The organism is Arcticibacter svalbardensis MN12-7 (genome assembly GCF_000403135.1).
GTDB lineage: Bacteria > Bacteroidota > Bacteroidia > Sphingobacteriales > Sphingobacteriaceae > Arcticibacter > Arcticibacter svalbardensis.
In genome coordinates, this window is sequence record NZ_AQPN01000103.1 from 1 (window position 1) to 57,671 (window position 57,671).

43 protein-coding genes and 1 pseudogene (1 of these 44 running past the window's edge) are annotated in these 57,671 nt (G+C 37.8%); 37 read left to right on the forward strand and 7 right to left on the reverse strand.

From position 1 onward, the window contains the following. Positions 1–50 precede the first annotated feature (50 nt). Together ADIARSV_RS13795 and ADIARSV_RS13800 are read right to left on the reverse strand one after the other, a co-directional pair. On the reverse strand, positions 51–3,248 hold the full coding sequence (locus ADIARSV_RS13795; RefSeq protein WP_016196184.1) for a TonB-dependent receptor: 3,198 nt from the start codon (positions 3,246–3,248) through the stop codon (positions 51–53). Positions 3,249–3,339: 91 nt separating this feature from the next. Then, entirely contained in the window at positions 3,340–4,620 is a 1,281-nt protein-coding gene (locus tag ADIARSV_RS13800) for an Hsp70 family protein (RefSeq protein ID WP_016196185.1), read from the reverse strand. 220 nt (positions 4,621–4,840) lie between these two features. Here ADIARSV_RS13800 and ADIARSV_RS13805 point away from each other — a divergent pair, with 220 nt between their 5' ends. The 3 genes from ADIARSV_RS13805 to ADIARSV_RS22905 all read left to right on the forward strand — a co-directional run bounded on the left by ADIARSV_RS13805 (position 4,841) and on the right by ADIARSV_RS22905 (position 6,525). Next, positions 4,841–5,449 carry an energy transducer TonB gene (locus ADIARSV_RS13805; RefSeq protein WP_016196186.1) on the forward strand — a complete coding sequence of 203 codons (609 nt, stop codon included), beginning with the start codon at positions 4,841–4,843 and terminating at the stop codon, positions 5,447–5,449. 33 nt (positions 5,450–5,482) lie between these two features. Beyond that, positions 5,483–6,010, forward strand: a complete 528-nt coding sequence (locus ADIARSV_RS13810) for a hypothetical protein (RefSeq protein WP_040300135.1) — start codon at positions 5,483–5,485, stop codon at positions 6,008–6,010. A gap of 386 nt (positions 6,011–6,396) precedes the next feature. Then, on the forward strand, positions 6,397–6,525 hold the full coding sequence (locus tag ADIARSV_RS22905; RefSeq protein WP_016196188.1) for a hypothetical protein: 129 nt from the start codon (positions 6,397–6,399) through the stop codon (positions 6,523–6,525). 65 nt (positions 6,526–6,590) lie between these two features. Here the strand turns inward: ADIARSV_RS22905 and ADIARSV_RS13815 are convergent, their stop codons facing one another. Next, entirely contained in the window at positions 6,591–7,439 is an 849-nt protein-coding gene (locus ADIARSV_RS13815; RefSeq protein WP_016196189.1) for a glycoside hydrolase family 16 protein, read from the reverse strand. A 287-nt stretch (positions 7,440–7,726) separates the two neighbouring features. Between ADIARSV_RS13815 and ADIARSV_RS13820 the strand changes: the two genes are divergently transcribed. From ADIARSV_RS13820 to ADIARSV_RS13955, 28 genes and pseudogenes are all read left to right on the forward strand, one after another. Next, complete coding sequence (locus ADIARSV_RS13820; RefSeq protein ID WP_016196190.1) at positions 7,727–10,621, forward strand: ligand-binding sensor domain-containing protein; 2,895 nt, start codon at positions 7,727–7,729, stop codon at positions 10,619–10,621. A gap of 218 nt (positions 10,622–10,839) precedes the next feature. Then, a complete protein-coding gene (locus tag ADIARSV_RS13825; protein ID WP_262482244.1) occupies positions 10,840–11,589 on the forward strand; it encodes a polysaccharide biosynthesis/export family protein in 750 nt (249 codons plus the stop codon). A 27-nt stretch (positions 11,590–11,616) separates the two neighbouring features. Then, positions 11,617–13,932 carry a GumC family protein gene (locus ADIARSV_RS13830; protein WP_016196192.1) on the forward strand — a complete coding sequence of 772 codons (2,316 nt, stop codon included), beginning with the start codon at positions 11,617–11,619 and terminating at the stop codon, positions 13,930–13,932. Between the two features lie 272 nt (positions 13,933–14,204). Beyond that, positions 14,205–14,738: a UpxY family transcription antiterminator gene (locus tag ADIARSV_RS13835; protein WP_016196193.1), complete on the forward strand. Its 534-nt coding sequence runs from the start codon at positions 14,205–14,207 to the stop codon at positions 14,736–14,738. A 53-nt stretch (positions 14,739–14,791) separates the two neighbouring features. Next, entirely contained in the window at positions 14,792–15,805 is a 1,014-nt protein-coding gene (locus ADIARSV_RS13840) for an acyltransferase family protein (protein WP_016196194.1), read from the forward strand. 19 nt (positions 15,806–15,824) lie between these two features. After that, on the forward strand, positions 15,825–17,270 hold the full coding sequence (locus ADIARSV_RS13845) for a lipopolysaccharide biosynthesis protein (RefSeq protein WP_016196195.1): 1,446 nt from the start codon (positions 15,825–15,827) through the stop codon (positions 17,268–17,270). Continuing rightward, a complete protein-coding gene (locus ADIARSV_RS13850; protein ID WP_016196196.1) occupies positions 17,267–18,433 on the forward strand; it encodes a DegT/DnrJ/EryC1/StrS family aminotransferase in 1,167 nt (388 codons plus the stop codon). Before ADIARSV_RS13845 ends, ADIARSV_RS13850 begins: the two co-directional genes overlap by 4 nt. A 39-nt stretch (positions 18,434–18,472) precedes the next feature. Next, positions 18,473–19,330, forward strand: a complete 858-nt coding sequence (locus ADIARSV_RS13855; RefSeq protein WP_152439894.1) for a glycosyltransferase — start codon at positions 18,473–18,475, stop codon at positions 19,328–19,330. 42 nt (positions 19,331–19,372) lie between these two features. Continuing rightward, positions 19,373–20,467, forward strand: a complete 1,095-nt coding sequence (locus tag ADIARSV_RS13860; protein ID WP_016196198.1) for a glycosyltransferase — start codon at positions 19,373–19,375, stop codon at positions 20,465–20,467. Between the two features lie 139 nt (positions 20,468–20,606). Beyond that, on the forward strand, positions 20,607–21,848 hold the full coding sequence (locus ADIARSV_RS13865; protein ID WP_016196200.1) for a DegT/DnrJ/EryC1/StrS family aminotransferase: 1,242 nt from the start codon (positions 20,607–20,609) through the stop codon (positions 21,846–21,848). A 9-nt stretch (positions 21,849–21,857) separates the two neighbouring features. After that, positions 21,858–22,457, forward strand: coding sequence for a sugar transferase (locus ADIARSV_RS13870; RefSeq protein WP_040300140.1), 600 nt, complete (start codon positions 21,858–21,860; stop codon positions 22,455–22,457). A gap of 34 nt (positions 22,458–22,491) precedes the next feature. Then, entirely contained in the window at positions 22,492–23,568 is a 1,077-nt protein-coding gene (locus ADIARSV_RS13875) for a hypothetical protein (RefSeq protein ID WP_016196202.1), read from the forward strand. A gap of 108 nt (positions 23,569–23,676) precedes the next feature. Then, positions 23,677–24,816, forward strand: a complete 1,140-nt coding sequence (locus ADIARSV_RS13880; RefSeq protein WP_235048425.1) for a hypothetical protein — start codon at positions 23,677–23,679, stop codon at positions 24,814–24,816. Between the two features lie 10 nt (positions 24,817–24,826). Then, on the forward strand, positions 24,827–25,615 hold the full coding sequence (locus ADIARSV_RS20700; RefSeq protein WP_016196204.1) for a glycosyltransferase family 2 protein: 789 nt from the start codon (positions 24,827–24,829) through the stop codon (positions 25,613–25,615). 21 nt (positions 25,616–25,636) lie between these two features. Beyond that, positions 25,637–26,692: a glycosyltransferase gene (locus tag ADIARSV_RS13890; protein WP_016196205.1), complete on the forward strand. Its 1,056-nt coding sequence runs from the start codon at positions 25,637–25,639 to the stop codon at positions 26,690–26,692. Between the two features lie 44 nt (positions 26,693–26,736). Further along, complete coding sequence (gene asnB, locus ADIARSV_RS13895; RefSeq protein ID WP_016196206.1) at positions 26,737–28,575, forward strand: asparagine synthase (glutamine-hydrolyzing); 1,839 nt, start codon at positions 26,737–26,739, stop codon at positions 28,573–28,575. A gap of 26 nt (positions 28,576–28,601) precedes the next feature. Continuing rightward, positions 28,602–29,693 carry a glycosyltransferase gene (locus ADIARSV_RS13900; protein ID WP_016196207.1) on the forward strand — a complete coding sequence of 364 codons (1,092 nt, stop codon included), beginning with the start codon at positions 28,602–28,604 and terminating at the stop codon, positions 29,691–29,693. Between the two features lie 9 nt (positions 29,694–29,702). Beyond that, positions 29,703–31,591, forward strand: a pseudogene (gene asnB / locus ADIARSV_RS21230) (asparagine synthase (glutamine-hydrolyzing)). Positions 31,592–31,632: 41 nt separating this feature from the next. Further along, positions 31,633–32,706 (forward strand): NAD-dependent epimerase, encoded by a 1,074-nt coding sequence (locus tag ADIARSV_RS13910; protein WP_016196210.1) that lies wholly within the window; start codon positions 31,633–31,635, stop codon positions 32,704–32,706. Positions 32,707–33,102: 396 nt separating this feature from the next. Continuing rightward, the gene (locus tag ADIARSV_RS13915; RefSeq protein WP_016196211.1) at positions 33,103–34,470 is read left to right on the forward strand and encodes a pectate lyase family protein; all 1,368 of its coding nucleotides are present in this window, start codon (positions 33,103–33,105) and stop codon (positions 34,468–34,470) included. Positions 34,471–34,581: 111 nt separating this feature from the next. Further along, positions 34,582–35,742, forward strand: a complete 1,161-nt coding sequence (locus tag ADIARSV_RS13920) for a glycosyltransferase family 4 protein (RefSeq protein WP_016196212.1) — start codon at positions 34,582–34,584, stop codon at positions 35,740–35,742. Positions 35,743–35,788: 46 nt separating this feature from the next. Next, positions 35,789–36,814: a GNAT family N-acetyltransferase gene (locus ADIARSV_RS13925; RefSeq protein ID WP_016196213.1), complete on the forward strand. Its 1,026-nt coding sequence runs from the start codon at positions 35,789–35,791 to the stop codon at positions 36,812–36,814. 94 nt (positions 36,815–36,908) lie between these two features. Next, positions 36,909–37,712: a phytanoyl-CoA dioxygenase family protein gene (locus ADIARSV_RS13930; protein ID WP_016196214.1), complete on the forward strand. Its 804-nt coding sequence runs from the start codon at positions 36,909–36,911 to the stop codon at positions 37,710–37,712. Positions 37,713–37,723: 11 nt separating this feature from the next. Continuing rightward, complete coding sequence (locus ADIARSV_RS13935) at positions 37,724–38,695, forward strand: hypothetical protein (RefSeq protein ID WP_016196215.1); 972 nt, start codon at positions 37,724–37,726, stop codon at positions 38,693–38,695. Next, complete coding sequence (locus ADIARSV_RS13940; RefSeq protein WP_016196216.1) at positions 38,692–39,219, forward strand: GNAT family N-acetyltransferase; 528 nt, start codon at positions 38,692–38,694, stop codon at positions 39,217–39,219. The genes ADIARSV_RS13935 and ADIARSV_RS13940 overlap by 4 nt, the downstream gene beginning before the upstream one ends. Before the next feature lie 33 nt (positions 39,220–39,252). Continuing rightward, positions 39,253–40,302, forward strand: coding sequence for a GNAT family N-acetyltransferase (locus tag ADIARSV_RS13945; protein ID WP_016196217.1), 1,050 nt, complete (start codon positions 39,253–39,255; stop codon positions 40,300–40,302). Positions 40,303–40,331: 29 nt separating this feature from the next. Further along, positions 40,332–42,281, forward strand: coding sequence for a polysaccharide biosynthesis protein (locus ADIARSV_RS13950; RefSeq protein ID WP_016196218.1), 1,950 nt, complete (start codon positions 40,332–40,334; stop codon positions 42,279–42,281). A 352-nt stretch (positions 42,282–42,633) separates the two neighbouring features. Then, a complete protein-coding gene (locus ADIARSV_RS13955; RefSeq protein WP_016196219.1) occupies positions 42,634–43,719 on the forward strand; it encodes a phosphatidylinositol-specific phospholipase C1-like protein in 1,086 nt (361 codons plus the stop codon). A 5-nt stretch (positions 43,720–43,724) separates the two neighbouring features. Here ADIARSV_RS13955 and ADIARSV_RS13960 read toward each other — a convergent pair whose 3' ends face one another. Next, positions 43,725–45,605 carry a metallophosphoesterase family protein gene (locus ADIARSV_RS13960; RefSeq protein ID WP_016196220.1) on the reverse strand — a complete coding sequence of 627 codons (1,881 nt, stop codon included), beginning with the start codon at positions 45,603–45,605 and terminating at the stop codon, positions 43,725–43,727. A gap of 172 nt (positions 45,606–45,777) precedes the next feature. Here ADIARSV_RS13960 and ADIARSV_RS13965 point away from each other — a divergent pair, with 172 nt between their 5' ends. Then, positions 45,778–46,290 carry an RNA polymerase sigma factor gene (locus ADIARSV_RS13965; RefSeq protein WP_016196221.1) on the forward strand — a complete coding sequence of 171 codons (513 nt, stop codon included), beginning with the start codon at positions 45,778–45,780 and terminating at the stop codon, positions 46,288–46,290. A 157-nt stretch (positions 46,291–46,447) separates the two neighbouring features. Here ADIARSV_RS13965 and ADIARSV_RS22635 read toward each other — a convergent pair whose 3' ends face one another. The 3 genes from ADIARSV_RS22635 to ADIARSV_RS13975 form a co-directional block, all read right to left on the reverse strand. Continuing rightward, entirely contained in the window at positions 46,448–46,600 is a 153-nt protein-coding gene (locus ADIARSV_RS22635; RefSeq protein ID WP_016196222.1) for a hypothetical protein, read from the reverse strand. 154 nt (positions 46,601–46,754) lie between these two features. After that, on the reverse strand, positions 46,755–48,206 hold the full coding sequence (locus ADIARSV_RS13970; protein WP_016196223.1) for a DUF3344 domain-containing protein: 1,452 nt from the start codon (positions 48,204–48,206) through the stop codon (positions 46,755–46,757). Between the two features lie 11 nt (positions 48,207–48,217). After that, a complete protein-coding gene (locus ADIARSV_RS13975; RefSeq protein WP_016196224.1) occupies positions 48,218–49,627 on the reverse strand; it encodes a hypothetical protein in 1,410 nt (469 codons plus the stop codon). A gap of 310 nt (positions 49,628–49,937) precedes the next feature. Here ADIARSV_RS13975 and ADIARSV_RS13980 point away from each other — a divergent pair, with 310 nt between their 5' ends. The 5 genes from ADIARSV_RS13980 to ADIARSV_RS20715 all read left to right on the forward strand — a co-directional run. Continuing rightward, the gene (locus ADIARSV_RS13980; RefSeq protein WP_016196225.1) at positions 49,938–50,864 is read left to right on the forward strand and encodes a FecR family protein; all 927 of its coding nucleotides are present in this window, start codon (positions 49,938–49,940) and stop codon (positions 50,862–50,864) included. 57 nt (positions 50,865–50,921) lie between these two features. Further along, positions 50,922–54,188 (forward strand): SusC/RagA family TonB-linked outer membrane protein, encoded by a 3,267-nt coding sequence (locus tag ADIARSV_RS13985; RefSeq protein ID WP_040300127.1) that lies wholly within the window; start codon positions 50,922–50,924, stop codon positions 54,186–54,188. 2 nt (positions 54,189–54,190) lie between these two features. Further along, positions 54,191–55,951 carry a RagB/SusD family nutrient uptake outer membrane protein gene (locus ADIARSV_RS13990; protein ID WP_016196227.1) on the forward strand — a complete coding sequence of 587 codons (1,761 nt, stop codon included), beginning with the start codon at positions 54,191–54,193 and terminating at the stop codon, positions 55,949–55,951. A 416-nt stretch (positions 55,952–56,367) separates the two neighbouring features. Beyond that, complete coding sequence (locus ADIARSV_RS13995) at positions 56,368–56,955, forward strand: RNA polymerase sigma factor (protein WP_016196228.1); 588 nt, start codon at positions 56,368–56,370, stop codon at positions 56,953–56,955. A 58-nt stretch (positions 56,956–57,013) separates the two neighbouring features. Beyond that, positions 57,014–57,671, forward strand: partial view of a FecR family protein gene (locus ADIARSV_RS20715; RefSeq protein WP_016196229.1) — the 5' portion only. It continues 359 nt past the right edge of the window; only the first 658 of its 1,017 coding nucleotides appear in the window; it begins with the start codon at positions 57,014–57,016; the stop codon falls past the right edge of the window.

The window sequence follows — 57,671 nt, forward strand, 5'->3', positions numbered from 1 at the left end:
ATCGCAGGTAAATTACCTGCGATTTTTTTTATGAGATTGTTAGTTCCTTATTAGAATGCATAACGGATACCAAGCTGAGCTTGATACGGGTTGCCGGATGGTGTTACTATGCCTGAGTTATTTACACGGTAGTTAAATACTTTGTTAGCAGCATCAAAATTAGGTAATGCAGCTGTGCCTGTGGTTGCAGGAACACCTAATGCATATAGGGCTTGTGTACCCAGTGATTCATTCACTCCCCATTTCTTATTGAGTAAGTTGGCTACGTTAAATATATCGGCTGAGAACTCAACGCTCTGTGTTTTGAAAATGTTTATCTTTTTGCTTACTCTTAAGTCAAAGATTCCGTAAAAACTATTTATACCTCCGTTTCTTTCGGCCATTTGTCCGGAGTATTTAAGAATGTAATCTTTTAAACTCTGACTTGCATCAGGATTATCTAAAATGGCCTGTAAGCCTGTACGAATATTTTCTGGTACACTTTGATTGTCTTTATCAAAGATATAAGCTAAATCATTTGTTCCTGCAACGAAATCAGCATTTGTATTACCTCCGGATAATAAAGAATATCTTGTCCCGCCAATACCTGAATAGCGAACGCCTATGCTTACACCATAAAAAGTAGGTAATGTACCATAAAATACTACTTTATGTCTGAACTGATTATCTGAATAACTCATTTTGCTTAAGTCGCGCGGGTCATCCTTCACTGGTAAAGATAATGTTGCTGTATTAGCGACGTTACCATTATAGGAAGTGTTATCTTTCGTATCATTCAGTGTATAGCTAATGGTAATTGCGCCATCTTTTAAATACTGGTAAGTTCCGTCTACAACTACGGCAAACTGGTTTACCTTGCCCTTACTGTTCAATTCTAAAACACGACCTAGTTTTTGACTGATACGACCTTGTTGCCAGTCGCCTGCTCCATTTACTGGCATCGTACTTAAGGGTACATATACTCCGCGGTTATCCTCATTGGCAAGGGTAAAATAAGGATCAACTGCCATGTTACGGTCCACATACATATAGTTATGACGTCCAAGGGTAGCATAACCAGTAATGCCTAGTTTAATACGGTCAGTGATAAACTGACTGTAAGATAAGTTGGCCTTGTAAATGACCGGGACTTGCGCATCGGTGGCGTTGGTATTAATAGTAGGTAATTGAAAGGCTTCTAAAGTAGGGGTGGTAGATGGATCATTGCGATATCCGATAAAGTTTGGGGTAGGAACATTGGCACCCCTTACATCCACTGTGCCTAAGTGTTTACCGTCAAAAGTCAGGTTGTTAATGGTGACATAATTATTGATATCTGATGCAAAAATCCCTGCTCCTAAACGTATAAAATCAGTGTGTCTTTCATTTACGTCCCAGGTAAATTGTAGACGGGGCTGAATTAGGAATGATGTAAGTTTGTTATCGGTACGAATTCCTAATTCATCTAATACCAGCTGATTTAAAGGTGAAGTTGGATAATCACTATAATCAACGCGCAATCCGCCAATCATATCTAGTCCTGTTGCCAGTGTAGTTTGCATCTGTCCGTAAAGTGCTGTATTTAAAATGCCTGCTTTTACACTTGGATCATCAACCAGGGGAACCTCTCTATAGTATCGGTATGGCGTCAGATTATCAAAATTTGTAAGGGCAGTAACGCCGGTTGAGTTTGTAAAATGGAAACGTCCGTTTACCTCACTGCCATACGTAGAATTTGCATGTGTATACATCAGGTCGAGACCAAAGGTGTACTTAATTTTATCGGTATTATAATAGATATTATCAACCAGCTGAATTACATTATTAGTGAAACCTTCCTGAGCAAAGCGATGGCCTCCAAGTTCAATATTAGTTGATTTAGTCGTGCCGTCATTTATAACTGAAGATATACTTTCTACTATTGCCCTTGGGATATTTGCTGCTGGCAATTGATCACCCGGACTGCTTTCCTGAAAGGTATACAAGTGTTGTAATTTTAATTCATTTGTAAATTTTGGATTTATTGATGTACGTAAGGTAGCTAAAAGACTGTTGTCTACATTTTTATCATTGGCATACGATTCATATAAGTTAATAGTGGTATTATCTTCCAATCCTAATTTATTTCTATCATTGGTGTAATTATCGCGGATGGTTAGAAGGTTTTTATCGTTGATCTGCCAGTCCAAACGTGCGAATGCAGCATCAGAACCCCTGCTTTTATCAAAGGATCCAAATTGATCGGAACTGGCTACACCATATTTTTGGCGTGCAATGGTTAAAAAGTTATCCAGGGTAGACTGAGTAATGTTAAAGCGGCTTTCGTCTGTAGGAGATTGAACATCGGCAATAATTAATGGCCGGGAGTCTTGCTGATGGTCCCAAGCCATGAAAAAGTGTAACTTATCTTTAATAATAGGTCCTCCAAGGGAGAAGCCATATTGGTAAGTGGAATAATCAATATTACGTGTATTGCCTCTGATGTCATAAGGGCTTGCTAACCAATCGGCACGGCCATAAGTAAAAGCACTTCCGGTAAGCGTGTTTGTTCCCGCTTTGGTAACCGCACTTACAGTACCACCTCCGCTGCGTCCATATATAACGTCATATTGATTGGTTACTACTTTGAATTCTCGAACAGCCTCGATGGATATTGAATATGGCGCACCGCTTCGGCTTGTTGTCGATCCAGCTGAAGTTGGGTTTTTAGCGTTCATCCCATCAATTGTGTAATTTGTCGATGATCCTAGTTGTCCGGAAATATTTCCACCTCTGCTTAATGGAGAAAGTTCCATTAAAGATGTGAAGTTACGCCCGTTTACTGGCAGTTTCGTAATGTCCCTTGCTGAAATTGCCGTTGCTGCACCTAAGTTCTCTGTTTTGTTTTTTAATCCTGATCCGATAACTTCAACTACAGCAAGGCTTTCTACTGCGTCACGGATAGTAAGGTTGACAGATAACGCATCGCCCTGATTGAGTGAATAACCTGTTCTTTTTTGTTGACCAAAACCAATGTATGTGACGGATACAGTGTAAGGCGTTCCTAAAGGCAATTCCTTAAATGTGTAAACTCCTTTAGCATTGGAAGTGGTAGTGGTAGTAAAGCCGGTTGACTCATTTCGAACTTTTACCGATGCACCTGCAACCGGCTTATTTAAATGATCTGTAATTGTGCCGGAGATGGATGCCTGGGTGGTTTGAGCCTGCAGTTTGTTAGTTGTAAAACAAACTAATAGTACAAACATTGCTGAGTAAAGCAGTTGTTTCATAAGGTGTTTAGTTTTCGATCAGCGAAAGTAACGGCCTAATGTTATCTTACTTATGTTTTAATATTAAGGAATGTTTAAGGACGGAGATAAATCAGTGTAGCTCTTCATCTTCAAACAAATAGCCACTGTACGCAAGTCCTTGTGCTACACTTTTAAAGTTATCTCCAGAATTGATTTCTAGGTGTGGAAACGAAGTTTTGAAGAGATTTTGAACAGATGCTACCATGGAGGTTCCTCCTGTAAGAAACAGGCTGTTGATATCTTCTGTGCGTATCTGATTCGCCGCCATGAATTCGTTTAAGTACACACGGATCTTGTTGATATCCCTTTCGATGATTGCATTGTATTGTGACAGGGAAACGACCTCGTTAATTTCAATATCCCTGTTGGAATAAAGAAAAGTAGAGCTCTGCTGACTGGAAAGATCAATCTTTGTTTTTTCAATGGACTGGAATACGGAATAGCCGAGGTTATGATCAATCAGCGTAATCAGGTTTTTGAATTTGCGGTTATTTTTGGAGAAGTAATAGTAATCATCAATGTCCTTCCTGATTCTGCTGCCATTGAAAAAGTTCATTTTATCCCAAGAGCAGATATTGGCGAATAGTGAATTGGGGACGTTAAGGATCTTTCCTGGCGTGGCTTCATAGGGTGTATCTTTTCCAAAATAGGGTGTTCCTCTTTCCCACATGAAGGCTGAATCGAAGCTATCTCCTCCAATGTAAATTCCTCCTGTAGCAAGTAGGTTGTTTTTCCGGTCAATGCTGCCTACTTTTTCAGGGTCAAGTACCAGATAGGTGAAGTCTGTTGTTCCTCCTCCTAAATCGGCTACCAATACATTTTCTTTTTTACGAAGCGTTTTCTCGTATGCATAGGCTGCTCCTATGGGTTCGAACTGAAAACGGACATGTTTAAATCCGGCGAGTTGAGCGGCTTTGGTGAGTCGGTTTTGTGCAAGGGTATCCTTTTGGGTGCTGTCATCATCAAAGAAAACAGGACGGCCTATAACTACCTTTTGGGCTTCTTGTCCTGTCATGGCATCTGCTCTGGCTTTTAGCTCTTTTAAAATGATAGCTACAAGGTCGGATGCGTCGTATGCTTTGTTTTGAATGCGTGTTTGGGTGAAGCTGCTTCTGGATAAGATTTGTTTGACTGATTTAATGAACCGCCCTTTCATACCATCCTGCAGGTAGGCTGAAATGGCATTTTCTCCCACAACGTATTCTTCATTATTTGTGGTACTCCGGTCTTGTGGAAAATAAATCAGGGAAGGAATGATTAGGGTCGTGAGGATTTCTTGTTTCTCTTCATCGTAAATAGATAAAGCCGAATTTGTCGTTCCAAAATCTATTCCATACAAATATTTCTTCATGGCAAATGGGAATAATTATTCAGCGATGTATAAACCAGAATAACCGGGCGGCGAAAGTATAAAAAAAATTTGAATTATCCTGATGCGTGACGGAGAAATATATTTATTGCAGAGCGCATTTTATTATGGAATATGACTGGTGTAATCACAAATGTGTATAAAAAGAGACGTAGCTATCCTGTTTTTTAGACCTTAAAAACTAACCTTAAAATTTAATAAAATGGCAAAGTTAGATCTTTATAACCAAGAGTGGATTGACGTCATATTTACTGGTCGCAACCAAGAGTACGGTGCTTATCAGTTAAGAAAGGATAATAGCAGGATGACTAATCTGGCTATGTTTTTAGGCGCACTATTTTTTACTTTGATCATAAGTGCTCCGTTGATTTCCAGATATATTAAAGGGACGGGTTCGAATGATAGAATTGTGGAAATTGTACCAACGGATTTAACCCCGATTGCTCCTTCTGCGGTTGATAAACTGGCACCTCCTCCTCTTAAAGTAGTGGAGCCTCCTCAGACAAGGGAAAATCAGGTGAAATACCCTGGTGGGTTATCTAAATTCTATTTATATATCGGTAAAAATTACATTTATCCTGCTTCAGCAAGGGAAAGTGGTGTTTCTGGAAGAATAGTGATGAGTTTTATAGTGGAGAAAGATGGTAGTTTAACGGATATAAAGGTGCTGAAAGATATGGGTATGGGCACTGGTGAGGCAGCAATAAGACTGTTGGAAAAAACAATTAAGTGGCGTGCCGGAGTTCAAAATGGTAGAGCAGTACGGGTTCAGTATACACTGCCGATCATGTTGAATTTAGAGGGACAGTAAATGATATTGCAGAAAAAGGGATACTTTTGTGTTATGAAAAACTTGAGATTTATATTTGCTGCTGCCGGAGTGCTGGCACTTTCTTCCTGTAGTCAGACTACGAGAACAACGGATAAGAATAAAGTAGTGGCGGATTCAGTGGCTCAAGAGATAAATAGTCTTACTGCACAAAAGGCCCTTTTTGCTGAAATGGAAATTAAGGATACGATAAAAATAGGTGATTTAGTGCAACTGAAATTTACTGTTTATAACAAGGCTGACAGCGTTATGCAATTTTGTAAATGGCATACTCCATTTGAACCTTTAATAAGTAAGTATCTGGATATTAAAAATGAAAGTGGAGAAGAAGTTGCTTATAAAGGTGCCATGGCTAAAAGAATAATGCCCCCTCCAGCAAGTAGTTATATGAAGTTGAATCCTCAGGATAGTGTTTCTATGGATGTTGATTTGTTAAAGGGCTATGCGATTAACGATGCTGGTAAATATACAATTAGCTATAACAGTGAGAATATGAGTGGACTAGTGGTGAGGGACAGTGTTTCGTTTGTTTATATTAAATAGGATTCTCAAACTTCATTGGGATGGTCGTCCTTTCCTGTGTCGGAAAAATGCTTTCTTTGTGCCCTGACAATGGCACTCAATTGTTCATGCATGCTGATGATATCGCTGCGCATGATTCTTCTTACGGCATTCTTCTGTAACTCGCCAACTTCATTAATCCGGGTTAGAACTAACCAATAGTACTTTATCTGGCAGCTACTGAGATGCCAATGATGGAAAATGCATTATGTATAAATTTATAAAAAAACGAACAGATTAGAATAATTAATTGTCTTGTTTTTGAGATATTTATTGGTTTAGCATGAATAATGTGTTGGTTGTTTTCGCTGGCATAGACTTTGTTAATTGATTGTTAAGCAATTTAAACATCTACCTAAAATTTAAGTATGGCTGAGAAAAATAATGATAAGGATCCCTGCTGGGACAAGTATGAGCAGGTAGGAATGAAAACTAAAAAAGGGAAGAAAGTACCGAATTGCGTCCCAAAGAAGGATTCTGGTACGAAGAAAAAGTGATTTTAATAAGTAAACCCTGCGAAAATTATTTTACACGGTTTACTTATTAATTTTTCAGTAAGGAGTTATTTTTCTATCATTTTGTACACGCGTGCATAGTCTACTTCCATCACTGCAGGGAAAGCTGTTGGATCCACACCCTCTTTTCCTCCCCAATTTCCACCTACAGCAACATTCATTAAGATGTGAAACTTTTTATCGAAAGGCCACGCAGAGAAACCCTTTCCTTCATTTATGAAATTGAATATTTCCTGATCATCAATATATCCTCTTACGGCATAAGGGGTCCAATCTAAGCGATAGATATGGAAGTCTGATGTTGCAGTTGGTATCGCTTTAGCATCACCCTTCTGTGTTCCAATCGCGCCATTGTAAGCATCTGTATGAACGGTGATGTGTACATTATTAGGGTCGTAACCGACATGTTCCATAATATCTATTTCTCCGGATTTTGGCCAGTCACCATAGGAGAAATCAGTTGGCAGCATCCAGATGGCTGGCCAAGTGCCTTTGCCTGCTGGTAGTTTAGCTTTAAATACAAACCGACCATATAAAAAATCGCCTTTTCCTTTGGATACCATCCGCGCAGATGTATATTCCTTTCCATTAAACGATTCTTTTACGGCGTTTATCTTTAATGTGCCGTTTGAAACTTCAGCGTTTTTTATGGTGTTGGTATAGTACTCCAATTCATTATTTCCCCATCCGCTACCGCCAATATCATAGCCCCATTTAGTAGCATCAGGCTGACCTGGTGTTTCGAATTCATCTGCCCATATGGGTGTAGTTTCAAATGTCCAATTTTTATCAACAGGTGTTTGATCCGGTTTTTCAGGTAAGGGCTTAACATCTGCTTTATTTGAACATGATGTGCTAATAAATAGAAAGCAATTTAAAATGGTTATTAGAGACATAACATTGGGGTTATTGGGTTATAGAACAGGTTTCATTTTATTCAGGTTGTGCCAATGGATAGTATTAGCATCGCTAGACGGTTTAAAATCTTAAGACAAATATAGATACTCTACAAATGGAACCTGATTTGCCCTCTACAACAATACCTGAACGTGTACCTTGTTTATGTAAAAACAGTATAATTTTGGTACTACATTACTACTACCCAATGAGAATCATGTTGTATATTTGAATAATAAATGCCGTTTTTTTAACCAATAAACCTATTACGTATTTTAAATTGTTCATGAGGCATATCTATCTAATCATTATTATTTTTTCTTTTTCAAAACTGTACGCTCAGAATTCTATTGGAATTCCTCAAATAAATACGTATAGTAATCTGGATTATAAAGGGGGTACGCAGAACTGGGATATTGACCAGGACAAGAATGGGATTCTGTACTTTGCAAATAATGAAGGTTTATTAAGCTTTGATGGCAGGCATTGGAAATTGTATGCTTTGCCACACCGCACTATAGTAAGATCTGTTAAAATCGATGCTTCTGGTAAGATATTTGTTGGTGCTCAGGATGAGTTGGGGTACTTCTTCCCTGATCAAAGCGGATCGCTTAAGTTTCATTCCTTAAAAAACAGGATACCGGCTAAAGACCGTCAGTTTTCGGATGTATGGGAGATCGTGATTATAAAGAATGAGGTATTTTTCCGTACCACAGATAAAATATTTCATTTAAGGGATGGCTCAATTAAAGTGTATAAACCAGAAAGTTCATGGCAATTTATAGGTCAGGTTAACGGCAAACTGTATGCGCAGGATATGGCAAAGGGTCTGGTTGTATTCGAAAATAACAACTGGAAGTCTACCGTATTTAAAGCAAATCCCATTCATGATTACATTACATCTATTTTAAATTATAGTGCCGATACACTCCTGGTTACGACTTTAAAAAGTGGATTGTATTTGATGGGTAAAAACTTTTTTATTCGAAAGCAAAGTCTCTACAATTTAGCATTTAAAAGTAATCGTATTTATAAGGCCATTACCGTTAATAACAATTGGTATGCAGTTGCCACGTCCGCGGCGGGTTGTTATATCATGGATAAAAAAGGAGAAATTATACAGCAATTTTCTTCTGCAGAAGGCTTGTATAAAAATAATCTCAGGAGTATTTTTATGGATAAAAACCGTAATCTGTGGTTAGGACTCGATGATGGTATCAATTTTATTGCGTTTAATAATGCTATAAAATACATTTATCCGGATAAAGAGAAGCAAACCAGCAGTTATTGTTCATTGATATTTGAAAATTCTTTATATGTAGGTACATCTAATGGTTTGTTCTATAATGACTTACAATCTAATAATAAGGATTTGAGTTTTTCGAGGCAGGACTTTAAGCAAGTTGGGAATACCACGGGCCAGGTGTGGAGTATGACGGAAATAAATAATAAACTACTCATGGGACATGAAGATGGTGCCTTTGTGATTGAAAATAATAGTGCAAAACAGTTGTACGAATCACCGGGAACCTGGTTATTTGAACCGTTATCATCCAGCCGCCCTTCTTCAAGTATAATAGCTGGAACCTATACTGGTTTACAATCTATTGATTACAGTAATAACCAGTTTATTAATAAAGGCCAGGTTAAGGGGCTTAATGAACCGCTACGCTTTCTTATTGCCTACAAAGGGGTATTATGGGCATCGCATCCTTATAGAGGCGTTTACAGAATGAAATTATCTTCAGACAGGAAGAGGATAAGCGAGACTAAATTATTTACAGATAAAGATGGATTACCTTCATCCTTAGGGAATTACGCTGCAAAGATTAAAAACAGAATTGTCATAGCAACAACAAAGGGCATTTATGAATTCAACGATAAAACACAGCGGTTTGCTCCATCCTCCTTTCTTGGTCCTATTTTAAAGGATAATGTGTATCATTACCTGAAGGAAGATAAAGTGGGAAACATTTGGTTTATCAGCTACAAGCGGGCAGGTGTTCTTGACTTTAAAAAGCCTTCCGGAAATAAGAATTATACCATTGTCTTTTTTCCTGAATTAAATGCACAGGTACTAGCTGGTTTTGAAAATATATATCCATTTGACGAAGAGAATGTATTTATTGGATCTACCCGTGGGCTGATTCATATCAACTATAAAAAATACATCCAGAATATAAAACCTATAAATGTTACTCTTTCGCTGATTAAGGTTTCAGGTAAGAAAGACAGTATCATTTATGGAGGGTATTTTTTAGCGGATAATAAGATTCAGTCGCAGCAAAATACCAAAGAGAGTGTAGAGTTAACGCATGATAATAATTCACTGCATCTCGAATACTCCTCTACTTTATATGAGCAACAAAATAATATAGAGTTTAGCTATCAGCTGAGTGGCTTCGATCATGATTGGTCTGAATGGAGCTCTAAAAGCGAAAAGGATTATACCAATCTTCCGCGAGGTAACTACATTTTTAAAGTTAAGGCACGGAATAATCTGGGTAACGAATCGAGGACTGTTACTTATAGCTTTTCTATATTACCTGCATGGTATGAATCTTATTGGGTTTACCTGTGTTATTTTTTAGTTGTAGCTGGAATAATCTACTTGTTGAGCCAATGGCAGAAAAGGAAACATGCGAAGGAACAAGAGTATATTAAATACCAGTATCAGGTTGAAATTGAGCGGAACGAAAATGAAATAGTCAGGTTGAAAAATGAAAAGCTGGAATCAGAGGTAAACTTTAAAAACAAAGAATTGGCCACGACAAGTATGCACCTGATCCAGAATAACAAATTGATATCAAAGATTAAGGAGGAATTGGCGCCTCTTCTAAGGGATGAGGAAAATGGTGCAGAGGAACTTAAAAAAGTAATTCGCCTGTTGAATGAAGCGGAAAAAAGTACGGCTGATTGGGAGCAGTTTGCTATACATTTTGACCATGTTCATTCCAATTTTATAAGTAAATTAAAAGCCAGGTTCCCAAACTTGAGTTCGAATGACTTAAAACTTTGTGCCTATCTGAAGATAAATTTGTCCTCTAAAGAGATGGCCCAGTTATTGAGCATCACGATCCGTGCTGTTGAAGTGAGTCGCTACAGGTTGAGAAAGAAATTGCAGATTTCCTCCGATATCAATTTATTCGATTATCTCATTCAGGTTACCAGTCAGAATTGATCTGCTTAATTTGTTTTTAAACCTGCTATTTTGTGATTTATTTGATTAATTAACCACATTGTCTATGCAAAAGTGTGCATGTTTCGTTTAATGATAACACTTTTCTTTACAATCCATTAAAAGCAATCTTTTTTTTGAAATTTCGATATAGATTTACATACCAATTAGAAACAGTCGGCGATTATTAAGTAAAAATAAAATCCATGTTCAAATTTTGTATGTATTGTTCGTTGATCTTAATTTTATTAAGTTCTTGTTCTCCCCGAAGGAATCTTGTCTATTTTAGTGATCTAACCGGGAAATCAGGCGAAAGCCAGGTAATAACCAATGATATAGAACCTAGAATTCAAACCAATGATTTATTGAGTATAACAATCAACACATTAAGCAGTGAGTCAAATGTTTTGTTTGCAGTGAATTCGAATAACATGAATAAAAACGGATATTCTGAAAAAGAAGGATTCCGCGTTAATAAACTAGGCAATGTAAACTTACCTGTCGCAGGGAACATCAACCTTCAGGGATTAACGATTGAGGAAGCACAGCAAACGGTGGTAAAAAGTTTGAATAACTATGTCAAAGATCCGATTGTAAATATTCAGTTCCTGAACTTTAGAATAACAGTAATCGGAGAGGTGAATCATCCTGCGACTTTTACCATGACCAATGAGAAGATGAATTTATTAGAGGCTCTTGGTATGGCGGGTGATATGACTGCTTATGGTAAAAGGGAAAATGTTTTACTAATTAGAGAAATTGAAGGTAAACGTACAATTATTCACATGAACCTGAACAAGGGGGATATTCTTAATTCGCCTTACTTTTACTTGAAACAGAATGATATTGTATATGTAGAGCCGGATAAAGGTAAAGCAATAGATATCAGTCCTAATAATCGCCTTATGCCGCTTCTTATAGCTACTATTTCAGCAGTAGCGGTATTGGCAACCACATTTCTCAATCGATAATTAAACAATAAGTAAATAGTTGACACCGTGGCTTTAATTAATCAAAAACAACAATCTGCTTATCAAGTAAAAGGTGATTTACTTGATACTTCAATGAAGTATCTTAAAAACTGGTATGTTTTTGTGTTATGTATTGGTTTGAGCTTAGGAGCAGCTTTCGCTTATTTGGAATATGCTACACCACAATATAAAGTTAGTAGTACTTTACTGATACAGGACGACGTAAAAGGTGATGCAGGGGGCAAAGGAACTGCATTCAGTGATCTCAATATGTTTCATATCTCTAAAACAGTGGATAATGAAATGGAGGTCTTACGATCCAGAGACTTGATTTTTAATGTACTAAAAAGCTTGTCTATGGATACCCATTATATGGTGGAAGGGAAAATAAAAGATAAGGAATTATATGGTAAATCATTGCCAGTTCGCGTTGTGGTATACAAGTTGAATCCTGGTGCTTATGCTCAAATCCTGAAACTGGTTATTAAAGACAACTCTAGTTTTACTCTTGAAAGTAAAGGGAGAAGAGTGCTTTACAAATTTGATCAACTCATAAAAACGAATGATTACCTGGTTAAAGTTGAAAAGGGTCCTTCATTCAGCGCTAATTTTTCACCAGTGATTATACAGTTCAAGGATTTGTATAGAATGGCCGAATCGTATAGTCTTTCCGGGCTTACCGTATTACCTATTGTCAAAGATGCAAATACAATTGTGCTAAGTCTCCTGGACCCGATTCCTGAAAGAGGGGTAGATATTCTGAACAAGCTGATTGAGGATTATAACAGGGAGAATGTGAATACGAAAAACATTATGGCGAGTAATACGATCAGGTTCATTGATAACCGGTTGAAGTATCTTACTAATGATTTGTCGGTAGTAGAAGGTGATGTAGAAAAGTATAAAAAGCTGAATCGGGTAACCGATATTAATACAGATGCGCAGATGAATCTTCAGAATTCGGGTAATTACGACCAGCAGCTTTCGTCATCAAGCGTTCAATTGAATTTAATACGGTCTCTGGAAAAGTATCTTAGCCAGGCTGATGGCAGGTATCAGTTGGTGCCTAGTACGCTTGGTTTAAAGGATCAGACGTTGAGTAACCTGATTGGTAAGTACAATGATCTTCAAGTGGAAAGACAGCGTTTGATGCGCTACAACAGGCCTAATAATCCTCTTGTTTTAAATATTAACGACCAGTTGGCCGGACTTAAAAGTAACATAAGAGAAAACTTAAAAAATGTACGCAGAGGATTGACCTTAGAGCGCAATAGCTTGCTGTCTAAATCTTCTCAATATGAGTCTGTTATCAGGAACGTTCCTGGTATTGAAAGGGGATTACAGGAGCGAAGCAGAGAACAAAGTGTAAAGGTGAGTTTGTATCAGTATTTATTACAGAAAAGAGAAGAAACAGCATTGTCTTTATCTTCTACCATACCTACATCTCAAATTATAGACAGGCCAGCATACAATACTGCTCCAGCTAAACCTAAAACAACATTAATTTATATCTGCTCTCTTTTGGGTGGATTTTTATTGCCCTTCTCTGTGTTATATGTGAAGGATAAATTGAATACCAAAGTGCAGGACATTAGTGATGTGGAGCTCTCTTTTGGAACACGGATTCTTGGGGAACTTAGTCATAATGAAGAACGCAAGACTAGTATTGTCGTTCAAAAAGGCAGTCGTACTACGATATCCGAATTGTTCCGGTATATCAGGTCAAACCTGGGATTAATGAATGATACCGTTAAGAACCAGGTCCTGCTGATTACTTCAGGAATGAAGGGGGAGGGGAAGACCTTCTTTTGTATCAATCTGGGTATCACGCTAGCTATGGTAGACAAAAAGGTGGTCATATTGGAATTTGATCTTCGTAAGCCTGATTTATTAAAGGATATGAACATTAAACAGGAAAAGGGATTAACTGATTACCTGAATGATCCTGATATAGAACTGAGTCAAGTAATTAAACCTTCTAATCTTGCTCCTAATCTATTTGTAATAGGATGTGGAACGCTACCTGATAATCCATCTGAATTATTGATGAGTTACAAAATAGGGCTCCTGTTTGAAAGATTAAGAAAAGAGTTTGATTATATTATTGTGGATACTTCACCTGTTGGGCAGGTAGCGGATGCTTTTAGTATTGCGCCATATACGGATGCCGGTATTTATCTGATCAGATATAACTATACAGAAAAAATGCAATTGGGGATTCTTGAGGATATTTCTGAAAACAAAAAGCTTAAGAATCTAATGCTTGTGTTTAACGATGCAAGGAAGGAAAACCGTAAAGCTTATGTTTATGGTGGCTATGGTTTACAGGAAATGAAAGCTTAAATTTTTATATAATTTGTTGTTCTATATTAAACCAATTTACAATATAATAAACCAGTCAAATATTTTAAGTACATAACGTCTACTCTAGAATTGATATCGAATTGGTCTTAAAAGATTAATGAAGATATGTTATAAACCAATGTGTCCTGATTTTTTAATAAATCAAATTTCTAAAGCTCTATTTAACACTATTTCAAATTAATCATGGGAGTGAGTTAGCGAAGCTATGTTTGCCTTACAGAGAAATTAAATCCTACCTATTCAATCATCTTATGGAAACCCGAACATTTTTAGACAATGAAATCAAACGGAAATGGTTTGTGATCTATACCCGTGCGCGATGGGAAAAAAAAGTTGATCAGCTGTTGAATCAACAAGGAATCGAGTCTTTTTGCCCGTTAAGAACGGTAACGAGCCAATGGTCTGACCGGAAGAAGACGGTAGAATTACCTCTGTTCAGTTCCTATGTATTTGTGCATGTCAATTTGAAAGAGGAGCTGGTAGTACGGCAAACTTATGGGGTACTCAATTTTATTTACTACATGGGTAAGCCCGCGATAATCAGGGATACAGAGCTCCATAAAATTAAAGAACTATTGATGGCACATCCTGATGCAGAAGTAGTAAGCTCTCATACTGTTTCGGTAGGAGATAAGGTATTGTTAAAACAAGGGGTTTTTAGTAGTCATGAGGGCAAGGTAATTAAGATTTGCGGCAAAACGGTACTCATGTTATTTGATAATCTGGAATGTGCTATGGTCACCAGAATCGCCGTTTCAGATCTTTGTCTGGTTCCTGCACGTTAGGAATAGATTTCCCTACGAAATTATAAGTTAATACCGCAGTCCTTCCAATAGTTATGACTCGTTTAAAAGAACTGGATGTTTTGAGAGGCTTTGCTGCTCTGAATGTGGTTTTGTTTCATTATACAAGCCGGTTCAGGGAAGTTTATGGACACTCTTATCCTGTTAAGTACGACTGGATCTATGGACATTATGGTGTTGAACTCTTTTTTGTGATTAGCGGATTTGTAATTTACATGACTTTGCAAAACGTGAACAATGTGAAAGAGTTTGCGTTTAAGCGATTTACCCGATTATACCCTACCTATTGGATTTGTTTACTCATTACCCTCTCTATCATTTCTCTGTGGAAGCTGCCTGGAAAGGAAGGTTTTTCCATTTACGAAATAATAATGAATTGGAGTATGATTCAGGGTGTATTTGAAGTGCGAAATATAGATGGTGCCTACTGGTCTCTTTTACCAGAATTGTTTTTCTATACGGCAATGGCCTTTATTTATTATTTGGGTTGGCTTCCGAAGGTTAAAATACTTGCCATTACCTGGCTTTTATTGATGTTATTTAATAGACAGGGACTATTTCCTTTTGGCGCTTATTTCTTGAATTTTAAGTATGGGATGTTCTTTCTTGCTGGAATATTGTTTTACAACCTCAAATTCAATAATGGAGGATTGACTGATCATTTATTGATTGCCGCTTGTTTGGGTACTGGGATTTGGGTTCATCAGAGTGCTGGATGTGTTTATGCATTTACCGGTATTTTCTTCCTCTTTTATTTGTTTGTTTATAATAAGCTGAAGGTTCTGAATATCAAGCCACTTGTATTCCTTGGGTATGTTTCTTATCCGCTATATCTGCTTCATCAAAATATTGGTTTTATCCTGATGAAGACATTGAAGCAGTATATATCAAATGAATTTGTGGTAATCTTTTTGTGTGTCATGGTACTTATTAGCCTTGCTTGGCTGGTAGCAAGATACCTGGAAAAACCTATCCTGTACTTTCTTAGGAATCTGCATTTTTCAAGGAAACAGTATCCTGAAAAAGTAGTAGAATCCTTAATTCAATAATTCCGATTAGTTAAGCTTTATGAGCAGTTTAAGGAAAACAACATTATCAGGATTGGTGTGGACGTTTAGTCAGCAGTTTGGCGTTCAGTTAATTAGTTTTGGTATTACGATTATTCTTGCCAGACTATTAGCACCATCTGAATTTGGTTTAATTGCGATGTTAACTGTTTTCATGGCTGCAGGAAGTGTTTTAGTGGATGGTGGTTTATCTTCCTCTTTAATCAGGTCAGATGATGTTACTCAACGGGATTACTCGACCGTGTTCTTCTTTAACTTAGTAGGAAGTATAGTCATATATGCCCTGGTTTATTCACTGGCACCCTATATCGCACATTTTTATAAACAGGAAATTTTAATATCCGTGATTAGGGTATATGCAATCATATTTGTGATAAATGCATTTTATGAAATTCAAAATGCCAGGTTAACAAAGGCCATGAATTTCAAAACCCAAACAATCATACAAGTACCTGCTGTTTTAGCTGGCGGACTGTTAGGCGTCATCATGGCTATGAACGGTTATGGCGTTTGGAGTCTGGTATGGATGAATATCCTACAATCATTTCTTACTACTGTTTTTCATTGGATATTATCGGGCTGGCGGCCTTCGCTGATCTTCGATAAGTCGAGTTTTAAGACTCATTTTAATTTTGGTTATAAAATGACTTTATCCGGTCTTCTGGAAATTATATACAAAAATATATATGTGCTTATTATAGGTAAGAATTATTCGGCTACACAACTGGGCTATTATTCCAGGGCAGATTCCCTTAGCCAGCTTCCTACAGGTAATATAGCTACTGCGATGAATAAAGTAACCTATCCTATGTTTGCTTCCATTTCGCAGGATAACATCAGGTTAAAGATGGTATATAAGAAATTGATGCAGCAAGTGATCTTTTGGAATGCAGCATGTCTGGTTTTGTTATATGTAATTGCGGAGCCCCTTTTCAGGTTCCTTATTACCGCAAGATGGTTGCCGGCAGTGCCCTATTTTAAGATTCTGTGTATTGCTGGAATACTTTACCCGCTCCATGCATATAATCTTAATATTCTGAAGGTAAAGGGCAGGAGTGACCTTCTTTTGAAATTGGAGGGTATTAAAAAAACGATCAGTATAGCAGGCATTTTTTGCGTAATCCCATTTGGGATCTATGGCTTACTGTATTTCCAGCTTTTATTCAATATAGTCGCTTGTTATATCAATTCTTTTTACAGTGGTAAAATGATTAATTATCCGGTTAAGGAGCAGCTTAAAGACATTTTTCCAACGTTGATTCTGTCTGCCGCTACCGGTATAGTATGTCATTATTTAGATAATTTTCTAGCGCATAGTTTACATCTTCCTGATCTTGGGAGACTCCTTATTGACTCATTTACCTTCTTTACTGTTTACCTGGGCTTTAGTCACCTGGCCCAACTCGATGCTATATACGATTTTAAACAACTAATCTTAAGAAGATGATACCAGTTACAAAACCCTTTCTTCCTAAAGTAAAAGAATACGATGATTACGTAAATAGCATTTGGGAACGTCAATGGCTCACAAATAATGGCCCATTGGTGAATGAATTAGAGCTAAAATTGAAGGAGTATCTTGATGTTAAACATCTACTCTATGTGTCGAATGGTACGATGGCTCTTCAGCTAGCGATAAAAGCCTTGGGATTGACGGGAGAAATTATTACCACTCCGTTTTCTTTTGTAGCGACTACCAGCAGTATTGTATGGCAGGGATGTACACCGGTTTTTACTGATATTGATCCGGAGACTTTTAACATTGATCCCCGAAAAATAGAAGAAGCGATTACACCGGAAACATCCGCTATAGTGGCTACACATGTATATGGCAATCCATGTGATATTGATGCCATCCAAGCTATTGCGTCGCGGCATAATATAAAAGTGATTTATGATGCGGCGCATTGTTTTGGCACCAAATATAAAAACAGGTCTGTGTATGAGTATGGCGATATCAGTACCACTAGTTTTCATGCTACTAAGTTGTTTCATAGTATTGAAGGGGGAGCTGTGTTTACTCAATGTCCTGAGTTACTAAAGAAAATGGCTTTTATGCGAAATTTCGGACATAATGGTCCCAACGAGTTTACTGAGTTAGGCATCAATGCTAAAAATTCAGAATTCCATGCCGCTATGGGGTTATGTAACTTAAAACATGTGGATGAAATATTAGAAAAAAGGAAAAAGTTGTCTTTGTATTATTGGCAAAAGTTACAGTATCTGCAAGCAAAGTATCCCCGTCTTAATAATGATCTTGATTACAACTATGCTTATTTCCCTGTGCTTTTTGATACAAAGGAGTTGATGCAACAGTGTTTAACCGCTTTAGAGGGCGAAAAGATTTATTGCCGCCGATATTTCTACCCTTCATTGGCATCCTTGCCTTACGTAAATTATACCTTTTTGCCTGTTTGTGAGTCTGTTGTAGAACGAATACTCTGTTTGCCGCTTTATCATACACTGACGTTTTCTGACCTGGACCTCATTACAAGAATCATATTAAGGGTTCAGAATTACTTGCCTGATCAAACTATAAAGGAAGAAGTTCCGATTGCTATTGCACAAGAGATAGTCAGAATGTTATATACTGTAAATGGAAAAGTTTAATAAATAGGGTGCCCCTTTGGTTGTCATAAAGGAAATAAAATGAAGAATTTTGAAATAGTGATGAGTATATGTTGTATCTCATATAATCATGAAAAATACATCAAACAGGCATTAGATAGTTTTCTAATGCAGATTACCGATTTTAAGTTTGAAATAATTATTGGAGAAGATTGTTCTACGGACCAGACCAGGGCTATTATAGAATCATATTGCCAAAGATATCCCGATATCATCCATCTTTTAGTTAGCGATAGCAATGTTGGAGCAATAAAAAACCAGGTGAGAGTTATTAATAAAGCAAAAGGGAAATATATTGCAATGTGTGACGGCGATGATTATTGGAGTGACCCTTTAAAGTTGCAAAAACAGGTTGATTTTATGGAAAGTCACCCGCAACATGCGATTTGCTGCCATTATACTAAAGTTATAGATGAGCAAGGGAAGCTTGTATATGTAAATACAAAACCTGAAGTACTGGAGTTTGCTTTTGAAGATGTTTTATTAGGGAAAAAGGAAGAAACAAGGATCTGTTCCCTGGTGGCTAGAAATAACGGCTGGGTAAAAGAAATCGGTATGGAAGATTGGTACTATAAGACCTTCGGAACAGACACGCTTTTTAAACTGTATATCATGGCCTGGACAAATGGAAAGATCTATGTATTACCTGAAGTGATGGCTGTGTATCGTTTACATCGGGGAGGTATATGGAGCCTGATAGATGGGAAAGTTAGAAAGGGCAGAATGATTAGTGACTTTAATGTAATAATCAACAACTTTCGTTATTCATCCATTTCTAAAAAGGAATTGCTAAAAATGTACATTTCCCAGTATCTGCTATTTGATATGTGGAATTTAAATATATCGAAGGCATACCATACGTTGACCAAGCTAATCTAGGAGAACAAACCCTTGACAGATTATTAATTCTCAAATGTAGAAATGAAAGGCAAGCTGTTTTTTGTGATCAATACGTTGCAAGGTGGAGGAGCAGAGCGTGTTGTAAGTACGCTTGCGGGTAATTTACAACAGCGTAACTTTGCTGTTCATATCATTTGCCTTAACTATGCTGAATCATCTTATAAAATCCCTCCGGAAATTAAAGTTGTTTATTTGGTAAGCCGAAGGGGGGAGAGTGTGTTTTACAGGTTGTATTATGCGGGACTTACTGGGTTTAAATTAGTAAACCTCTTAATTACTGAAAAACCAAATACTGTGATTTCTTTTATGACCAGTGCTAATTTGTGGACCGGAATTACATGCCTTTTGACACGCACTCCTTATATTGTATCAGAAAGAACAACTCCTGACCATACGCTTAACCAATTTGGAAGGTTTCTTAAATGCGCCACTTTTGTTATTTACAGTAAGGCTAAAGCCGTAGTGCTTCCTTCCCGAGGGATAGCATTAGCATTGAAAAAGATTAAAGCATTTCAACATCTTACTAATTTAGTAGTCATAAAAAATCCGGTTACTAGTTTTACGTCTTTTTCCAAACAAAGAGTTCATTCCTCGAAATTTATATTAGGAGTTGGCCGGTTATCATACGAAAAAGGCTTTGACCAGTTAATTGAGGCTTATGCAAATATAAAGTCAACCGATACCGATTTACTGATCGCTGGGGAAGGGATAGAATTAGAATCGCTTCGGAAACAGGTTGATTTGCTTCAATTGGGTGCCAGCGTGCAATTGATAGGATCAAAGTCAAATTTACAAGATTATTATCATCAGGCAGAAGTGTTTGTCCTGCCATCAAGAGAAGAAGGCTATCCAAATGCATTAATTGAAGCGATGAGCGTAGGTTGCCCCAGTATCGCAATGGACTGTGAATTTGGCCCCTCAGAAATCATTAATCATGGCAAAAATGGTTTATTGATCCAGGATAAGAATATAAAAAAAATGTCGGAATCTATTTTTAAGGTGTTATCTGACCCTGTTCTGAAAGCTAAATTAGCTGCTAACGCCCGATTAATTAATCATACCAATGCGCTGGATATTATTTCCGCTAAATGGGAAAAAATAATCGTGGATCTATAAATCCTAAAATGCAAACTTTTCTAATCTGTTTAAAACCTGTACAATAGACTGGCCCTCGTCATTTATTTGAATAGTTACCGAGAGAATACTGATCGTGAGTGCAGTATCAAGTATTGTGGAATCTACAAAAATCAACCCTATGAATATTCCCTTTTCTCCACCATTTATTGATCAATCCGTGATTGATCAGGTAGTTGATACGCTCCATTCAAAATGGATCACTTCGGGACCGAAAGTTAAGGCTCTGGAAACAGAGATTATGAACTTGACCGGTTCTAAGGCAGCGGTATGTGTAAATTCCTGGACTTCAGGCGCAATCATGATGTTGAAATGGTTTGGTGTGAAAGAAGGAGATGAAGTAATTGTTCCTGCTTATTCTTATTGTGCGACTGCTTTATGCGTTTTGAACTGCGGAGCAACACCTGTAATGGTGGATGTACTGGACGATTTTACAATAGATCCCAAAAAGATAAAAAAGGCCATAACAAGTAAAACGAAGGCCATTTTAGCTGTCGATATTGCTGGATGGCCTTGTCACTACGATAGTATCAATAAACTGATCAGAGATCCTGATATTAATAAACTGTTTGTTCCTGAGTCTGAAAAACAAGCAGCTATGGGCAGAATAATTTTGATTGCTGATGCTGCTCATTCCATTGGAGCTATCTATAAAGGCGTCCCTTCGGCTCAAAAAAGCGATATTGCTATTTTTTCTTTCCATGCTGTGAAAAATATTACTACAGCTGAAGGTGGATGCATCTGTCTGAATCTTCCTGTTATCTTTAATAATAAAGATGAATACAATTTTCTAAAGATCTTTTCCCTCAACGGACAGAATAGAGATGCCTTCGCTAAAGCAATGGGTGCCAACTGGAGATACGACATCTTGTTTAAAGGTCTAAAAATCAATATGCCAGACATTTGTGCGGCAGTAGGACTCGCTCAGATTAGGCAATATCCAACACTTTTATTGCCGCTCAGAAAAAAAATTGCCATGAAGTATTGCCGCATGTTTAGCATGTTTCCCTGGTTTATCCCTCCTGCATTGAAAGATCGAAATAGAGAATCCTCTTATCATTTGTTTCCTTTAAGGGTTAAAGGTATTACTGAAGCCGAAAGGGATGAGATAATTGACTTCTTATTAAGTAAAGGCATAGTGGTGAATGTGCATTTTATACCCATGCCCATGCTTACGTACTTTAAAAGTATTGGATATGATATTGAAGATTATCCGAATAGCTACAAGCAATATTCATGCGAAATATCATTGCCCATTTATCCGCAGTTAACGAATGTGGAGGTTGATTATATTATAGAAAATACGATAGAAGCGGTTCAACTGCATTTGGAGAAAAGTAATTTAATAGAAATTGCATCTTAAATGAAAGTCATGAGTAGTAAAAGAGTTTTTGATGTGCTGTTTTCGTTGTTAGGAATCATGTTGCTGATCCCTTTATTTGTACTGGTATCAATCTGTATCATGATAGATTCAAAAGGAGGGGTCCTGTATCGTCAAACCAGAATTGGACGCAATAATGCAGCCTTCAGCTTATTGAAATTCAGGACTATGCGAATAGGTGCTGATCAGGCAGGAGAGTTGACAATCGGTCTCCGTGATAGTAGAATTACCCCATTCGGATATTTTTTAAGAAAATACAAGATTGATGAACTGCCTCAATTGTTTAATATTTTAATCGGAGAAATGAGTTTTGTAGGGCCAAGGCCTGAGGTAAGCAAATATGTAAACCTATACGATGTACAGCAACAGCGGGTTTTAAGTGTAAAGCCGGGAATAACAGACTGGGCCTCTATTACTTATATAAATGAAAATCAGCTATTAGCAACATCAGCAAATCCTGAAACCTTCTATATCGAACAGGTGATCCCTGATAAGATTAAACAAAATTTAAAATATGTTGACCATCATAATTTTTGGATAGATATGAAGATCATCCTGTTAACTCTAAAGAATATTATGTTTAACCGCTAATTGTTTAGAAAATTCTATTGTACTGAACTGCTTTATGAAAAAAATTAAAATATTAGATTGGCCAGCCCAGCGGTTTTACTGCGAAACACATCCCTTTTATCGTTGGAAAGAACAACTTAAGGAAAGAGGATATGAGGTAAAATGCTATCATAATCACTTACATAAAGAGTTGAAAGAAGCTGATTATTTAATTCTACATTCCCGTTATTTTAATCCCGGATGGCAAAGTATTCATGATCGTAATCAGCAAAATGAAGAAGAGCTGATTGCATATCTTCTTCAAATAAAAAAGGCGAATGGAAAGCTGATCTGGTTTGATGCTGCAGACTCTTCTGGTTCAAGTGATTTTCCAATTATTCCTTTTATCGATGTCTTTTTAAAAAAGCAAATTCTAAAAGACAAGGAATATTATACAGTCCCTCATGTAAATAATAATTTGAGAATATGGATTGATCGTGATGAGTTTGGCACTTCATCGTTTCAGCCATGCCCTGTAAACCAGCTTCATAAAATAAAAGTGGGATGGAATTTAGGATTGAATGACTATCGTTATTTTGGTTACAAGATGAGCAGGTTAAGCAATTATTTAAATTACAGCTTATACCCGATTAAGTTTAGTCAGGTTGCCGAAACCAGACCTTTGGATTTAACCTTTAGAGGTACCATTCACTATGAAAAAAGCGGACCAGACAGGGTATCAGAACAACGAAACAAAGTGCTGACCTATCTGAAGAATGTGAGCATGAAGGTTGCAAGCGGACCAGTAATACCAAAAAAAAGCTATTGGAAAGAGTTACGAAACTCAAAGTTATGTATTAGTCCTTTTGGATGGGGAGAAGTTTGTTACCGTGACTTTGAATCATTTATTTCAGGAGCATTGCTTATTAAACCATCTATGGATCATTTGATTACTTATCCGGATATGTACGTTCCTAATGAAACTTATATTTCTGTTAAATGGAATCTGGACGATTTGCCTGAAAAACTAGAACATATTAAAAATAATTTTTCAGACTACAAGCACATTGCCATCCATGGACAGGAAAGGTATAAAAAAGTGGTGAATGATCCTGAAACATTCATTAATACGCTCTTAAGCGCTATCAATTGAACCTCTTAATTAGAAACACTTCTATTTAATTGACTTATTAACATTGTAATGAAACTATTGGTTATACTCATGATTTTTTATCTGTATGCATTAACATACGGAGTTTTCATGACTGAAATTTTTAGAATACCAGCTCCTTTACTGTTTTGCTTTCCCCTTATCATTTTGTATAAAGAGAAAAGTGATCATTTTTACTATTGGAAAGAACTGTTTGTTTTAATTGCTTCAGTTTTTTGCTACTATATCATAGGGTCATCAGACTATAGGACTTTTATTGCAACCTTTATCAGCATGGTTATTTGTGTTTGTTATTTTAATTATTTTGTAAATACGAACAAGAGCCGGTTTAATTATTCCATACTCATCTTTTACCTGCTTCTTACATTCTCTGCTGTAGTAATGGTTTTGAATCATTTTTATCCTCAGATGAATAATGTGAGGGAGTTAATTATGAATGAAATGGTGTTACAAAGTCCTTCGGGTATTGCCATTTCACAATTTACTTTTGGATATCAGCTAGCCGCTTTAGTATCATTTGCTGTGATCTATACAATCGTTTTCCATCAGCCATTCTATATCAAGATATTCGTTTTTCTAACATGTCTGTTATTTATTTATTTGGGCATGCAACGCTCTGTTTTTATCACTTTTGCCTGTTCTATTACACTTTTTTCATTGCTGTATTATCGCTACAAAGCTATTTTTATCATTGGAATTGCTATTTGTACCAGCCTTTTATTTTATAATTATGTATTGAAAGACAGTTCGGATAATAAGAATAATATCCTAAGTAAAAATGAGAATAATGACCCTGAGTTTAACCGTTCCGGACTGGTTGCAGAGAACCTCAGGATTTACGCAGATTATCCCTTAGGCTTGGTGTTTTATGGTAAAAGCTGGGGTGACGTAATATATAGGAACCGAGTGTTTTCATCTGGTATCACCTCACACAACGCCTATCTGATGTTTATCACTTACCTGGGGCCTTTCTTAGGATTAGCGCTATTATTAGCCGTATACAGCAAAATTGTGCGAATAGGTTTTGCTGCTTTAAAGCAAATTCGGCTAAAGGAAAATGCGATGCTCATATGTTTATGCTTTTCATTTCTGGCAATTTCAATTAATGCGCTATCTCATAATGCCTGGTTGATCAGTGCAGATGGACCTACTTTATTTTTATACATCAGTATTCTTCATCTCAACAAGATTATGCCTTTGGAAAAGGAGCAAGCTAAATTGGAAATTTAAATCTTAATATATGCTATTTTCATTTGTTATACCAACCTATAATCGTGCTTTGAAAGTAAGCAGGGCAATTGAAAGTATCCTGAATCAACCAGAATGGGCACTAACATCTGAGATCGTAGTAGTTGATGATGGTTCTACCGATAATACAGAAACATTACTTCAGAAATACATATTAAATAACCAGTTACGCTTAATTAAACACCCCTCTAACCGGGGAGTTGCAAATGCAAAAAATACAGGTATTTTAAATGCAAAGCATGAATATGTGGTCTTATTAGATTCAGATGATCTATTGGAAGTTAATGGACTGAAATATTTAAACCAATTGATTTTGAATAACAGGTATGACATCGTTTTTTGTGGCACTAAGGTGTTGAAAAATAATGCTTTGATGTATGATCCTGCCTTTTGGGGCATCAAGTCCTATACCGATATGCTGATTAACCCTGTTGGCGAATATTTGCCGGTATGCAAAACGCAATTGATGCAAAAGAATTTACTTCGAAACCTGAGGGGTTATGAAAGTATTACCTGGCTAAGCATGGCAAAAGATGGATGTAAGGTCTATTATGATAAGGAGCCCCTTGTGCTTGTTGATGATCAGGGCGACGACCGTATTTCTGTACGTTTAAGCGGCATGAAAAATTCGGCACAAATGAGTGAGGGATATGCATTGTACTTAAAAGAATTTGGAGCAGACCTTAAACGACTTCATTATATGCTTTACCTGAAAATTAATTTCAAAATGATTTGTTACTCCTTAATGCGCTTTTACTTCCAAAAGAAAAACCAAAATTAAAAAAATAGGATTCAAATTATAATGAAAAAAAAGGTATTTTTTATTGTAAGTCATTTAGGAGCAGGAGGATCTGAAAGAGTATTCTGGCTTTTATCGCAATATTTTGATAAGTCATTTTATGAGGTAAGTTTGGTACTGCTCGACTCTAGAAATCCTTTTTTTTCCGCCGATATTGATGGTGTTAATGTTATTAATCTAAATTCAATCCGCGCTTCCAATTCTTTTTTTAAACTACGAAGCTTAATAAAGGCAGTAAGACCTTATGCCATTTTCACAACAGGAGGCCATATTAACACATTACTTTCCTTTGTTTCTCTATTTGCACCTGTTCCTGTACTCATTGGCCGTGAATCAAATGTGATGAACATGACGGCTAAGCTAGGGGGACCAAAAGAGAAATTCTGGGACCTCTTTGTCCGGCTTACCTATTATAGGTTTAAAGTTGCCGTTTGCCAATCGAATGAAATTCATGATGCAATGGCCAATTTGTATCATATTCCCATGCATAAGTTGGTGGTGATTCCAAATCCTGTCGTGTTAACCAGCCTTCAAAAAGTAGAAAAGGTCAGAGCAGGTAAAAAGCTTATTCTGGTTGCCCGTTTGGCTATTGAGAAAGGAATAATCAGACTGCTTCATATTATAAAAAAGCTACCGGCAGATTATTCACTTACCATTGCAGGTGAAGGCCCTATGAAGGACGCCATTAAAAAAGAGATCAGTTTACTTCAACTCAGCGAGCGGGTACATGTGGTAGGCCTGATACCAGATATTTTAAATACGATCGTTAATCATGACCTGATGGTATTAACCTCTTTAACAGAAGGCTTCCCCAATGTGGTACTTGAATCTTTATCAGTAGGGATCCCTGTTGTCGCTTTTAGGGTAAGTGGCATTTCCGAAATGCTTCGCAACGATTTTAACGGGTATATCATCAACCAGGACGACCTGGATTCTTTTGCATCTCACATTGTTAAAGCCTGCAATAGAAAATGGGATTCTTTAGCTATTAAGGAAGATGTGAACAGCCGTTTTGGAGTTGAAAAAGTGGTTAAACAATATGAAGAATTGCTTGCATAACTCCCTTTTGTAAAAATTGTCATCTTTTAAAATCATATAAGTGTATGTGTGGTATCTACGGTTCTACAATTAAGTACAGCGATGATATAATACGGGCAAAATTGTCTCTGGCAAACCATAGAGGGCCCGATTATTCTGCATTTGAGCACACAGGGGAGGTTATATTGGGTCATAACAGGCTTGCTATACTGGACCTGGATTCACGTTCAAATCAACCCTTTACTTATTTGCACCTTAAAATAGTATTTAATGGGGAGATCTATAATTACTTGTCTTTAAAAGCGAAGCTTGAAAAGAAGGGTTATAACTTCAGCACCACATCAGATACTGAAGTCATCTGTGCGGCTTACCTTGAATATGGTGATGAATGTGTAAACAATTTTAATGGCATGTTCTCCTTTGTGATTTATGACATCAGGGAAAATAAACTGTTCGGAGCAAGGGACCGATTAGGTAAAAAACCCTTTTATTATTGCCACACCGGTTATTCATTTGAATTTGCCAGCCAGTCATCCCAACTTAAAATTGAAAGAAATTTTACTTTAGATCAGCAGGCCGTTAATGAATACTTTTTCTGGGGATATATCCCCGAACCCAAGTCTATCTGGCAAGAGGTAAATCAACTTCCTGCAGGGAACAGATTTACATATCAGCTTAGTTCAGGTTCTTTAAGTATTGATAAATATTGGGATCTCGATTATAATAGGACGAACAAATTTACGGGGGGCTATATAGAGGCAAAGCGTACCCTTAAAGAATTATTACAGGATGCCGTTGCCATTCGAATGCATGCAGATGTTCCATTGGGCGTTTTCCTTTCGGGAGGTATAGACTCTTCCCTGATTGCTGCTCTTGCCTCCAGAAAAGTAAATCATGTCAAAACGTTCTCCATAAAGTTTAATGAAAAGGGTTTTGATGAAAGCTCATATGCACGTCTGGTGGCTTCCTATCTTCGAACCGAACACCAAACTATTGAATGTAATTATAATGAAGGCATCGGTCTGATTAATGATTTTTCTCAATATTACGACGAGCCATTTGCAGATTCAAGTGCTATTCCAACCATGTTATTGAGTAAGTACACCCGTAAAAAGGTTACAGTAGCATTAAGTGGAGATGGTGGAGATGAAGCCTTTATAGGCTATTCGAGATATCGATGGATTAAATTGGTAAATAACCTGTTTAAATTGCCTTTGCCCGTTCGTAAGTCTTTGGGATCTATAGTTAACCTTTCTCCCAATTATGTCCATAAGCTTATTGCCATGGGTATTTCTATAAAGGATATTGAAGTGCTCTATATCCGGATGTTTGGGGGCATGGAAAATTCATGGATTGCAGAACCGGAAAAAGGTATGGGGAATCCATTCCGATCTATTTTTAATGATAAATCAAAAAATCTGTTAGAGACATTGTCTGATTTTGACATTAAAATGTATTTAAATGGTGACATTAACACGAAAGTTGATCGGGCTTCTATGGCATTTTCTCTGGAATCCAGGGCACCTTTAATGGATTATCGCATCATTGAATTTACCCGCAGTTTGCCCACTAATTTTAAATATTACCAGGGAAATCAAAAGCGGATCTTGAAAGATGTACTATACGATTACTTACCTCCCGATCTGTTTAACAGACCAAAGGCAGGGTTCACAATGCCCTTTAAGGAATGGTTCAGAAAGGAACTTAAGGAGTATGTGATGGATAACTTATCTAAAAAGGAGCTGGAAAAGATTCCTGGTATTAATGTGAAAAGAACTCAGGAAATTATTCAGGAGCACATGACTGGTAAATGGAATCGTTACCCTCAAATATGGAAGATCCTCGTGTTTTCTCAATGGCTTAAAAAGCAAGTAAGCAGTCCTGTTTTTGAAGCCTTCGAATAAGCCACTACATCATTAAAAACATGTGTATGAATGCCAAAGTCCTATTTATAACATCAGGAATGTGCAAGGGGGGAGCTGAAACACAATTGATTAAAGTGGCCTTATTTCTCAAATCACTTGATTATACCGTACTCATTATCTCCTTAACCCCTATTAATGAATTTGATCTTGATTATGAAAAGAAAGGAATCCCGGTACACTTTTTAAAAAGATGGAGGCAACATCCTTTTTCAAACTGTAATTCATTGTACCAAACGGTAAAGTCTTATAAACCGGATGTCGTGATTGCCTTTATGTTCATTGCCATTATTTTTGCAAGGCTGCTTAAGAAAATCTTAAACTTTCCATTAATATCTACTATTCGGATAGGCGTATTACCTCGGAAATGGTACATTCCCTTTTTAATTACTTCCGGTTTAGATGACCAGATTGTTTATAATTCCAGGGCCTCTATGAATAAATTCGAGGAGCTAAAACTGGTGGATAAAACCGGATCAGTCATTAATAACAGTATTACAATCCCTTCATTAATAGAAAAGAACCCTGCATGCCGTCACGATGATTTGTTTCATTGGGTATGCATAGCGCATTTCCGTTGGAACAAAGATTATATGACACTCTTCAAGGCAGTAGCGCTCCTTAGGGGAATGAACTTCAGACTGGATATCATAGGTGAACTCAATGCGCAAACCTGGCCATTTCAGGTGATTGAAGAATTATATATAAAGGAACATATCCGCATCCTTGGATTTCAGAAAAATGCAAGTGATTATTTACAAGATGCAGATGCTTTTGTCTTGTCGTCGTTTTCTGAAGGTATGCCAAATGCACTATTGGAAGCTATGTCTTATGCTAAACCAGTAGTGGTAACTGATATTGATTGCAATAAGGAATTGCTTGGGCAAGCATCCTGTGGTCTTCTTTCCAGGAAAGAGGATGGACACGACCTTTCGGCAAAGATGTTGCAAATGATGCAAATGACGGCAGATGAAAGAGCTGGATTAGGCAGGAGAGGAAGGATTCATATTATGAATCATTTCGCTGAAGATAAAGTGATGAATCATTGGTTAGCTCTTGTCAGTCCCTATTCCTTAGTAAAAGAACAGGTTCATTACTAAATTTATTTTATGTGTGGGATATTTGGATCATTAAATATTGGAATCGCTGATCAAGCGGATGAGGTATTTAAAGGGCTCTTTCATCGGGGGCCTGATGAGCAAGGCTTTGTCATCAAAGATAATCTGGAGCTCTATCATACCCGGTTGGCCATACAGGATCTAAGTAAATCCGGACAGCAACCCATGTTTCATCAACATCTATCCATTGTTTTCAATGGTGAGATATACAATCATCTGGAGCTTAGGGAAAAATACAATCTCTACTCTGAGTCTAATTCAGATACAAAAACATTGTTGCTGCTTTATGAACTTCTGGGTATTAGCATGCTGGAAGAACTTGATGGCATGTTTGCCTTTGCTTTATATGACCAACGGCAGCACCAGCTTATTCTTGCTCGTGATCGGGCAGGTAAAAAACCCTTGTATGTTTATAACAAGGGAAATGCACTGGCTTTTTCATCCGAATTGAATGTTCTATCTCAACTCTTTGCTCCTGAAGTAAACTACTCTTCACTTGCAGCCTACCTCTATCTTGGCTATCATTACAGGAAGGCAACACCATATCAGGGAGTAACTGAATTACAGAACGGTCATTACTTGAAAATAGACACTCAAACTACAGAGCAAACCCTTGTCAAATGGTTTGATATAGGCGCCTGTTACCTGAATAAAAATAAACTGTCCTATGCCGATACTCTTCAGGAGTTGGATGCACGATTACAGCTTGTTGTTAAAAGAAGAATAGAAACCTCAGATCGTGATGTTGGCTCTTTTTTGAGTGGAGGAATAGACAGTGGTTTAATCACAGCTATCGCTGCAGCCCATACCCACGAATTGAAAACCTTTACTGTAAGGGTGGAAGGTGCTTACGATGAATCTTTATTTGCCGAAAAGTAGCAAAGCGATATCATACGAATCATACCGTTGTCGATATCTCATTTTCTGATCTCCAGTACGATATAGAAAAGATCCTGATTAATTATGGTGAGCCATTTTGCGATAATTCAGCTATCCCAAGCTATTATGTGGCAAAAGCGGCAAGCGAGCATATTACAGTCGTATTAAATGGTGATGGAGCTGATGAGCTGTTTGGAGGATACCGGCGATATGTACCATTTAAACAATTTGACTTCTTTAAGTCAGGCTCTCTCACTAAAGTTGCTGCCCGCGGATTAGCGGGCCTATTACCAATTGCCAACGAAAAGAAAAGTAATTACAATTATATCTACCGTTTATTAAAACTAGCCGGTTACAGTGATATCCTGCAACAATATAGCTCTGCATCATCTGATTTACTTGTTGGCTTTGAAAGTCAGTTTCTGATTCAACCAGATCTGAATGACATTCGTATTGATTTAACGGAGATTAATAAAATGCCCTTATCCTCTGTAAACAGATTACTGTTAATGGACTTCCAAACCATTTTGTTTAGTGGGCTATTACCAAAGATCGACATTGCGACAATGGCACATTCACTAGAGGCAAGAAGTCCATTCCTCGCCAAAGAAATTCTTGAATTTGCACCAGGCTTAAGGGATAATCTCAAAATTAAAGGACTCAGTACTAAATTTATTCTACGCGATTTGGCTAAGAAATATCTGCCGGCAGAGCTAATCGGGCAACCTAAAAGAGGTTTTGAAATTCCTCTTAAGAATTGGGTCAATCATCATCTGAAAGAAATTATAGCCGATTATATATTTTCTGCAGATGCACTTTATCCTATGTTTATCAAAAAGAAGTTCATTGTAGACTTAATGAATAGAAAAGTAAGTATCTCGGAAGAAAGAAGAGCTAAAATTATTTTTAATGTTTTTGCACTTGAAGTCTGGTATAAAAACCGAAACAAAGCAACTTCTGCATTTTTGAATCCTGAAGCATTTCAATACACTCAAAAATAACGGCTTAAATCTAAATTAGTCACAATCTAAATTGTTCCATCATGAAAATATTAGTTACTGGTAGTGCGGGTTTTATTGGTTTTCATTTAGTGAAAAGCCTGATAAGGAGAGGTGATGAAGTGATTGGCATTGATAATATAAATGATTATTATGATGTAAACTTGAAATTTGACCGATTGGCAGAGACTGGAATAGATAGATCGGAAATAAGCTATGGGAAGGAGATACGTAGTATAAAGTATGTCAACTATAAATTTATAAAGCTTGATTTAACAGATCAGGATGGTTTAAAAACAATGTTCGAAGCGTATAAATTTGACGTTGTATGCAATCTTGCAGCACAAGCAGGAGTGAGGTACAGTTTAGAAAACCCAAGTGCTTATATCGAATCAAATATTAAGGGCTTTTTAAATATTCTTGAATGTTGCCGGAATCAGCATATTGAACATTTGATTTATGCAAGCTCATCCAGTGTATATGGGTTAAACAGGGTGATGCCTTTTTCCGTAAACCACAATGTAGATCATCCGGTATCCCTGTATGCCGCGTCAAAAAAAAGCAACGAATTGATGGCACACGCATATAGCTATTTGTTTGGCCTTCCCACAACGGCATTGCGCTTTTTTACTGTATATGGACCTTGGGGAAGACCTGATATGGCTTTATTCCTTTTTTCTAAGGCTATTTTAGAGAATAAACCCATCCGGATCTTTAATAACGGGATGATGAAGAGAGACTTTACTTATGTTGATGATATTGTGCAGGGGATTTTGAAGGTAATTGATAAGTCTCCTTCTGGTAATTTAAAATGGGATGGTTTAAATCCAGATCCATCAAGTTCAAAAGCTCCATACCGTGTTTTAAATATTGGAAGAGGGCATTCAGTGAAATTGCTGGACTTTGTTTCTGCAATAGAAAAGAATCTGGGGACCACTGCAGAAAAAGTCTATTGTCCTCTGCAAGAAGGAGATGTGGTAGATACTTGGGCAGATATTAGTAAAATGAAGGACGAATTTAATTACCTGCCTCGGGTAGATATTGAAGAAGGAATCGCTGCATTTTTAGATTGGTACAGAGTGTACTATTCTTATTGCAATCAGGAAGTTGTTGCTTAAATACGTATTTTATGAATTTGCATTTCAAAATATGACAGAAAAATTACATTTTCAAGCTGAAATTCAATTATTTATATTAGAATCTCCCTTTATAAATACAATAAATTTATTTATTTTATATAATTTAATTTTTTTTTAACAGTTTTTAACAAGAAACAATTTTTCCAATTGTTTAGTAACAATATTAATACCCCAATTTTGTTTAATTAAAGCCATTTAAAAATTACATAGATGATAATTTAATTTCTATGCAAATGAAAATTTAGTTTAACTTAATTGCAATTTTCATATTTAATACGAGTTTCTTTAACAAAATTGCTGTTTTTTCCTATTTTTTTTGATGTAACTGTTGCTCTTTATAATTCGTTAAAGAGGCATACATTAATTAAAGATCAGATGAAACCGGAGAACAGCTTAAAAAGAAAAGTTAAAATGTCCACGCTATTACTAGCAATTATTCTATTTACTCAATGTCATAAAAGTAACGAAGATCAGTTAGTTGCAAATGTTAATGAAATCAGTGCAACCTCTACTGCAACTGCTGAAGTTGCAAAAACTTTAGTCCTGTCAAGCGCAACAAAAGACGCTGGGTATGCTTACTATTTGGAACCCAAACTTACAATAACAGGAGACAGCCCTACAAAACCTTCAAATTCTACACTTAAAATATATGAAAACGGAAAACTACTAGGAGCCGCACATTCTTTACATAGAGATATCAGAAATGTAGGAAAAGGTAAATTCAGCCATTGGGATACTGGTTTATACTTCTCATCATCTGACAATAGTGATCCTCGAACTAACGGTAGGACCTATACCTATACCACTGGAACCACAACTGCAGTAGCTGCTCCGGTAGCACAAACACCTCCTGCATCATCAACAGGCAGCTCCCCAATAGGTTTTGCTTCTGTTGATGGATCAACAACAGGTGGTAAAGCTGGCAAAACCATTACGGTGAGTAATTTGAACGATCTTAAAAGGGCTGCTGTATCTTCCGATCCTTTGGTAATTCAAATATCTGGAAGTATTACAGGTACGGGTATGATTGAGGTTAAATCAAATAAAACTTTTATTGGCTTAGAAGGAGCTGTTCTTAACGGAACAGGATTGTCTATCTGGGGTGTAAGCAATGTTATTGTTAAAAACCTAAAGATCAATAAAGTGGTTGGTGCCGACTGTATCACTATTAAAGGTGGTTCAAACCATGTTTGGGTAGACCATTGTGAACTTTGGCAAGACAGAACGCATGGATGGGATTATTATGATGAATTGCTTGAAGTAACCGATCGGTCTGATTATGTAACAATCTCCTGGAATGAATTCCATGATACGAACATTGCGCTGCTCATTGGTAGTGGAGATCAACAAACCACAGATATTGGCCATCTTCGGGTAACACTATACGGGAATTATTTCAAAAACATATCTGAAAGACAACCCTGCACACGGTTCGGTTACATGCATTGCTTCAATAATTATCTTGCCAATGGTAGTGGATATGGAATTGGGGTAACGATGAATGCAACGGTAAGAACCGATAATAACTATTTCGAAGGGCAGCATATCCCGATTTACACCGAATTTAATGCAAAACCAGGTGTAGTCAGTGGAGCAAGTACCAACATTTATAAAAATTGCGGACCTAATATTATATCAACAAGCGCATCAAGCTGGGTGCCTTCTTACGAATATAAATCTGTACTTATTGCTGCTGCTGATGTACCAGCAAAGGTGCTCAGTGAGGCAGGTCCCAATTACTAAAGTATAAAGTAGAAGAATTTATGGAACAAAAAACATTACACGTAAAGTGTAGTGTTTTTTGCTATATAATCATCAACCTCCAAAACGTACACTTACTTTAACCAATATACCTTGAAACCAAAACGAAATAAGATCCTGATTGCTTGCGACTCTTCGCGCTCTTTGCTTGATTTCAGAGGAAAGCTCATGGAAGAGTTATTAGTGAACCATGATGTATGTGTATTTACTCCAAAAATCCATCAAAGCCATGTCAGAAATACACTTGAGCGCTTGGGCATTTCCATCTATGAAAACGATCTGAACGGAAGTAATGTTTCCCTTTTTTCAGATCTCGCTTATATCATTAAGCTGTTCAAATTGATGCGCTCTTTGAAGCCTGATGTATTTTTCCCATATACCTTTAAACCGGTGATCTATGGCACCCTGGTAGCAAACTTTTTCCATGTAAACCGTATCGCTCCCATGCTTACAGGTTTAGGCTATAGCTTTTTGAATACTAATAATAAGAAGCAAATAATCAAGCTAATAACCAAGACCTTGTTAAGGATTAGTTTAAAAGCAAATAACCGAACTTCGCTTATCCTTCAAAACAAAGATGATTATAACACGCTGATTCAGGCTGGAATTATTAACGCAAATCACGCTGCACATATAGTCAATGGCTCTGGTGTCGATCTCTCTCATTATGACTATTCAGAACCTGAACCCAGCAATTTGAACTTTTTAATGATATCCCGATTGATCAATGCAAAAGGAGTGAACGAATATTATGAAGCTGCAACAATAATCCTTCAAGACCACCCCAATGTTCAATTTACATTAATTGGCGCTTACGATCCTAATGTAGATGCCATTGATGCCGTGCTATACAATAAGATCATAAAGGGGAATGTGATCGATTATAAGGGTGAGGTGGACGATGTGAGACCTTTTATCAAGGCCTGTTCTGTTGTCGTTTTACCTTCCTTCTATGGCGAAGGCGTACCTCGATGTATTCTTGAAGGAATGGCGATGGGAAGAGCTGTCATTACCAGTGATTCGGTAGGATGCAGAGAAACGATCAATCTTTCATCCGATCAGCCAAGTGGCTTTTTGGTGCCCATAAAAAATGCAACTTGCTTAGCCGAAAAAATGCTTCATTTTATTCTGAATCCATCACATATCATTTTTTACGGGAAAAATGGAAGAGCATATGCCTTTGAGAAATTTGATGTCCATAAAGTAAACCGCAAAATGCTTCAAATACTGGAAGGTCCTGCTGTTTTTGCCTGAAAAACCAGGACTAATTTATATTTCCTGATTTTATAAAATGCGTATAATGACTAATTCCGTTATTACACAAAAAGAGGAGTGGACAAATTATCTAAACAAATCTTATACTTATGACTTTTGTCATACCTGGCATTACCACTCGCTCAGCAAAATAGGGTATCCTTTGCTCTTTGTTTATCATCAACAGGATGACTTTATTGCTGTGCCCTTGCTCAAGAGATCCATAAAAAGCACTGATCTATTTGATTTAACATCTGTTTATGGTTATTCAGGTCCTGTCTCGAATAAATCATTTAATGCTATTCAAGAAGAGATGATGCTAAATTTCGAGCATTCCTTTAAAGAATTTATGAAGGCTGAGCGTTGCATCTGTGTGTTTTCAAGGTTAAATCCATTTATTGGCCAATCGGCTTTGCTGCAGCGAATTGGGTCTGTTTGCTGTAATGGTAAAACCATATACATGGATCTTCAACAGTCGCTAGAAGAACAAAGAGCTAAATATAATAAGCGATTACTGCGTCAGATCAGGCAGCTAAGAAAAGAAAATTACGAAATAAAAGAGCACGATAGTCAACATGAAATAAAGGTTTTTACCCGGATGTATAAGGAAAATATGGATCGTTTATCCGCATCAAAGGACTACTATTTCGATGAAGACTACTTTTTCAAAATACTTCAAACCAAGGAATTCAACAGTAAACTAGTGCTGGTATATCATGGAACGGAAATGATCTGCGGGGCAGTAATCATATGCTCCATGAATGTGATTCGAAATCATCTATCCGCCACAAACAAAGATTATCTGAAAGAATCGCCAAGTAAACTACTCACAGATGAAATTAGTGTAGTAGGCCGTCAAATGGGAATGAAATACTTTCATCTTGGCGGAGGAGTAGGAGGCAAGGAAGATTCCCTGTTCGCCTTCAAAGCATCTTTCTCCAATCTTTATCTAGACGATCATCTCTGGTGTTTAATTGCTGATCAGGAAGCATACCAATTCTTAGTGAACAAAGGGAAAATAGAAGTCGATAACGGTTATTTCCCTTTGTATCGTACAGTACCCATTTATTAAACCAACAACAAGCCTGATTCATATTATAATGCTCATCTAAGAGCACTGATTTATTGCTGCATAATTTCGCTAACCTGCTTAAATTTTAATCGTAATGGAAAATAAATTTGACTACTCCCAGTCTTCTGTTCCATCCTTTATGCAATCTATTGATGGTTTTGGATGGGTTATTTACGAAAACGTATTAGAGCCCAAATTTATCGATGAGATCAACGATTCACTTGAAGAGGCTTATGAAAAAAGAAGGCAAATTCAGGTAAATAATGGGATTCATAGTAATATGGAAGGCACCCTTCACCATCTCCTGGAAAAGGATAATTTCGGATCCCGCTTTTTAGAAAAAATGTATTTCGATGAAGAGATGAAGGCTTTTCTTGGAGGCAACTATATCTTAAATTCTTTTGGAGGTGTGATGAATTCTAAAAATACAAAACCTTATGTGCAGAACATCCACCGAGATGTCAGGAGCTTTTGGGAAAAGGAAAAAATGATGATTCAGATGATGGTTCTGCTGGACGATTTTACACTGGCTAACGGTGCTACCTATATGTTATCCGGTTCGCATAAAACAGGAGAAAAGCCGGATGAGGAAAAATTCTATCAACATGCCGATAGGGCAGTCGCCAAAAGGGGAAGCATCATTTTATTCGATTCCAATCTATGGCATGCCGCAGGCAAAAATACCACCGAAGGTAACCGGAGAGTTTTAACTCTTGGTTTTACACGTCCTTATTTTAAACAGCAAATGGACTATCCCCGCAGTCTGGGATACGAATATGGAGAAAGTCTGAGTGACAACTTAAGGCAAGTAATAGGCTATAAATCAAGGATACCCGAAAATCTTTATGAGTTTTATCAACCATTAGAAAAACGCATGTATCAACCCGGACAAGGATAATAATCATCTTCATGCGAACTCATCCGAAACGATCAAAGGCAATTGGTGGCTACTTAGAAATGCAACTTCCTAAAGGGGAAGAGTACTACCCATCATTAATTAAGTTAAATACGGGAAGAAATGCCCTGGAATATATATTAAAAGTGAATAAATATTCTTTAATATATATCCCTTATTACACCTGTGAAGTGTTGCTTGAACCAATTAAAAAAAGCAGGATTCCCTATAGCTTCTATACCATTGATCAAAACCTGGATCCTGTAATCGATTTCTATATTGCCCCTACAGAGTGTTTTTTATATACCAATTACTTCGGAATTAAACAGTTAACCGTTCAAAGATTAAGCGGGCAAATGCAAAATCTGGTAATTGATAATTCGCAGGCTTTTTTTTCAGAACCACTAGCCGGTATTGATACCTTTTATTCCTGCAGGAAATTCTTTGGCGTTCCCGATGGCGCCTATTTGCAGAGCAATACCATCAGTAATCTGAAATTTGAAAGAGATGTTTCCTATAACAGAGTGTCACATCTGGTAAAAAGTATTGATTTGGATATAGAGGACGGGTATGAGGACTTTATTGAAAACAATATGGTTCTTACTAACAATCCAATTAAAACGATGTCAGTTCTTACACAATCCATCTTATCCGGGATCGACTATGAAGATTGTGCACGAATCCGAAATCGAAATTTTCGCATTTTACATCAAGCACTTTCTGGAAAAAACAAACTGGTATTAAATCCCGATGACAGTTACGCTCCAATGTCTTATCCGTTTTTAATAGAAAAAAATACGGTACAAAAAAAGCTAATCAACAAAAGAATCTATATCCCAACTTATTGGCCCAATGTCTTAAAGTGGACCACTCCTAAGATGTTCGAAAATTATCTATGTATCCATCTACTTGCGTTACCTATAGATCACCGACTTAATGACAATGATATGAATCGAATAATCAGCTATATAAACCTACTTATATGAACAATTTAATCTACTTGAGAGCACTCCACCAGGATGATGCTAAAACTTCTTATGCCTGGCGCAATAACCCTTTAATATGGGAATTTACCAAGTTTCGAGCGGCACGACACATTACATTTGAGATCGAAAGCGCATGGATCAAAAATGTAATCAATAAGGACAATGAGTACAGGTTTGCAATTTGTATGAAAGAAGACGGACGTTATATAGGAAACGTACAACTCATTGATTTAAAAGAGCACTCAGCGGAATTTCATCTTTTTATTGGCGATGTATCCTATTGGGGAAAGGGTATTGGAAAAGAAGCTACCGATCTGATCCTTCAATACGGGTTTATAAATCTTGGCCTTAAATTTATCTATCTTCAAGTTCATAGAGAAAATTTACCAGCAATGTCTATTTATAAGAAGATTGGTTTTGTAGTGGTTAACAATACCGAAGAGTTTATAGATATGGAAATTCAACGAGAAAGTTATCAAACAGTGATTATTCCCAACGACTTAAGCGATGTTTCAGCCGCTTAATAGCATTCCAAAGCACAAACCATATATAACCATATGATTTCTTTAATTACTGTTTTCCAAAAGAGGGATTGGACAAATTATGTTCAACAATCACTACAGTATGATTTTTACCATACCTGGTATTATCATTCTCTGATCAAAGACGACGAGCCAATCTTATTTGTCTTACATGAAGGAGATGATTTTATAGCCTTTCCTCTGCTAAAAAGGAAGATTCCGAATTCTGATCTCTACGATCTTACTTGTGTTTATGGTTATACCGGCCCTATCTCAAATAGACGGCTTGATGATCTGCCAGCTCAGATGATGGATGATTTTAAATCTGAATTTTTGCACTATCTAAAGGGGGAAAAGATTGTTTCCGTCTTCTCACGCCTGCACCCGTTTTTTCATCAGATTCCCTTAATGAAACATTTTGAAGGCGTTTGCGATAACGGAAAAGTGGTTATTCTCGATCTGCAGTTGCCTTTGGAAGAGCAACGATCAAAATATCAAAAAAGGGTATTAGAAAAAATCAGACAATTGAGAAGGCATGGCTTTGAAGTAAAAGAAGCACACAGTCAACACGATATTAGTGCATTTGTAGCGATTTATACGGAAAATATGATTCGCATAGGAGCGACTGATTTTTACCTCTTTAATGAGGAATACTTCGAAGATCTACTAAGCTCAACTGAATTCGATAGTAAATTACTCATGGTGTACCACAACGGCGAACCTGTATGTGGCTCTGTTATAATATGTACACAAAATATCGTACAAGCACATCTTTTAGGCACACGAACAGACTATTTTAGGGACTCTCCAGCAAAATTACTTACTGATGAAATTAGCATTATAGGTCGCCAGTTGGGCATGCATTACTTCAATCTTGGCGGAGGAGTAGGATTTAAAGAAGACTCTTTGTTTTTATGGAAGTCCGCTTTCTCCAGTAAGTCCCTTGATTTTAAAAGCTGGCGCTATATTGCTGATTTAGAAAAGTACAACGCCTTAGTCAATGAAGCAAACATAGATCCCGAATTAAATGTAGATTATTTCCCCTTATACCGTTATCACAACCCACAGGCAAAACTCTATTCCTGAGGTCAATTTATGTCGTTTATCTTATCGTTATGAAGAAAGTATTATTTTGCGAAAAGGCCTATTCCCGGTGGCTTATTCTATTTATTGATCTTTTTATTATTAACTGGGCATTTTCACTCTCCTATTTCATCACCTATAAATTTCAATACAATGAAATATTTCAGGATGGATTTATTCGTATGCTGGCCTTTTACAATATCGTTTCCTTAATGGTGTTTTTATCCTTGCGTATTCACACTGGAATCATCCGGTATTCGAATACAGAGGACATCTTCCGGATCTTTAAAGCCTTAATGATCAGTAGCGTTTTGTTTTGGGCAGCCAGCAAATTATTCATCATCCCTTATCTGACTCCCGAACTAAAGGTAATTGATGTCATCACTATCCTTAACTTTTTTACCGCTACCTCCTTGCTGATCATTTTAAGGACAGTGGTGAAAGGAATGTTTGCCTACCTCAAGGAGCTGGAATTAGAGAATTGTGAAAATGTATTAATCTATGGATCAGATAAAAAGGCCCTTTTAATTAAACAAGCGTTTGAGTTTTCTCCTGTGAAACATTATCGAATTTTAGGCTTTATTGATAACAACGAAGATCGAATCGATAAATACATTGAGCAGAAAAAAGTCTATTCGCCGCACTCTATTGAGTCACTCCGTCGCAAGTTTGGTATCGAAAAAATGGTGATCATGAACGACTCATTAAATCAGGAGAGTCAGAAGATGGCAGTTGAAACCTGTATCAAACTGGGCATAAAAGTAATCGCTGTTCCCCCATCAACCGAGTGGGTGAATGGAAGACTCAGTTTAAATCAAATCAGGGATCTTAAAATAGAAGATCTTTTGCAACGTGATCCTATCATTCTTCAAAAGGATAATGTTTCCAGGGAGCTTTCAGGCAAACGGATCTTAGTTACCGGAGCAGCAGGCTCTATCGGAGCAGAAATAGTCAGGCAGCTTTTTAGCTATAACCCCGCTTCATTAATTCTCTGCGACCAGGCAGAAACCCCTTTACATGAATTGCAATTGGATATAGAAGATCATTTTCCAGGTCTTAAAGCTACTATCTGCATGGTGAATATCCAAAATGAAAAACGTCTGAGACACCTGTTTTCGACTTATAATCCTCAAATTGTGTTCCATGCCGCCGCATTTAAACATGTGCCCATGATGGAAGGTAATCCTTCAGAAGCCATATTAACCAATGTACTAGGAACAAAAAACCTGGCCGATCTCGCAGTAGAATTTAAAGTGGAAAAGTTTATCATGATCTCTACCGATAAAGCAGTAAACCCTACCAATGTGATGGGTGCGTCAAAATGCCTTGCGGAGATGTATATTCAATCGTTGAATTTCTACCAGTTAAGGACCCATCCTATTGAAGAAATTCTTCAGACACCCGGCTATCAAGCCTCAGCAACCAAGTTTATTACCACCAGATTTGGTAATGTTTTAGGCTCTAATGGATCAGTGGTGCCACGTTTTAAAGAGCAAATAGAAAGGGGCGGACCTGTCACCGTTACCCACCCTGAAATTACCCGGTTTTTCATGACTATACCCGAATCCGTGCAGCTAGTACTCGAAGCATCAGCTATGGGAAAAGGAGGGGAGATTTTTATATTTGATATGGGAAAACCAATCCGGATAGTGGATATGGCGATAAAAATGATTCGCCTTGCAGGCCTATCACCCGATCAGGATATTAAAATTGTATATACCGGTTTAAGGCCGGGAGAGAAACTTTACGAAGAACTTCTGAATAAAGAAGAGCTCGTGATGCCAACTTATCATGCCAAGATTAAAATATCAAAAGGGATGCACTGCCAATTCTCATTTGTAAAGAAATCCATTGACGAATTACTGGTAATAAATCATATGGGTGATGATGTAGCGATGGTAAAAAAGATGAAGGAAATTGTTCCAGGATTTAAAAGCAATAATTCCGTCTACCATGAACTGGATAACCTGGTACTGAATTAAAGCATTAAAGATCCCTGTAGAGTTGTATCTGGAATAGATTTAAAATAAGGGTTTACCCAAAGTTTGCAGGACGCACACAAGTCTGATTTTAAAGTAGGATATTTCTTCTACAAAGAATTGACATATTTGGCATTTATATTTTGAGCGTTAAGTCCTAAAGGAATGATTAGAAAGATCCATAAAAGCCAGCTAAGTGTTTTTTAAGCATGAGGAACGTTTTAGTGTCAAGGAATAAGTTTTACAAATTTCACAAATGTTTCCAACAATAGAAAAAATACACTTTGTTTTTATAGAACTAACCTGATTTTAATATGCTAAATTTATTTTTGCATTTAGTATTTTAAATAGCATAATGAAAACAGGTACTTCAGCAATTCTCATTCTTTTAACAGCTTGCTCTTTACAGGCACAAACAAAGGCACCAGACGATAGCTTTAAGCTCAATCAGATTCAAGTGATTGGATCCCATAACAGTTATAAACAGGCTATTGAACCTGCATTATTCAAACTTATCCAGGCTAAAGATTCAACTAACCGTTTAGGTGGATTACAGTATGAGCATATTGCCATTACTGAGCAGCTTAATATGGGTCTGCGAAACTTGGAAATCGATGTCTATGCTGACAGTAAAGGTGGTAAATATGCACATCCAAAGGGACTGGACTTAGTTAAGCCAGACCAACCCTATGACACAGCAGGTGTGATGAACCAACCCGGATTTAAAGTATTACACGTCCCCGATATTGATTTCAGAAGTTCAAGTCTTACATTTGATGACTGCCTCCAGAAATTGAAGAACTGGTCGAACTCAAATCCAGGCCACATCCCTGTATTTATTACATTAGAACCCAAGGATGGCGAGAAAAACCGTTTTGGAACCACACCCGAAGCTTTTACACCAGCACTATTCGATGAGCTAGACGCCGTAATCCGTGAAAAGTTAGGTATAGATAAACTCATTACACCAGATATGGTAAGAGGCAATTTTAAAACTTTGGAAGAAGCGGTATTAAACGGTAACTGGCCTAATCTTAAACAAGCCAAAGGTAAATTCTTATTTATTCTGGATAACAGTGATAAAAAGCGCGATCTCTATATGCAGGACCATCCCTCATTAAAAGGACGATTAATATTTGTCAATGCTGAACCAGGAAAACCCGAAGCCGCTACACTCTTCAGGAATAATTCAGCAGATCCGACCATTCCAGAACTAGTCACAAAAGGATATATTATCCGTACACGTGCAGATTCAGATACTAAGGAAGCCCGTGCCAATGATTACACCCACTTTAAACAAGCACAAAATTCAGGTGCACAAATTATCACGACTGACTATTATAAGCCAAGTGCTTTTTTCCATTCTCCTTATCATATCATTTTTGAGGATGGTTCTTATGTGCGAAAAAATCATTTATTTGAAAAACTTAACATCAAGTAGGTTAATTAATTAGAACTGATATCCTGCACTTTTCCTGTATCTAAATGAATTAGGAAATGATCAGCAGGAGCATCGTGTAGAAACTTATCCAGGATCTTAAAAAACAGACCCAGCTTCTTTTGGAGCGGGTCTTTTTTTTGCCACTCTGGGTGATTTTCAAAGAAGCATTTCGAAAGTATCTGGTATTGCCTAACACGATCTACCCCAATATCGGCAAGGGCTAATTGATCCGCATTACGAATCCTGTAAAAGTCAGTAATCAGATCTAACCCATTCCACTTCTTAAAAGCAGAGCTTTTTAAACCGAGCTTCATTAACTTGGAATCAACTGTTTTCTCAGCCTTATTCCAAGCTTGTTTATAACGTTCCTTATGCTTTAATATCGTATCAAAAGAAACTGAAAGGTTCATAGTTGCAAGCACCAGCAGGTCATCACCCGAAACAGGCAAGAGGAAATCTTTAAGCACCGGAGGCCAGTCGTCCGGAAGGAAACGCAACCGTACCAGTTCCCTGAGATGGAAATCGGTAAAATCATGATAACTTTTTGTTTGCAGGATGGTGCTATCCCAGATGCCCTGCGCATGCTGACTCTCCAAAAATCGATGCTCCATTCTATAGAGATCAAAAAGATCATCAAACCGTGGTACTTGTGCAATCACGACAGTCTCAACCTCTAAAACCTGATGAGGTCGAATAGTAAGCAATTTGTAGGCAGGAATATAAGCCGCTAAAGAAGGCGTTTGGATGTTAACCAAAGTATTGCCTTTTTGAGAGGTGTAAACACCCGTATCATTAATATGCATATGACCACCAAAATGAACCTTGATCCCCGCATCGGCAAAAGCAAGAGCAACTTCTTGCCTTGGAACACGATCCAGTTGCCATTTACCTGCACCCATCATTTCCTTTATTTCTGGTGATGCCCCATCATTGAAGTCAACCATTGGGTAATGGCTAAAAGCAATTAAAGTCTTACCTTGTTTCCGCGCTTCAGCAGCTATTTTCTGCGTCCATTCAACCAGATGTTTTTTATGCAGCAGCACATTGTTATAACCTAAGTCTGCCTTCGGATAAACATTCCCATCTAATGCCAAAAGCCAAAGACCCTTAACCGGTTCCACTACATAACTCACATCAGGCAATGTACGGCCGGGAGCGACCTCATAAACCCTTTTTTCTAATCCAGCAGCCTGTTTTGCTTTTTCATAGCTATAATCCAACGACGTATAACCACTAAAAGGAGTCGCCCAAAACAGATATTCAGATTTAGGATAAAATCCAAATTCCCGTAACTGATCTGTGATGCCCAGATAGCCCATTTTAGCCAAATCTGGACTTACCACCACAGGAAGTTCATTTAGGCCAGGAATCTCAAACATCCCCATTTTACTATAAATCGCTTGTTTCCTGCCACCCTCACCTAAAAAATCAGATTTCCCTGCATCCTGAGAAAACGGACCAGAAGGATCATGATTGCCAGTAGTGATAAAAAATTCAATCCCATACTTTTCGCTGTACTCTTTCAAAATACCTTTCAGACCCCTGATATGTAGCGGTTGCCCATCATCACTGTAATCACCAGGAAGTGCAACATAATGAATGCCCCGTTTGGCAATATCATCAAGCGCTGCCAGAAAAGCAAAATAATTCTCATTATAGATCCTGGTTGAATGTAACTGTGCATCCATCGTTCTCAGCAGCGTGTACTTTCCGGTTTTAGGATTAAGTACCCCTTTGAAGTCGCTGCCTTTCAGTTCGCCATACAAATCCTGTAAATGAACGTCAGCCAAAAAAGCCACCTGCAGGGGCGCAGGAGCTGTCTGTGCTTGCAATGATGAACAAAACAAGCCAAGCACTATAAAGAGATAACCAAAAATATAGTTCATGTACTGCAAAAATGCCTAAAATTAACTAAAATCGGATTATTTCTTTGTTAACTGAACATAATGCTTATCGATATGCACATAAACTCATTGAATATTTAATTTAAACATAACCTTCAACTAACATCCAGGCTACATCTCTTTTATTTCTTTATGGCATAAAATCCTACCTTTAATGAGAGATAATAAATTCAAGATCATATATACTCAGTATTGGGAAAAATTATATGCCTTTTGTTTTAAAATGACGCATGACGAACATCTTTCTCAAAACATTGTGCAGGATGTTTTTACCGATCTTTGGGAAAGAATCAACGATCTTCAGATCTTATCCATAGAAAGCTATTTATTCAGGGCAGTAAAAAATCAGGTGTTTAAAGAGTATAGGAAAAAACAGTTTGATACCACTACAATTGACACTGAATTTGAAGATTACCTGATTGAAAACCTAACGGCCATCGATACTGAACTCGTGGACAAGCTCTATAACCTACTAGATAAACTCCCTGCAAAAAGGAAAGAGATCTTGATGATGAACAAGCTGGATGAAATGGATATTGATCAGATAGCCAACAAACTTAATCTCTCTAAACAAACCGTCAAGAACCAGATTACATCAGGATTAAAGCAGTTAAAGGTCCATGCCGGAGAAATCATACTCATGTTTTTGTTTATCGATTCTTTATGAATATCATAGAAGCTTACAATTCCGCTAGCAAACATGGTCAACGACCCATCTTCAAGTTTTGGCCACAATTCCTTTGGTCTATCCCCGTACAACTCTACACCGTTATTATCAGGGTCTCCCAAATACAGCGCTTCTGATACGCCTTGATCAGAAGCACCTATATTCGGATATTTTGCATCCAGTAACCTCTCACACCACTAGTAAGCGGATCGCCACCAACTCCAAAATCCACACGGTTAATAAATCCGCTAAGTGTAAATCCTGCTGCTGGTTTTTTCATTGCAGAGATCGCTGTACCAATGAGTATCAAATCTGGTAGATCTATATTACTATAACAAAATCCTTAATTCATGTAGTTTTCATGTTGATATAATTGGTGGTTACAGGACGGTCAGCTGCTTCATATTTGTTACTTTTTTCATAATAAGAGTTTTTGCTGCTTACTTAATATAGATTGGACCTTCTCATTTGCTGATTATAATATAATCTTCACCTACAAATGGAATTGAACCATAAAGCGGTAATAGCTTGCCGGTTAAGGTCACTTTAATGCACTGTTTATTCTGAACTGTCCCTAGCGTCTTCAATAACTGCTGGTTATCAAATAGAAACTCCAGATCTTTACTTCCGTCCGGTGGAAGGGTAGAGCATGTACTGCAATCGGTAACAGTGCCTGCATAAGGAGCTGTTTTGTCAATTATCCTTGATTTTTTAAAAGAAATCCCATTCAGCTTCACAGAAGAAAGATCAACCTGATTAATATCGAAAGTTGATGTACCCAAGATGGCAGCTTCTTCCGCACCAGTACTTGAAGCCAGGAGCGTATTCGGGCAACGAAGCGGTCTGTAATCAAAATTCACTTTAATTGGAGAAGGAGGAAGGACTACCCCTCTGGGAAAATTGAATGCCGCAACTACAAGGCTATAACAATCTTCAAAATCTGAAGAAGCCACGTTAATATAACTTATACCCCGACTAAGTGAAGGAGTTATGTCAATAGGTACTACATCCCAGTACAAACCTCCGGGAACTGATTTTCCATCAAATAAATGTGAAGTTACCTGCGCCCCTGGTAGCCCTATTCCATTTATAACCAAAGGGCCGTCCTCAGCAGGTTGCCCATCAGCTACATGTAATGACATCATTACTTTTCCTGAGGTGTAATTTATACCGGATAATGTAAAATTCCAACCTGTAGCATCCACGGGCGCATTCGGAATTCTAGGATATCCGGGGAAATATGTAAGGGCATCATTCCCTTCAAATAAAATAATATCCCGGTTGTTGCTGCTGTTTCCATCTGAATAAAACAGGATTAATGAAGCTCCGTTTGGATTCAGGTCACTTAAAGGCTGAGCATTGAACGTGAAAGTTCGTGAACTTGCCGATTTGACGATATTCGTCACATCGGCACGATGGGACTGACTTTGGTAATATGGCCAGCAATTGGACGATGATATACCGATAGGGGTTCCAACAACTCCGGTTGAATTAAAGGTAACTTTTGAGGTCCATATCGGTTTATCTACCTCCGTAGAATTTGATAACCCGTTCCAATAAAGATAAGCCTTGGTCACATTAACTAGTGGAAAAGTTCCGGTTACCCGGATTTGTCCGTTACCCACATCTCTTAATCCTCCAACACCTACAGATAAATAATCGGTATTATAAAAAGTATTGAAGTAATGTATGGGTCCGTTATCCGCGTTAATCTGAGCTTTACTCTGCGTCCTGTTTTTAATCTCACAATCGACACATCCAGACTTTGTTCCATATCCGTTAGCAAGCTTAATTTTCTTTTCCACAGATGAAACAGAATCAACACTATTTGCGTCTTTCGTTTTTTTACAGCCGAAGATGAGTAAACCTGAGAAGATCAGGATGGTTAGCTGTTTTGTAATTTGTCTTGTTTTCATGTTAATTAGAATTAAAATGCACCCATTTGCATGAAATCTACGCCCTCAATTGGAGTGGATCCATATTGTGGTAGCAATTTGCCCGTTAAAGTCAATTTAAAGCAATCTGTACCATCCTGCGGAGAATATGATCCAAGCTTTTTTGGCTGGTCAATTACCAATTCCAAATCTTTAATTCCATCTGCCGGAAAGCTGGAACAGGTACTGCAATTTGAAACCGTACCGCTATAAGGAGCTGCCACATCTCGTATAGTTGTCGTTTTAATAGGCAAGCCGTTTAGCTCAAGGCTTGAACGGTCTATTTGATTCACATTAAATGTCCCCGTACCCAGAATGGCCGCTTTCTGAGTGCCCGGATAATCAAACGATTGTTTATTAGGGCAGCTAACGGGTTTGAAGTCAAATGGAACATTAATTATATTGGCTGGTGCTGCTCCTTTTGGGAGATTGAATACCACGGCAACAAGGTTCAGCTTATCCGTCATCTGAGAATAATTCAGCAATGTTAAACGTATGGGATGTATTCCCTGACGGAGGTATGCTGACACTTCTATGGGTACTATATCATAACGCACTGACATGGGTGTAACTTCCCCAGGAACCGAACGCCCTCTAAAAAGGTTACGCAAATTCGCGCCGCCGTTTACTTGTACTATGCCCTCTTCTGCATCCTGACCGTCAGCCACATGCATTGAAATATTAACTTTTCCCGATGTGTAGTTTACTCCAGGTAAAACCACATCCCAACCCTTAAGATCCAGGGCTGCTTTAGGATTGAGCGGGTATCTCCGAAATGTTTTAAAATTTGAATCGTTTCCGTTGAATAAAACAATGTCCCGATTATTGTTACTATTCCCATCTTGATAGAACAGAATCAATGAGGCTCCGTCAGCATTTAACCGTCCAAATTCTCGTATTTTAAAAGTTCGCCCAATTGTTTCTTTTACTCGATCTGTTACATCCAAGCGATAGGTGAGGGATTGAACTTGAACAGGAAAAGGAGGATAGTCTGGTCCATCATTTATACTTGTTACACCGATACACGTTCCTCTGAAGTTGTCTTCATCAAAATATATAACATCCCCAACGTTCTTTGTCTCTGTTACCCGGGATTCACCGTGCCAATAGAGATACGCTTTAGTGACACTAGATAAAGGAAAAGTTCCTGTAACTCTAATTTCTCCAGCGCCATCGGTCAATCCTCCGGTTCCTACTGATAAGTAATCTGTATTATATACCGTAGTAAACCGGGTCATGGATCCGGGAAAGTCATCAGTAGCAAGGCTAACCTGGTTCTGTGTTGTTGCGGAAACTGCGCCTGATTCGGTAGTAACTTGATCCGTGGTTTTTTTACAGCCCAAAATTAAGATCCCTGACAGGATCAGGACGGTTAGCTGCTTAGTAAATGGGTTGGTTTTCATAATAATTATAATTGGTTATTTTTCTTACTGAGTATCAATTGTTGAATCCCTATTGCTGTTTTATTATCAATACATACAAGACACCAAACTCATTATCAGGGGTTAAAAGAAATTTAAAATTTTTTCAAAGATTAGTTTAGGAGTAGAATTGATAAAAAAAAGTGTTTTTCTAAGTCTTGATTTGTCAAAACAAAATCTACACCTTCAATATAGGCCTCCCAAACGGCTTAATAATTTCTTAACGGTTTAATAACAAGTTGTGATAGTACTTTCCTACCCTCTTTGGTACTTATAGCTGAATAAAGGGATTATGGTAAACAGGACTAAAGGCTACCTTCAGTATTTAATTGATAAGGTTGAGGAAAATACAATTTCAGCAGGCGAAAAGAAACTGCTAGACGATTACATGCAATATGAATATGATCAGGCTGAATGGGATGCAGCAAAAATGGGTTCCAAAGAAAAAGTCTCTGCCTCTATATATCAGCAGATCTCTACACCCACTCAACATAAGAAATCAGTACGCCAATACTATAAATACGCTATCGCCGCAAGCATAGCATTGTTGGTGTGTTTAGGAATTGAACTAAAACTCCAAAGCAGTGCAAGCAAAATCTATAGCCTGAGTACCTCATCTTCCTTAGACTCGGTAGTGTTAAACGATGGCTCCACGGTTTATCTGGCAGCTCATTCCATCTTAAATTACCCTGCTCAATTTGAAGGTCAAACCAGAGAGGTTTCCTTAATTAAAGGGAATGCCTTTTTTAAAGTAACGAAAGACCCGGCACATCCATTTATTATTACCTCCGGTAACATCAAAACGAAGGTCCTGGGCACATCCTTCCATATCAGTTTGGAAAAGGACAGAAGCAGCGTGACTGTAGTTACCGGACTTGTACATGTTTCCTCCAAAAAGCAGGTGGTCATTTTAAAGCCTAATGAAGAAGTGGTCGCCACAAAAGCAGGATTCAAAAAGCTGAAAGTAACCGATACCTATCTGTATCACTGGTATGAAAAAGACATCGAGTTAAATAATGTATCGCTGGACAAAGTATTTACCCTGCTAAAATTCAAGTATGGCATTCAGTTTAATCCTGAAAATAAACGGATCCTGGACACCAGGCTAACCCTCTACATCAAAGGCGATTTACCGCTCCAAAAGATCTTAAGTCAAATTAATTATATCACAAACTTAAAATTCAAAACATATGAAAACAGCGTAGTCGTAAATGAATAAAAAAACCGCCGTTGCTTCGAACAACCGCGGCATAATTAAACATAATAATATATAAAAATGAATCATAAAATTACTCAAATAATTCTAAAAAGCCTCTGCCTTTTAGTGGTCCTTTTTCTGGTAATACCAACCGGACAGGCAACAACACCAGTCAGTAAGTCTTATAATGAATCGGCAAATGCCACATTAGTAAGCATTTTTACCCGGCTAAGCAAGCAAACCAACTATAAATTCAGTTATAGTGAAGCAGTTATCAAGGACAAAAACACCTATGTACTCACAGACTCAAAAGTGTTTGAAGTTGTACTAAAAGATCTCGCTCAAAAGGCAGGATTTACTTACTCAATTGTTGATCATCAGGTATTAATTAACAAGGAAAACAAAACTCAATCGCAATTAAGCTCCCGTCAACAAGCCATAAAAGGAACTGTACTGGACGAAACAGGACAACCACTTCCCGGTGCTACAGTGAAAGAATCAGGCACAAAAAACGGAGTGGTAACCAATGTTAATGGACAATTTACCATCAACGCATCGCTTGGAAAAACATTAGAGGTATCATTCCTTGGTTATAAAACTAAAACAATAACCATCGATGCCAATACCTTAAAGATTCAACTGGAAGCAGATGCAGCCAGTCTGAATGAAGTAATGGTAGTGGGTTATGGAAAGCAAATCAAACGCGACGTAACCGGTTCAGTGACACAGCTTAGTGAAACTAACTTCAGACAAGGTGTTGTTGTTTCCGCAGATAATCTATTACAAGGTAAAGTTGCCGGAGTACGGGTTATTGGTGGCAGTGGCGAACCGGGAGGAGGTGTCGACGTAATGATCAGAGGAGTAGGTTCAATCAGAAGCGGAAGTACACCCCTTTTCGTAGTTGATGGAGTACCATTGGCGAATGATGAAGTTAGTCCGGGAGGACAAGATGTAGGTTTTGGTTCTTCCAGAGCAAAAAATCCACTTAACTTTTTAAATACCAGTGATATCGAGTCGATCACCGTTCTAAAAGATGCCTCTGCCGCAGCCATATATGGAGCCAGAGGATCAAACGGAGTAGTTATCGTGACCACTAAAAAAGGAAGAAAAGGCGACGCAACTTTTACTGCCGACTCTTACTTTGGTTTATCAACCGTAGCGCATAAATTAGATGTACTTACAGCAGATGAATACAGAAGTGCAACCACTGACGTGGCCTTTGATCACGGTGGCAATACCGATTGGCAGGATGTTATATACAGACAAGCAAAAACAACAAACAATTCCCTGGCGTTTTCCAAACAAACTACATCAGGCAATTACTACGCCTCTGTAGCCAATATGGATCAGGAAGGGATCGTTCATAACAGCGGTTTTAAACGAACTTCAGGAAGAATCAACGCTTCCGAATCCTTCTTAGATAACCAACGTTTGAAGATCGGGATGAACCTAACCGCCAGTGAAACAAAAGACGATGGCGTTCCAACCAGTGATGACGGAGGTTCTAACGGACAGCTGATCATTCATACCTTAATGTCAAACCCAACCCGTAACGTTTTTGATGAAGAAGGCAAGTACACCAACTTCAATATGAACGCACATTACAATCCTGCTTACCTGCTAAGTGTTTACAACGATAATACACGCACATTACGGGCACTTGGTAATATGGACGTTTCATTCCGCATCTTAAAGGGCCTGGAATATAAACTGAACGTAGGGATTGACCGATCAACGGCAGAAAGGAACACGACTATTTATCCGAATCTAACGGACATAAGTACAACCGGACGTTATGTGCAGTATAATCTGGATTCAAAAAATTCTCTTTTAGAGCATTATTTAAATTACAACCTGCTGGCTAACAAACATAAAGTGGAGCTTCTTGCCGGATTTTCTTATCAAAAGTTTGAACGCTCAGGTACCAGCTTTAGCCTGATGGGAATAAGCCCTGCCAGTGCAGGAGTTAAACCCGAAAACAATCCTAACTTTTCAGGCACTCAAAATGGTGTAACCGGATTTGCACAGGAAAACGAATTGCAATCATTTTTTACCAGAGCTAATTACTCGTATAACAATAAGTACCTGTTAACCGCTTCCTTGCGTGCAGATGGTTCTACCCGTTTTGGTGATAATAATAAATATGGCTTATTTCCTTCTTTTGCATTGGGATGGAACCTTGCAGAAGAGAACTTCTTAAAAGATTATGGTGTCGTTCAGGACCTGAAGCTAAGGGCTAGTTGGGGAGAAACAGGAAACCAGGAAGTTCAGAATAAATTAACTAAAGCAAGTTATGCGCTTTCAGGTGCCGACGGTTATTATCTGAATGATGATCTGGCCTTAGTAAATGGGATTTCTGTAACCAGAACGCCAAACCCAGATTTGAAATGGGAAGTTGTTACCCAATACAACGTAGGTCTGGACTTTGAGCTTTTCAGTGGAAAACTCTATGGAACATTAGATTATTTCAATAAGACTACAACTGACGCTATCTTGAATATCCCATCACAAGTTTTAAGTCCTACACCTAACGTATGGGTAAACATCGATGGCAAGATTGTGAATAAAGGTTTTGAATTTATGCTCGGAACCCGATTAGTGAACAAAGAGAACTTTTCATGGTCTATAGACGCTAACGGAGCAACACTTTCCAATAAGATTGAAAAGCTTCCTATCTCCGAAATCTTATCTGGTACGATCTCCGGACCTGGTCAATCAGGCGTATATGCCAACATCTATAAAAGTGGCTATGCCGCAGGATCCTTTTATCTGCTGGAGCATATTGGCTTTGATGAAAAAGGTGGCAATATTTTCATGGATAAAAATGGTGACGGTGTGATCAATGCCAGTGACCGGAGTATCATTGAAGGTGCTATCCCTAAATTTACCTATGGTGTGAATAACCAGATGACCTTTAAGGATTTTGATTTTTCATTCTCAGTGATCGGACAAACTGGAGGTTATTTAGTCAATAATACAGGTTTAAACGCATTGAATATCAATAACCTGGCTTCCGACAGAAATGTAGCTTCCGGTTATTACGAATCAGGCGCAAATCCTACAAATTCACCTATACTATCCACCCTGTTCTTAGAAAAGTCTGATTTTATAAGACTTAACTCTGTACGTCTGGGTTATAACTTTAAGATTAACAGTCTGAAATGGCTTCAAGGTTTAGGCCTTTATGTTACAGGTCAAAACTTATTAACCATTACCAATTACACTGGTTATGACCCTTTGATCAACAGTCCTAAATCAAGTGGAGGTAATCAGTCTCTGGGGATCGATTACGCCAGTTACCCATCTTCCAGGACGTTTATTTTCGGAGCAACAATAAAATTATAAAAATGAAAAGGAATAACATATTTAGAATTAAAAATATTCTGGTTTTGTTAACAGTGCTGTGTTTTACAGGTTGCACAAAATTAGATGAAGTAGTATTGGATGAAGTACTAGGAGCAGACGCATCAAATCCCGCAGGAGCATTAGCAGCAGCTTATGACCGTTTAGGCGACAGAACCTTTGTCGATAACGGATGCGTATTTTCCTTACAGGAATATACAACAGACGAAGCCATGCTCCCTACCCGTGGAAGTGACTGGGGTGATGGAGGCAAGTGGCGCTCCATGCATGAATTTACCTGGGCAGCCGATAATTCAATAGTTACCGATAACTGGAATCTGCTTACCAATGGCATCACCAGATCGTTAACAGCTATTAACGCCATAAGCAACAGTGACCTTGCAGAGAAAACATTATATCTCGCAGAAGCAAAAGGCCTGTTAGCCTACTATACATTCTCAACGCTGGATTTATTCAACCAGTCACCTTACAGGGATCCAAGTGATCCAAAAGCGCCTCTTGAAATCAAACAGGCCCCAACTGCTATAGACGAACTGATCGTTGAAGTGGAAGGCTTAATACCCGATCTGGCCAAGCTCGGCGAGCAATCTACCCATAATGGAAGGTTTACTAAAGAAGCCGCCTATGGATTGCTTGCAAACATGTATTTAAACCGTGCGGTATTTAAAAACAGATATGCAGCGACGTTTAACTTTACAGAAGCAGCAGTAAGTGGCAGCGAGACTGATATGGATAAAGTGATCTATTATACCACTTTATTGATCAACAACCCTAAGTTTAAGTTGAACACGAATTACTTTGACAACTTTGCCATTACGAACTCAGGTGGATCAGAGTTGATCTTTGCCATCGTTCAAAAGATCGATAATGTCCGGAATGGAGATAATGATTTCGCCTATACCTGTATGGAGCGTAATCAAAGAGCATCACCAGCAAATCGTGGAACGAATGCATCCTGTACCACACCCGAATTTTATTACAGTTGGAATGGTCATCACGAAGATCCCCGATTTACGAGAAATTACCAGTACAGTGACGGAACCTGGTTCATGAACAATGCCGTGGGAAGCGTTCCAGCAACCTCTATCGTTGCGAATAGTAATAATCTTCCTTGGTTTCATTTCAACAGAGGCATGATAGCCGGTCCGCAATACGGACCTAAATTAACAGCAGCAGGAGGGTTTGAAATGACTTCAGATGGCCGGATCAAAGTTTCGGAGCTATATATGGAAAAAAGCAGCACCACAAAAATGGACTTTACACCTGAGCTGAACTTTGATATTCCGGGACAGTCTGTATTTGCTCAAAACCAAATCAACCAGGGCGTGCGCGTATTCAAGTATGAATTTGATCCTGAAGAAGGCAATGGCTCGAGTAATGTAGATATTCCTTTATTCCGTTTAGGAGGGATTTATACCATGAGGGCAGAAGCCAACTTCCGTAAGGGACTAACTGCTGCTGCATTGGCGGATATCAATATCCTGCGTACTTCAAGAACAAGAGAATCCTTATATGCCAATGCTCCTGGAGTAGCATTGGCATCTCTTGATGAAGCTACCCTTTATAGGGAAATTGGTTTTGAATTATACTGGGAAATGTACAGGAGACAACAGATGATCCGTTTTGGAAAGTTTGACTTAGCGTATACCGCCAAGCCTGTTTCTGATCCGTTTAGAAGGGTTTTCCCTATTCCACAGACGACTATTGATGTAACGAAGGATTTCGTACAGAATAAGGGGTATTAAGTCAAGTTTTAAAATAGCACTCAAATAATTTAAAAGCCTGCAAACTTAACGGTTAGCAGGCTTTTTTTGCATTAAGTATAACTATATCTATTTACTGCAAAGCAAATAATGTAAATCAAAATCTCACTCGTCCTTCAAACGATTTTACCAGTTATCCATCTGGCGTGTCAGAATTTGAAAGCTGCGGCTTTAAAGCGTATTACATTGACGGCTTTAAAGCGCCTTTTGTTAAACAATCTAATGTTCGTATAGGACTTGAACTAGGCGAAGTTATCGATATGAAAGTGAACGGAACTACGTACTGCCTGCCTCAACTTGTCGGCCGTCTAGATCTACCATCAATTTATTAATCCTAACCTAACATAAACTTCAATTGCCGGAAATATCTTTGAAGAATTCTATCTACCATTTACTATATGATTGAATTATCTGATAAAGAACTGCTTTTGCGTTTATCTTTAGGAGATGAGCAAGCCTTCAAGACACTATTTGACAGATATTGGAAGAGCCTTTTTACCTTCGTGTACCGTTTTACCAAAAACGAAACTGAAACCAAAGATATAATACAGGACGTTTTCCTTTATGTTTGGAATAATAAAGACACCATCTATGTCAAGGATTCCTTATTGCCTTATTTGAAGACAGTAGCCAGGAATAACGTCATGACCGCATTTCGTAAAGACAAGATCAGGCTGGAGGGTGTGGATATACTCGTAGAAAGAATAGAGACATATACCGCCAGTGATGACCAGCTGCTCTATAAAGAAGCTAAAAAAACAGTTGACTCTGAGTTATCAAAAATGCATTTCAATATGAGGTCGTGTTTCCAGCTTAGCCGGTTTGAAGATAAATCTATCCGGGAGATCTCAAAAGAACTGCAACTCTCTGAGCAAACCGTCCGGAATAATATCTCTGAAGCTTTGCGCAGGTTACGGATCTGTATACATCACAGTTCATCCATCAATCTATACCTTCTCCTGGCTTTTATGATGTTTAAAAGTTAATATAACGTTAACCTGTTCTTAAAGTACATTTTAGCTTCTCAAACGCTAATGCTTATGTATGAAGAGCAAAAAATCTCAATTAGTAAAAAGGCTTTTTGAGCAATATCAGGATCGTTCGATTCCCCAACATCAGAAAGAGATCATCGATGAATGGTTTGAAAACCATAAAAGCGAAGGGAACGAAGATATTTTTGATCAACCTGAAACGGAAGAGCTGATCTACCAGGAATTAAGTCTGCGTATAATGGATTCTATAAAACCTACACCGGTACACCGCATGTGGCCGATTCCGCTATGGATCCAGGTGGCTTGCTCCATATGCGCGATTTTTCTAATCGCTGGCCTGTATTTTTATACAAAAAACACTTCAGCAACCCGTATTGAGGAAACAATGAATGCGGTAACTACGAAAAACGGAGAGGTTAAGCAGATCACACTCGACGATGGCACGCATATCTGGCTCAATTCAGCTACCCTGATAAGGGTTCCTGCATCTTTTAAAAAATCAAAAAATAGAATCGTTTATCTGGACAAAGGAGAAGCCTTTTTTGACGTAAAACATGATCCTGCCCATCCATTTAGTGTTGTTTCCGGCAATTTAGAAACCAAAGATATTGGCACCTCTTTTTCCATAAGAGCATACCATCCTGATCGGGAGTACCGGGTTGGAGTAGCTTCAGGGATCGTAGATGTTTATTCCATAGACGGCTCCGGTA

Bases quoted from the DNA above. Each gene is read 5' to 3' on its own strand.
- ADIARSV_RS13795 (WP_016196184.1), bottom strand. From the start codon at position 3,248: ATGAAACAACTGCTTTACTCAGCAATGTTTGTACTATTAGTTTGTTTT.
- ADIARSV_RS13800 (WP_016196185.1), bottom strand. From the start codon at position 4,620: ATGAAGAAATATTTGTATGGAATAGATTTTGGAACGACAAATTCGGCT.
- ADIARSV_RS13805 (WP_016196186.1), top strand. From the start codon at position 4,841: ATGGCAAAGTTAGATCTTTATAACCAAGAGTGGATTGACGTCATATTT.
- ADIARSV_RS13810 (WP_040300135.1), top strand. From the start codon at position 5,483: ATGAAAAACTTGAGATTTATATTTGCTGCTGCCGGAGTGCTGGCACTT.
- ADIARSV_RS22905 (WP_016196188.1), top strand. From the start codon at position 6,397: ATGGCTGAGAAAAATAATGATAAGGATCCCTGCTGGGACAAGTATGAG.
- ADIARSV_RS13815 (WP_016196189.1), bottom strand. From the start codon at position 7,439: ATGTCTCTAATAACCATTTTAAATTGCTTTCTATTTATTAGCACATCA.
- ADIARSV_RS13820 (WP_016196190.1), top strand. From the start codon at position 7,727: ATGAGGCATATCTATCTAATCATTATTATTTTTTCTTTTTCAAAACTG.
- ADIARSV_RS13825 (WP_262482244.1), top strand. From the start codon at position 10,840: ATGTATTGTTCGTTGATCTTAATTTTATTAAGTTCTTGTTCTCCCCGA.
- ADIARSV_RS13835 (WP_016196193.1), top strand. From the start codon at position 14,205: ATGGAAACCCGAACATTTTTAGACAATGAAATCAAACGGAAATGGTTT.
- ADIARSV_RS13840 (WP_016196194.1), top strand. From the start codon at position 14,792: ATGACTCGTTTAAAAGAACTGGATGTTTTGAGAGGCTTTGCTGCTCTG.
- ADIARSV_RS13845 (WP_016196195.1), top strand. From the start codon at position 15,825: ATGAGCAGTTTAAGGAAAACAACATTATCAGGATTGGTGTGGACGTTT.
- ADIARSV_RS13850 (WP_016196196.1), top strand. From the start codon at position 17,267: ATGATACCAGTTACAAAACCCTTTCTTCCTAAAGTAAAAGAATACGAT.
- ADIARSV_RS13855 (WP_152439894.1), top strand. From the start codon at position 18,473: ATGAAGAATTTTGAAATAGTGATGAGTATATGTTGTATCTCATATAAT.
- ADIARSV_RS13860 (WP_016196198.1), top strand. From the start codon at position 19,373: ATGAAAGGCAAGCTGTTTTTTGTGATCAATACGTTGCAAGGTGGAGGA.
- ADIARSV_RS13865 (WP_016196200.1), top strand. From the start codon at position 20,607: ATGAATATTCCCTTTTCTCCACCATTTATTGATCAATCCGTGATTGAT.
- ADIARSV_RS13870 (WP_040300140.1), top strand. From the start codon at position 21,858: ATGAGTAGTAAAAGAGTTTTTGATGTGCTGTTTTCGTTGTTAGGAATC.
- ADIARSV_RS13875 (WP_016196202.1), top strand. From the start codon at position 22,492: ATGAAAAAAATTAAAATATTAGATTGGCCAGCCCAGCGGTTTTACTGC.
- ADIARSV_RS13880 (WP_235048425.1), top strand. From the start codon at position 23,677: ATGACTGAAATTTTTAGAATACCAGCTCCTTTACTGTTTTGCTTTCCC.
- ADIARSV_RS20700 (WP_016196204.1), top strand. From the start codon at position 24,827: ATGCTATTTTCATTTGTTATACCAACCTATAATCGTGCTTTGAAAGTA.
- ADIARSV_RS13890 (WP_016196205.1), top strand. From the start codon at position 25,637: ATGAAAAAAAAGGTATTTTTTATTGTAAGTCATTTAGGAGCAGGAGGA.
- asnB (WP_016196206.1), top strand. From the start codon at position 26,737: ATGTGTGGTATCTACGGTTCTACAATTAAGTACAGCGATGATATAATA.
- ADIARSV_RS13900 (WP_016196207.1), top strand. From the start codon at position 28,602: ATGAATGCCAAAGTCCTATTTATAACATCAGGAATGTGCAAGGGGGGA.
- ADIARSV_RS13910 (WP_016196210.1), top strand. From the start codon at position 31,633: ATGAAAATATTAGTTACTGGTAGTGCGGGTTTTATTGGTTTTCATTTA.
- ADIARSV_RS13915 (WP_016196211.1), top strand. From the start codon at position 33,103: ATGAAACCGGAGAACAGCTTAAAAAGAAAAGTTAAAATGTCCACGCTA.
- ADIARSV_RS13925 (WP_016196213.1), top strand. From the start codon at position 35,789: ATGACTAATTCCGTTATTACACAAAAAGAGGAGTGGACAAATTATCTA.
- ADIARSV_RS13930 (WP_016196214.1), top strand. From the start codon at position 36,909: ATGGAAAATAAATTTGACTACTCCCAGTCTTCTGTTCCATCCTTTATG.
- ADIARSV_RS13935 (WP_016196215.1), top strand. From the start codon at position 37,724: ATGCGAACTCATCCGAAACGATCAAAGGCAATTGGTGGCTACTTAGAA.
- ADIARSV_RS13940 (WP_016196216.1), top strand. From the start codon at position 38,692: ATGAACAATTTAATCTACTTGAGAGCACTCCACCAGGATGATGCTAAA.
- ADIARSV_RS13945 (WP_016196217.1), top strand. From the start codon at position 39,253: ATGATTTCTTTAATTACTGTTTTCCAAAAGAGGGATTGGACAAATTAT.
- ADIARSV_RS13950 (WP_016196218.1), top strand. From the start codon at position 40,332: ATGAAGAAAGTATTATTTTGCGAAAAGGCCTATTCCCGGTGGCTTATT.
- ADIARSV_RS13955 (WP_016196219.1), top strand. From the start codon at position 42,634: ATGAAAACAGGTACTTCAGCAATTCTCATTCTTTTAACAGCTTGCTCT.
- ADIARSV_RS13960 (WP_016196220.1), bottom strand. From the start codon at position 45,605: ATGAACTATATTTTTGGTTATCTCTTTATAGTGCTTGGCTTGTTTTGT.
- ADIARSV_RS13965 (WP_016196221.1), top strand. From the start codon at position 45,778: ATGAGAGATAATAAATTCAAGATCATATATACTCAGTATTGGGAAAAA.
- ADIARSV_RS13970 (WP_016196223.1), bottom strand. From the start codon at position 48,206: ATGAAAACAAGACAAATTACAAAACAGCTAACCATCCTGATCTTCTCA.
- ADIARSV_RS13975 (WP_016196224.1), bottom strand. From the start codon at position 49,627: ATGAAAACCAACCCATTTACTAAGCAGCTAACCGTCCTGATCCTGTCA.
- ADIARSV_RS13980 (WP_016196225.1), top strand. From the start codon at position 49,938: ATGGTAAACAGGACTAAAGGCTACCTTCAGTATTTAATTGATAAGGTT.
- ADIARSV_RS13985 (WP_040300127.1), top strand. From the start codon at position 50,922: ATGAATCATAAAATTACTCAAATAATTCTAAAAAGCCTCTGCCTTTTA.
- ADIARSV_RS13990 (WP_016196227.1), top strand. From the start codon at position 54,191: ATGAAAAGGAATAACATATTTAGAATTAAAAATATTCTGGTTTTGTTA.
- ADIARSV_RS13995 (WP_016196228.1), top strand. From the start codon at position 56,368: ATGATTGAATTATCTGATAAAGAACTGCTTTTGCGTTTATCTTTAGGA.